Source organism: Aurantimonas sp. (assembly GCF_964217435.1).
Classification (GTDB): Bacteria; Pseudomonadota; Alphaproteobacteria; order Rhizobiales; family Rhizobiaceae; genus Aurantimonas; species Aurantimonas coralicida.
On the sequence record NZ_CAXPJM010000040.1, the window covers coordinates 55,770 to 102,203 of the forward strand.

Annotated in this window: 45 protein-coding genes (1 of these 45 cut by a window edge); 23 read left to right on the forward strand and 22 right to left on the reverse strand. The window is 65.4% G+C overall.

Translation table 11 applies throughout. The annotated features are described in order from the left end of the window. Positions 1-1,784 carry the 5' portion of a S9 family peptidase gene (locus ACEQX1_RS15915; RefSeq protein ID WP_370194039.1) on the reverse strand. Its footprint begins 340 nt before the window's first position, so the window shows 1,784 of its 2,124 coding nt (coding positions 1-1,784); its start codon is at positions 1,782-1,784; the stop codon falls past the left edge of the window. A 376-nt stretch (positions 1,785-2,160) separates the two neighbouring features. On the opposite strand from ACEQX1_RS15915, the gene ACEQX1_RS15920 reads away from it, so the two are divergent. The 9 genes from ACEQX1_RS15920 (at position 2,161) to ACEQX1_RS15960 (ending at position 9,499) form a co-directional block, all read left to right on the forward strand. Further along, on the forward strand, positions 2,161-4,518 hold the full coding sequence (locus ACEQX1_RS15920) for a putative monovalent cation/H+ antiporter subunit A (protein WP_370194038.1): 2,358 nt from the start codon (positions 2,161-2,163) through the stop codon (positions 4,516-4,518). Further along, positions 4,515-4,934 carry a Na(+)/H(+) antiporter subunit B gene (locus tag ACEQX1_RS15925; protein ID WP_005363582.1) on the forward strand — a complete coding sequence of 140 codons (420 nt, stop codon included), beginning with the start codon at positions 4,515-4,517 and terminating at the stop codon, positions 4,932-4,934. The genes ACEQX1_RS15920 and ACEQX1_RS15925 overlap by 4 nt, the downstream gene beginning before the upstream one ends. Beyond that, the gene (locus tag ACEQX1_RS15930) at positions 4,934-5,311 is read left to right on the forward strand and encodes a Na+/H+ antiporter subunit C (RefSeq protein ID WP_370194037.1); all 378 of its coding nucleotides are present in this window, start codon (positions 4,934-4,936) and stop codon (positions 5,309-5,311) included. The genes ACEQX1_RS15925 and ACEQX1_RS15930 overlap by 1 nt, the downstream gene beginning before the upstream one ends. Before the next feature lies 1 nt (position 5,312). Continuing rightward, positions 5,313-7,013, forward strand: a complete 1,701-nt coding sequence (locus ACEQX1_RS15935) for a proton-conducting transporter membrane subunit (protein WP_370194035.1) — start codon at positions 5,313-5,315, stop codon at positions 7,011-7,013. After that, positions 7,010-7,483 (forward strand): Na+/H+ antiporter subunit E, encoded by a 474-nt coding sequence (locus tag ACEQX1_RS15940; RefSeq protein ID WP_370194034.1) that lies wholly within the window; start codon positions 7,010-7,012, stop codon positions 7,481-7,483. The genes ACEQX1_RS15935 and ACEQX1_RS15940 overlap by 4 nt, the downstream gene beginning before the upstream one ends. Beyond that, positions 7,480-7,851 (forward strand): cation:proton antiporter, encoded by a 372-nt coding sequence (locus ACEQX1_RS15945; protein ID WP_370194032.1) that lies wholly within the window; start codon positions 7,480-7,482, stop codon positions 7,849-7,851. Before ACEQX1_RS15940 ends, ACEQX1_RS15945 begins: the two co-directional genes overlap by 4 nt. Beyond that, a complete protein-coding gene (mnhG, locus tag ACEQX1_RS15950) occupies positions 7,848-8,249 on the forward strand; it encodes a monovalent cation/H(+) antiporter subunit G (RefSeq protein ID WP_277023091.1) in 402 nt (133 codons plus the stop codon). Before ACEQX1_RS15945 ends, mnhG begins: the two co-directional genes overlap by 4 nt. A 26-nt stretch (positions 8,250-8,275) precedes the next feature. Then, positions 8,276-8,644, forward strand: a complete 369-nt coding sequence (locus ACEQX1_RS15955; RefSeq protein WP_370194029.1) for a DUF423 domain-containing protein — start codon at positions 8,276-8,278, stop codon at positions 8,642-8,644. A gap of 66 nt (positions 8,645-8,710) precedes the next feature. After that, complete coding sequence (locus tag ACEQX1_RS15960) at positions 8,711-9,499, forward strand: SDR family NAD(P)-dependent oxidoreductase (RefSeq protein ID WP_370194028.1); 789 nt, start codon at positions 8,711-8,713, stop codon at positions 9,497-9,499. A 47-nt stretch (positions 9,500-9,546) separates the two neighbouring features. Here ACEQX1_RS15960 and ACEQX1_RS15965 read toward each other — a convergent pair whose 3' ends face one another. Then, positions 9,547-11,202, reverse strand: a complete 1,656-nt coding sequence (locus ACEQX1_RS15965; RefSeq protein WP_372521649.1) for a peptide chain release factor 3 — start codon at positions 11,200-11,202, stop codon at positions 9,547-9,549. Between the two features lie 563 nt (positions 11,203-11,765). Between ACEQX1_RS15965 and rsfS the strand changes: the two genes are divergently transcribed. The 6 genes from rsfS (at position 11,766) to ACEQX1_RS15995 (ending at position 18,031) form a co-directional block, all read left to right on the forward strand. Beyond that, a complete protein-coding gene (rsfS, locus tag ACEQX1_RS15970; RefSeq protein WP_009208606.1) occupies positions 11,766-12,191 on the forward strand; it encodes a ribosome silencing factor in 426 nt (141 codons plus the stop codon). A gap of 113 nt (positions 12,192-12,304) precedes the next feature. Beyond that, positions 12,305-12,787, forward strand: coding sequence for a 23S rRNA (pseudouridine(1915)-N(3))-methyltransferase RlmH (rlmH, locus tag ACEQX1_RS15975; RefSeq protein WP_370193431.1), 483 nt, complete (start codon positions 12,305-12,307; stop codon positions 12,785-12,787). Positions 12,788-12,992: 205 nt separating this feature from the next. Then, positions 12,993-14,753, forward strand: coding sequence for a murein hydrolase activator EnvC (locus tag ACEQX1_RS15980; protein WP_370197045.1), 1,761 nt, complete (start codon positions 12,993-12,995; stop codon positions 14,751-14,753). Further along, positions 14,743-16,083 (forward strand): S41 family peptidase, encoded by a 1,341-nt coding sequence (locus ACEQX1_RS15985; protein WP_024348976.1) that lies wholly within the window; start codon positions 14,743-14,745, stop codon positions 16,081-16,083. Before ACEQX1_RS15980 ends, ACEQX1_RS15985 begins: the two co-directional genes overlap by 11 nt. Positions 16,084-16,229: 146 nt before the next feature. Then, positions 16,230-17,375, forward strand: coding sequence for a divergent polysaccharide deacetylase family protein (locus tag ACEQX1_RS15990; protein ID WP_370192745.1), 1,146 nt, complete (start codon positions 16,230-16,232; stop codon positions 17,373-17,375). A gap of 143 nt (positions 17,376-17,518) precedes the next feature. Further along, positions 17,519-18,031 carry an RNA pyrophosphohydrolase gene (locus tag ACEQX1_RS15995; RefSeq protein WP_370192744.1) on the forward strand — a complete coding sequence of 171 codons (513 nt, stop codon included), beginning with the start codon at positions 17,519-17,521 and terminating at the stop codon, positions 18,029-18,031. A gap of 100 nt (positions 18,032-18,131) precedes the next feature. Here ACEQX1_RS15995 and ACEQX1_RS16000 read toward each other — a convergent pair whose 3' ends face one another. The 9 genes from ACEQX1_RS16000 to ACEQX1_RS16040 form a co-directional block, all read right to left on the reverse strand. Then, positions 18,132-18,536 carry a F0F1 ATP synthase subunit epsilon gene (locus ACEQX1_RS16000; protein WP_277023118.1) on the reverse strand — a complete coding sequence of 135 codons (405 nt, stop codon included), beginning with the start codon at positions 18,534-18,536 and terminating at the stop codon, positions 18,132-18,134. Between the two features lie 104 nt (positions 18,537-18,640). Next, positions 18,641-20,095: a F0F1 ATP synthase subunit beta gene (atpD, locus tag ACEQX1_RS16005; RefSeq protein WP_370197047.1), complete on the reverse strand. Its 1,455-nt coding sequence runs from the start codon at positions 20,093-20,095 to the stop codon at positions 18,641-18,643. A gap of 21 nt (positions 20,096-20,116) precedes the next feature. After that, positions 20,117-20,986 carry a F0F1 ATP synthase subunit gamma gene (locus ACEQX1_RS16010; RefSeq protein ID WP_370192742.1) on the reverse strand — a complete coding sequence of 290 codons (870 nt, stop codon included), beginning with the start codon at positions 20,984-20,986 and terminating at the stop codon, positions 20,117-20,119. 67 nt (positions 20,987-21,053) lie between these two features. Then, positions 21,054-22,583, reverse strand: coding sequence for a F0F1 ATP synthase subunit alpha (atpA, locus tag ACEQX1_RS16015; protein WP_370197049.1), 1,530 nt, complete (start codon positions 22,581-22,583; stop codon positions 21,054-21,056). Continuing rightward, on the reverse strand, positions 22,583-23,143 hold the full coding sequence (locus tag ACEQX1_RS16020) for a F0F1 ATP synthase subunit delta (RefSeq protein WP_187390284.1): 561 nt from the start codon (positions 23,141-23,143) through the stop codon (positions 22,583-22,585). Before ACEQX1_RS16020 ends, atpA begins: the two co-directional genes overlap by 1 nt. A 213-nt stretch (positions 23,144-23,356) precedes the next feature. Beyond that, positions 23,357-23,752 (reverse strand): DUF4345 family protein, encoded by a 396-nt coding sequence (locus ACEQX1_RS16025; protein WP_370192741.1) that lies wholly within the window; start codon positions 23,750-23,752, stop codon positions 23,357-23,359. 114 nt (positions 23,753-23,866) lie between these two features. Continuing rightward, positions 23,867-24,847 carry a DUF808 domain-containing protein gene (locus ACEQX1_RS16030; RefSeq protein WP_370192740.1) on the reverse strand — a complete coding sequence of 327 codons (981 nt, stop codon included), beginning with the start codon at positions 24,845-24,847 and terminating at the stop codon, positions 23,867-23,869. A 124-nt stretch (positions 24,848-24,971) separates the two neighbouring features. Continuing rightward, complete coding sequence (locus ACEQX1_RS16035) at positions 24,972-25,523, reverse strand: hypothetical protein (RefSeq protein ID WP_372521655.1); 552 nt, start codon at positions 25,521-25,523, stop codon at positions 24,972-24,974. A gap of 71 nt (positions 25,524-25,594) precedes the next feature. After that, positions 25,595-27,787: a primosomal protein N' gene (locus ACEQX1_RS16040; RefSeq protein ID WP_370192738.1), complete on the reverse strand. Its 2,193-nt coding sequence runs from the start codon at positions 27,785-27,787 to the stop codon at positions 25,595-25,597. Positions 27,788-28,078: 291 nt separating this feature from the next. Between ACEQX1_RS16040 and fsa the strand changes: the two genes are divergently transcribed. Then, a complete protein-coding gene (fsa, locus tag ACEQX1_RS16045) occupies positions 28,079-28,732 on the forward strand; it encodes a fructose-6-phosphate aldolase (RefSeq protein ID WP_370197051.1) in 654 nt (217 codons plus the stop codon). An 86-nt stretch (positions 28,733-28,818) separates the two neighbouring features. Here fsa and dps read toward each other — a convergent pair whose 3' ends face one another. Further along, positions 28,819-29,319, reverse strand: a complete 501-nt coding sequence (gene dps, locus ACEQX1_RS16050) for a DNA starvation/stationary phase protection protein Dps (RefSeq protein ID WP_187390279.1) — start codon at positions 29,317-29,319, stop codon at positions 28,819-28,821. A gap of 249 nt (positions 29,320-29,568) precedes the next feature. On the opposite strand from dps, the gene ACEQX1_RS16055 reads away from it, so the two are divergent. Next, positions 29,569-30,243: an SDR family oxidoreductase gene (locus ACEQX1_RS16055; RefSeq protein ID WP_230785592.1), complete on the forward strand. Its 675-nt coding sequence runs from the start codon at positions 29,569-29,571 to the stop codon at positions 30,241-30,243. 22 nt (positions 30,244-30,265) lie between these two features. Here ACEQX1_RS16055 and ACEQX1_RS16060 read toward each other — a convergent pair whose 3' ends face one another. The 5 genes from ACEQX1_RS16060 to ACEQX1_RS16080 form a co-directional block, all read right to left on the reverse strand. Then, the gene (locus ACEQX1_RS16060; protein ID WP_370192735.1) at positions 30,266-30,730 is read right to left on the reverse strand and encodes a DUF302 domain-containing protein; all 465 of its coding nucleotides are present in this window, start codon (positions 30,728-30,730) and stop codon (positions 30,266-30,268) included. A gap of 49 nt (positions 30,731-30,779) precedes the next feature. Further along, complete coding sequence (gene msrA, locus ACEQX1_RS16065; protein WP_370197053.1) at positions 30,780-31,406, reverse strand: peptide-methionine (S)-S-oxide reductase MsrA; 627 nt, start codon at positions 31,404-31,406, stop codon at positions 30,780-30,782. Positions 31,407-31,597: 191 nt separating this feature from the next. Then, the gene (locus ACEQX1_RS16070; protein ID WP_370197055.1) at positions 31,598-32,023 is read right to left on the reverse strand and encodes a heme-binding protein; all 426 of its coding nucleotides are present in this window, start codon (positions 32,021-32,023) and stop codon (positions 31,598-31,600) included. Positions 32,024-32,077: 54 nt separating this feature from the next. Further along, a complete protein-coding gene (locus ACEQX1_RS16075) occupies positions 32,078-32,410 on the reverse strand; it encodes a hypothetical protein (protein ID WP_188074807.1) in 333 nt (110 codons plus the stop codon). A gap of 136 nt (positions 32,411-32,546) precedes the next feature. Continuing rightward, positions 32,547-33,833 carry an Hsp70 family protein gene (locus tag ACEQX1_RS16080; RefSeq protein ID WP_370197057.1) on the reverse strand — a complete coding sequence of 429 codons (1,287 nt, stop codon included), beginning with the start codon at positions 33,831-33,833 and terminating at the stop codon, positions 32,547-32,549. A 1,057-nt stretch (positions 33,834-34,890) separates the two neighbouring features. Here ACEQX1_RS16080 and ACEQX1_RS16085 point away from each other — a divergent pair. Beyond that, the gene (locus ACEQX1_RS16085) at positions 34,891-36,540 is read left to right on the forward strand and encodes a hypothetical protein (RefSeq protein ID WP_370197059.1); all 1,650 of its coding nucleotides are present in this window, start codon (positions 34,891-34,893) and stop codon (positions 36,538-36,540) included. Positions 36,541-36,721: 181 nt separating this feature from the next. Here the strand turns inward: ACEQX1_RS16085 and ACEQX1_RS16090 are convergent, their stop codons facing one another. The 4 genes from ACEQX1_RS16090 to ACEQX1_RS16105 form a co-directional block, all read right to left on the reverse strand. Further along, positions 36,722-36,961, reverse strand: a complete 240-nt coding sequence (locus tag ACEQX1_RS16090; RefSeq protein WP_370197061.1) for a hypothetical protein — start codon at positions 36,959-36,961, stop codon at positions 36,722-36,724. 96 nt (positions 36,962-37,057) lie between these two features. Then, positions 37,058-37,387 carry a GIY-YIG nuclease family protein gene (locus ACEQX1_RS16095; RefSeq protein ID WP_370197063.1) on the reverse strand — a complete coding sequence of 110 codons (330 nt, stop codon included), beginning with the start codon at positions 37,385-37,387 and terminating at the stop codon, positions 37,058-37,060. Positions 37,388-37,987: 600 nt separating this feature from the next. Then, complete coding sequence (lepA, locus tag ACEQX1_RS16100; protein ID WP_024348953.1) at positions 37,988-39,799, reverse strand: translation elongation factor 4; 1,812 nt, start codon at positions 39,797-39,799, stop codon at positions 37,988-37,990. Positions 39,800-39,951: 152 nt separating this feature from the next. Beyond that, complete coding sequence (locus ACEQX1_RS16105) at positions 39,952-40,461, reverse strand: hypothetical protein (RefSeq protein ID WP_024348952.1); 510 nt, start codon at positions 40,459-40,461, stop codon at positions 39,952-39,954. Between the two features lie 179 nt (positions 40,462-40,640). On the opposite strand from ACEQX1_RS16105, the gene ACEQX1_RS16110 reads away from it, so the two are divergent. Both ACEQX1_RS16110 and ACEQX1_RS16115 read left to right on the forward strand, forming a co-directional pair. Continuing rightward, complete coding sequence (locus ACEQX1_RS16110) at positions 40,641-41,117, forward strand: CYTH domain-containing protein (protein ID WP_370194333.1); 477 nt, start codon at positions 40,641-40,643, stop codon at positions 41,115-41,117. A 100-nt stretch (positions 41,118-41,217) separates the two neighbouring features. After that, a complete protein-coding gene (locus ACEQX1_RS16115; protein WP_370194332.1) occupies positions 41,218-42,189 on the forward strand; it encodes a CHAD domain-containing protein in 972 nt (323 codons plus the stop codon). Between the two features lie 187 nt (positions 42,190-42,376). On the opposite strand, the gene ACEQX1_RS16120 is transcribed toward ACEQX1_RS16115, so the two are convergent. Further along, on the reverse strand, positions 42,377-43,396 hold the full coding sequence (locus ACEQX1_RS16120) for a PRC-barrel domain-containing protein (RefSeq protein ID WP_370197065.1): 1,020 nt from the start codon (positions 43,394-43,396) through the stop codon (positions 42,377-42,379). Positions 43,397-43,757: 361 nt separating this feature from the next. On the opposite strand from ACEQX1_RS16120, the gene ACEQX1_RS16125 reads away from it, so the two are divergent. The 3 genes from ACEQX1_RS16125 to ACEQX1_RS16135 form a co-directional block, all read left to right on the forward strand. Continuing rightward, a complete protein-coding gene (locus ACEQX1_RS16125) occupies positions 43,758-44,837 on the forward strand; it encodes an endonuclease/exonuclease/phosphatase family protein (RefSeq protein ID WP_370194330.1) in 1,080 nt (359 codons plus the stop codon). A gap of 79 nt (positions 44,838-44,916) precedes the next feature. Next, positions 44,917-45,948 carry a sodium:calcium antiporter gene (locus ACEQX1_RS16130; protein ID WP_024348947.1) on the forward strand — a complete coding sequence of 344 codons (1,032 nt, stop codon included), beginning with the start codon at positions 44,917-44,919 and terminating at the stop codon, positions 45,946-45,948. 128 nt (positions 45,949-46,076) lie between these two features. Next, positions 46,077-46,434, forward strand: a 358-nt coding sequence (locus ACEQX1_RS16135) for a beta-ketoacyl synthase N-terminal-like domain-containing protein (protein WP_370197067.1), incomplete at its 3' end; no start/stop codon positions are given.

Genomic DNA, 46,434 nt, shown 5'->3' on the forward strand with positions numbered 1-46,434 from the left:
GTCAGGGGCAGGGTGTCGTCGAGCATGGTGTTGAGCACATCGACGAAGGGCACTACGGCGATGATGCCGCCGAACTTTTCCGGTGCCATGTTGGCGACGGCGCCCATCAGCATGCCGCCGGCCGAACCGCCATGGGCGACGATGCGCTCGTAGCGTGTGTAATTCTGCGCGACGAGATGGTCGGCACAGGCGATGAAGTCAGTGAAGGTGTTCGCCTTGTTGCGCCGCCGACCGGCATCGTACCAGGCAAAGCCCTTGTCCTTGCCGCCGCGAATATGGGCGATGGCATAGACGAAACCGCGATCGACCAGCGACAGCGCGTTGGCGTTGAACGAGGCGGGGATCGCGATGCCGTAGGAGCCGTAGCCGTAGAGAAGGCACGGCGCCGAGCCGTCGAGCGGCGTATCCTTACGGTAGAGCAGCGAGATCGGCACCAGTTCGCCGTCCTTCGCGGGCGCCATGATGCGCCGGGTCACGTAGTCCGCCGGCTCGTGGCCGGAGGGGACTTCTTGGGTCTTCAGAAGCGTGCGCTCGCGTGTGGCGAGATTGTAGTCGAAGGTCTGGCTCGGCGTCGTCGGCGAGGAATAGCTGAAGCGGATCGTGTCCGTATCGAATTCGTAGGAGCCCGCAAGGCCCAGCGAATAGGCTTCCTCCTCAAAGGCGATAGCGTGTTCCTCGCCATCCGAAAGACGCTTGACGACGATCCGGGGCAGACCGTCCCGGCGCTCCAGCCAGACGAGATGGCGCTTCAGGATCATGTGGTTGAGAATCAGCCGGCCGCTCTCATGCGGGACATAGTCCGTCCAGTCGGAGCGCTTGGCCGCGTCGGTCGGCGCGGTGACGATCTTGAAGTCCGGCGCGCCATCGGCATTGGTGCGGATGTAAAGGCAGCCGCCACCCTCGTCGACGTCGTATTCGACGCCGGTCTCGCGTTCGGCCACGAGCCGCGGCTCGGCGGCGGGGTTGTTCGCCGGCAGAAGCCAGCATTCGGACGTCTCGTGGTCGTGAATGTCGATGAGCATGAAGTCGCCGGACTGGGTCTTGTCGACATCCATGAAGAAGCCGGTGTCGGTCTCCTCGTAGATCAGGCGATCATCGTGCGGATCGCTGCCGAGGCGATGGTAGAAGACCCGGCTCGGTCGGTGGTTGCTGTCGAGACGCGTGTAAAAGAAGCCGTCGGAACGCGCCGACCAGGCGGCACCGCCGCTGGTGTCCTCGATCGTGTAGTCGAGGTCCTTGCCGCTCTCGAGGTCGCGGATCGAAAGGGTGTAGAACTCCGACCCCTTGTCGTCATGCGTCCAGACAAGCCAGCGATGGTCGGTGGAATGGGCAATGCCGCCGAGCGAGAAATAGGCCCGGTCGGCAGCCTCGACCTGTCCGTCCAGAAGCACTGTCTCCTCGTCGTCACCGCCGTCCCGCGGCCGGCGAACGAAGCGGGGATATTCCGCGCCGGTCACATAGGAAATGCCGTAGGCCCACGGTCCGTCAGGTGCCGGAACGGAGGAATCATCCTCCTTGATCCGACCGCGCATCTCCTTGACCAGCGCCTCGCGCAGTTCCGTGGTGCCGGCCATGACGGCTTCCTGATAGGCGTTCTCCGCAACAAGATGATCGCGGATCTGCGGGTCGAGCACCGCCGTGTCCTTGAACACGTCCTGCCAGTTTGGCGCGCGCAGCCATGCGTATTCGTCCGAACGTTCACGCCCGTGGCGGATGTCGGTCACCGGACGGCGTTCGGCCTGGGGCGGTGCGGGGATGTGCGGCGGTGTCTTGGTGTCGGTCATCGAGCCTGTCTTGCTGACGTCTCTGGGAAGGGCGGACAATATCGCGGATGCTGCACCGATAGGGGTGCGGAACGTCGTGGGGAGGACAATTGGAAAGAGCCCCATTCACTGGCAGGTACACCTCGTCCTGCGCCGGGCTATCCCCAGCATTTCGTCCGCGTTCGCGGCGTCTCATGCCGAAGGCCGCGGTTACGCATTCAACTATGCACCGGGGTTGGACGCCGCAACCCGCCGCTCGCAATGATCGATGGACGCCCATTCCATCAAAACTTGGTCAGACACGTTGCCTTGCCGCAGCGAACTTGGCTTCGTATGAGGGGGCAATGATGCGACGCGTGTGCTTCGCTATCGATGGAAACGGGGAGCGAAGCAGCGCATGACGGGGATCGAGGCCAACAGCGGATTTCTCGCGCTCGCTCTGCCATTTCTCGCTGCGGCCCTGGCGCCCATCCTCACCCGCTTCCTGAAGCAGCATTCGTGCTGGGTCCTGGCATTGGCGCCGGCCTTCGCGTTCCTGATCTTTCTCGGCGCTCTGCCGGAAGTGGCAGGCGGGAACGTGTTTCTCTTCGGCCTCGACTGGATCCCGTCCTTCGACGTCCGGTTCTCGTTCCGGCTGGATGGCCTGTCCTCGACCTTCGCTCTGCTGATCACCGGCATCGGCACGCTGATCATCCTGTATTCCGGTGGCTACCTTGCCGGGCACCGGGATCAGGGACGTTTCCTGTCCTTCATGCTCATGTTCATGGGCGCCATGCTCGGGCTCGTCATGTCCGACGACCTGATGACGCTGATCGTCTATTGGGAACTTACCTCGATCACCTCCTTCCTGCTCATCGGTTTCGATCATGAGCGGGGCGCTGCGCGGCGCGGCGCGATCCAGGCACTGGTGATCACCGGTGGCGGCGGTCTTGCGCTGATGGCGGGGCTGATCGCGATCCGGGAGCTGACGGGGCTGACCTCGCTCAGCGACGTTCTCGCGGCAGGCGACGCGCTGCGCGAAAGCAGCTTCTACGTTCCGATCCTGATTCTCGTTCTGGCCGGCGCCTTCACCAAATCTGCGCAGATGCCGTTCCATGTCTGGCTGCCGAACGCGATGGAAGCGCCGACGCCGGTCTCGGCCTATCTGCATTCGGCCACGATGGTGAAGGCCGGCGTCTACCTTCTGCTGCGCCTTCATCCGGCGCTCGGCGACACCGCGCTCTGGACGACGATCCTGCCGCTTTTCGGCGCGGTGACGCTGGTAGTAGGTGCGCTTCTCGCCGTGCGGGCGACCGACATCAAGATCACGCTGGCCTATACGACGGTCGCATCGCTCGGCCTTCTGGTGATGCTGATCGGCGTAGGAACCGAGACGGCGATCATCGGCGCGGTGCTCTATCTGATCGCTCATTCGCTGTTCAAGGGCGGCCTGTTCATGGTCGCCGGTTCTGTGGACCACGGCGCTCACACACGCGAGATCGATCATCTGGGCGGCCTCGGCAGGGCGATGCCGATCACCTTCGCGGCTGCGCTGCTCTGCGCGCTGTCCATGGGCGGCATCACGCCCTTCGTCGGCTTCCTCGCCAAGGAGGAAATCTATCATGCGCTTGAGCATGGCGATCCGTATCATCTCGCCCTGATCTGCGCGGCGATCGCAGGCAATGCACTGATGTTCGCAGCGGCCTTCATCGTGGCTCTGAAGCCCTTTATCGGCCGCATGCCGGAGACCATCCACCATCCGCATGAGGGTGCGCCGACCATCTGGCTCGGGCCTCTCGTCCTCGGTGTGTGCGGCCTCGTCGGCGGGCTGTTCTACGGCGCCTATCACGCGTTCTTCTCGTCGCCGATGGCGTCGGCGGCCGTCGGCGAGCCGGTGGCGATCGAGATCGGCTGGATGCCGCATCTGAACCTCGCCTTTGCCCTGTCGCTGGCGACCATCGCGCTGGGCGTGGTGATCTATCTTCTGTCGGAACGGCTGCGCGCCGGGCTGACCGCGTTGCTCGCTGCAATCGGTTGGGGGCCCGATCATGGCTTTGATCAGGCGATGCGCGGGCTGATCCGCGGTGCCTTTGCGATCACGAACTTCCTGCAGTCCGGCCGGCTCGACTATTACATGACCGCGACCGTCGCGGTGATGACCGCAGCGCTGTTCGGGGCTATGGCCTATACCGGCGGTTGGCCGGCGATGCCGGAATTCCCGCAGGTCACCTATTACGAGTGGATCGTCCTGGCTCTGCTCCTGTGCGGTCTCTTCGCCGTGGTCGTCGCCAAGAACCGGCTGACGGCGATCGTCTCGCTGGGTATCCAGGGCTTTGCCGTCGCCCTCATCTTCATGCTGATGGGCGCGCCGGACCTCTCCTTCACTCAGTTCATGGTCGAGACTCTGTCGGTGGTGATCCTCGCCCTCGCGATCACCCGGTTGAAGCTGTCGCCGACCGATCATCGCCCGACCCGCGAGAAGCTGCCGGATGCGGCGCTGGCAGCGGCGGCCGGCGCGGGCTTCGGACTGTTCCTGCTCGCCGTCGTGCAACGGCCGTTCGACTCCGTCCTCTCGGACTTCTTCGAACGCTACAGCTACGCCATCGCCCATGGCCGCAACATCGTGAACGTCATCCTCGTCGATTTCCGGGGCATCGATACGATGGGCGAGATCGCCGTGGTGATGACCACCGGTCTGGGCGTTCTCGCGCTGATCCGCGTCAGGGTGAAGCGCCGTAATCCGCGACCTGCCGATCCGATGGAGGTGACGCCATGAGAACGGTCATCTTCCGTTTCACCGCGCCGTATCTGACCAGCCTGATGGTGCTGTTCTCGATCTTCGTCTTGCTGCGCGGCCATAACGAGCCCGGCGGCGGCTTCATCGGCGGCCTGATTGCCGCATCGGCCTTTGCAATCTACGGCATCGCCTGCGGCGTCGCACCGGTGCGGCGGGCTCTCTATTTCCATCCCATGGCGATCGCCGGCAGCGGGCTGATGCTCGCTGTCCTGTCCGGTGTCGTGTCCATGGTCGTAAGCGTCGAGTTTCTGACGGGCGTCTGGAGTTTTCCCGCATTTCTCGGCGGCGACGTCGGAATCTCGACACCGCTGTTCTTCGACATCGGCGTCTATCTCGTCGTGGTCGGTGCGATCAGTACGATCGGGCTCGCCCTCGAGGAAAGGGAGACAGACTGATGGAGACTGCACTCGCCTTTGTCGTCGGCTGTCTCTTTGCCGTCGCCTTCTACCTGCTCCTGTCCAAGCACATCATCCGCATGCTGCTGGGCGTCGTGCTGCTCGGCAATGCGGTCAATCTCCTGATCTTCACCGCCGGCCGCCTCGGGCCGATCGCGCCGCCGATCATTCCCACCGATCTGGTTACGCCGGATGGGCCGATCGCCAATCCGTTGCCGCAAGCACTGATCCTGACCGCGATCGTGATCTCGTTCTCCTTCTTCGCCTTCCTGCTGGTGCTGACCTATCGCGCCTATCAGGACCTTGGCACCGACGACACCGACCAGATGCGCATCGCAGAACCCGAGGACCAGGGGCTTCCGCCCCTGGGATACTGACATGGCGACGACAGGCACCGCGGATACGGGCGGATACGGCGAACTGGCGGCACTGAAGGCCGAGGCGATGACGACCGGCCCCGTTGCCGCGTCGGACTATCTCATCGTGCTGCCGGTGGTGATCTGCTTCATTTTCGGGGCAGGGCTCCTGATGATGCGCAAGCGCACGGGGCGCCAGCCCTGGGTTGCTATCCCCGGCCTCGCATTGCTGTTCGCCGTGGATCTCGCGCTTCTCGCCAAGGTCGCGACCGAGGGAACGCAGACCATGATGATGGGCGGCTGGAAGCCGCCCTTCGGCATCGCCTTCACGGTCGATCTGATGGGGGCGTTGTTCGTCGCCGTGACCGGTTTCGTGGCGCTGGCCTGCGGCATCTATGCCGTTGCCTCCATCTCTCCGACCGAGCGGCGCTACGGTTTCTACCCGTTCCTGTTCCTGATGATCGGCGGCGTCTCCGGCGCCTTCCTGACCGGCGACATCTTCAACCTCTATGTCTGGCTCGAGGTGCTGCTGATCGGATCCTTCGGGCTCCTGATCCTGGGCTCAGAGCACGAGCAGCTCGACGGCGCGACCAAGTACTGCTTCCTGAACCTCGTCGGCACGACGCTGTTCCTGATCACCACCGCCTATCTCTACGGCGTGTTCGGCACGCTCAACATGGCCGACATCGCGGCGAAGGCCGCGACAATGGAGGGTGACAGCGCCGTCACCATCATCGCCGTCATGTATCTTGTCGCCTTCGCGCTGAAGGCGGCTGCCTTCCCGCTGAACGCCTGGCTGCCGGCCTCCTATCATACGCCGCGCTTCGTCGTGTCGGCGCTGTTCGCGGGCCTGCTGACCAAGGTCGGCGTCTACGGCATCATGCGCGTCCTTATGATGCTGTTTCCGCCCGAGCATCAGGTGCTGGTGCCGCTGATCGCCTGGATCGCCGGTCTGACGATGCTTCTAGGTGCGCTCGGCGCGCTGGCACAGACCGATCTCCGCCGGCTCCTGAACTACATGGTGATCGCGGGCATCGGCACTATCCTTGCCGGTCTCGCCGTGCCCCAGGTCGCGTCCGTGATGGTCGCGCAGGCCGACGGTGGCGCTGCCATGGCCGCAACCGCCGCTGCAGCGCCCGCGGCCCAGACGGGGCTTGCCGGGGCGATCTACTACGCGCTGCATTCCATCGTGGTGATGACGGCGCTGTATCTGGCGGCAGGCGTCGCGGCGCGTCTGAACGGCTCCTCGTCACTGGCCGAGATGGGTGGGCTATGGCGCCGCTATCCGCTGCTGGCGGCTCTCATGCTAGTATTCCTGTTTGGCGTGTCGGGCCTGCCGCCCTTCTCGGGTTTCTGGCCCAAGGTTGCGCTGGTTCGCGCGACAATCCTCGCCGATCTGCCTTGGCTGGCGGCAACCATTCTGGTGTCGGGCTTCCTCCTGACCATCGCCAGTGCTCGTGTCTTCGCCCTCGCGTTCTGGCGTCCGCTCCCGGCGATGAGCGCAGCAGGCAGCGATGCCGAGGCCGGGCAGATCGAGAGGGAGCAATTCCAGGCGCTGGGACCCGACAAGCCGTTGTCGCTCATTCCGCTGCTGGCGCTGGCCGCGTTCGTGGTTGCCGCCGGTGTATGGCCCGAATGGCTGGCGCACCTGACCAGCGCGGCGGCGGCAGGCGTCCTTGATCCGGCAGCCTATCTGCAATCGGTGTTCGGAGGCGCGTCGTGAGGCTTTCGCTCTTCAACCTTGTTCTGGCGCTGATCTGGGTCATCGTCTCCGGGTCGTTCACGCTGATCAACCTTCTGTTCGGCTTCGCGCTCGGTGCGGCCGCGCTCTACCTCATCCGCGAACAGGTCGGCACGGTCGGCTATATCGGCCGCGCCCGCCGGATCTTCGCGCTGTTCCTGCTGTTCCTGGTCGAACTCATCAAGTCGGCCTGGCGTGTGGCGGTCCTGGTGCTGCAGCCGCGCATGGATCTGAAACCCGGGATCTTCGCCTATCCGCTGAAGGTGGAGAGCGATTTCGAGATCACCCTGCTGGCCAACCTCATCACCCTGACGCCGGGCACGCTGTCGGTCGACGTGTCCGAGGATCGTTCGACCCTGTATGTCCACGCCATCGACTGTTCTGATCCCGAAGCGGCGCGCGCGGATATCGCCACCGGGTTCGAGGCCAAGATCCTGGAGGCGTTCCGATGAGCCTTCATGATTTCGCTGTGGGCCTCTTCGCGATCTCCGTAGATGTCGCGCTGGTGCTTTTGGGCCTCGCTTTCCTCTTCACCGTCATCCGCATCATGGTCGGGCCGACGCTGCCGGACCGGGTGCTCGGCCTCGACATGCTGACCAGTGTCGCCATCGGCTTCATCGCCGTCATCGGCATCGACACGGGCTTCACGCTCTATGTGGATATCGCGATCGCGCTCGGCCTCGTCGGCTTCCTGGCAACGGTAGCCTTCGCCCGGTTCATCCAGGCACGCGGAAAGACCGAGGAAGAACGCTTCGAGGCATTGCCGCTCCGCGATCCGCAAGCCCGTCACGTCGAGCCGCTCGAGGAAGGGAAGAAATGATCGCCGATCTCGTCCTTATCGTCTCCGCGCTCTTGATGCTGGCCGGTGCCGCCTTTGCCGCCATCGCGGCGCTGGGCATCCTGCGGCTGCCGGACCTCTACACCCGCATGCATTCGGCCTCGAAGGCCGGATCGGTCGGATCGGGCATGCTGCTGATTGCGCTGGCCCTGACGGCGGATTCGACGCCGGTCGCGCTTCGGGCGCTCGCTGCGGTCGCGTTCTTTCTGTTGACTGCGCCGCTGTCGGCGCATCTCCTCGCCAAGGCGTCCTATGCGGTCGGCTATCAGCTCTGGCCCCAGTCGGTCCTCGACGAAATGCCGCCGATTCAACCGACGACGGAGGCGTCCCAGACGCCTCATCCGACCGTTCCTGCTGACCGGAACGACGGGCAGGCCTGATAGGTCGGTTTACAGAGGCGTCCGCCATGATCGCACTCTTCGTCGGCTTCGCCGGCCTCTTCGGAGCAGCAGGCGTCGCCGGGGCTGCGGTGGCAGCGCATGGCGGTGGCAACGCACAGCTGGCAGCGACCGCCGCGGCGATCGCCCTGGTCCACGCGCCATCGCTTCTCGGCCTTGCCGCGTTCGTTTCCAGAATGCCGCGGCTCGCTCCCCTGTCCGGCCTCCTGATCATTTTCGGAACGCTTCTGTTTTCCGGTGATCTGGCGGCCCGAATTGCCTGGGGCGAGCGACTGTTCGCCAATGCTGCGCCCCTCGGCGGAACCCTGCTGATCGCCGGTTGGCTCTCGGTCGGCGCCGCCGGAATCGGGCTCGCGATACGCCGCCCCACATCGTAGCCGACGAACCGGGCGCAGGTTGCAGCGCCGTTTCATCTGCCGCAGGCCATTTCATGGGAGAGGATCATGACAAACGGGTTCGATAGAGCGCTTTTTGCCGACCAAACGGTCGTCGTCACCGGTGCCGGGCGCGGGATCGGCTCGGCAGTCGCACGGGCTTTTCTTGCGGCTGGCGCGGCAGTGGTCGCCCATGTCGGCCGCACCGTGGAGCATGCGGAGAATGACCTTCTCGCGGGCCTGCCCGACGCGCATCGCGCGCTGCTGACAGTGCTCACGGGGGACTTGGCGCAGCCGGACGGTGGCGACACGCTCGCGCGCGCCATCGTCGCGGAGACCGGTGAGCGCATCGACGTTCTCGTCAACAACGCGGGCACGATGGGCGGCCGGGTCGCTGCCGGTGAGGTCACGCAGGCCCAGTACGATCAGGTCGTCGATCTGAACGTCCGCTCGGTCGTCACGCTCACGACCGCACTGCTGCCCGCGCTGAAGGCGGCCAAAGGGGCGTCCATCGTCAACACGTCATCGATCTCGGCGACGATCGGCGGCAGTGCAGGTTCCTCGCTCTATTCGGCGTCGAAGGCGTTCATCTCGACCTGGACGCGTGCGCTCGCCCGCGAACTCGCGCCCGACCACATTCGCGTCAACGCGGTGTCGCCGGGCACCATCATGACCGACTTCCACCGCCGTTATTCGACCCGGGAGAAGCTCGACGCGACGGCGGCATCGATCCCGCTGAAACGGCTCGGCACTGCCGAGGACTGCGCGCCGGCCTATCTGTTTCTCGCCAGTCCCGTCCTGTCCGGATATGTGACCGGACAGGTGATCGAGGTGAATGGCGGCCAGTTCATGGGCTGAGGCATGCCGAGGCGCACCTCTCGCGGCAATTGCGAGCCTGTGGTCAGCTACTGTCCGACGATCTCGCGGGTGGAATCGAAGACGATGTCCTTGTTGCGGTCCTGGATGTAACGCAGGTCCCATTCGTCCCGGCACAGATAGACCGGCCGCTCGTCGCGATCGCGCGCCACATGAATGACGTTGTCCTTGACGAAGGCCTGCAGTGTCGCCTCGTTCTCGCAGCGGATCCAGCGCGCCACGTTGAACGGCACCGGCTCGAAGCTGACATCCGCCTTGTATTCCCCCGCGATGCGGGAGGCGAGCACGTCGAGCTGCAGGGGGCCGACGACGCCGACGATCCAGTCGGAGCCGATCGACGAGCGGAAGACCTGCACGAGACCTTCCTCGGCCAGATCCTCGAGGCCCCGGCGAAGCTGTTTCAGCTTCATCGAATCTTCGAGCCGGACGCGGCGGAGCACTTCCGGCGCGAAGGCGGGAAGCCCCGTGAACCGGAAGTTCTCGCCTTCGGTCAGCGTGTCGCCCACCCGCAGCGTTCCGTGGTTCGGAATGCCGATGACGTCGCCGGCGAAGGCCTCCTCCGTCAGCGCGCGTTCCTGGGCGAAGAAGTAGATCGGGTTGGACACGGCCAGCTGCTTGGCCGAGCGGACATGGTCGAGCTTCATGCCGCGCTTGAAATGGCCCGAGCAGAACCGCACGAAGGCGACGCGGTCGCGGTGCTTGGGGTCCATGTTCGCCTGCACCTTGAAGACGAAGCCTGAGACCTTGTCGCCCTCCGGGGCGATGGGTCCCTTGTCGGAAGGTTGCGGGCGCGGTGCCGGGGCATGCGCGGCGATCAGGTCCATCAGGCGGTCGACGGCAAAGTTCTGCAGCGCGCTGCCGAAGACGACCGGTGTGAGATGCCCCTGGCGATAGGCGACAGGGTCGAAATCGGCATAGCCCTCGGCCGCGAGCTCCGCCGCATCGCGGAAGCCGGCATAGGTGTCCGGGTGCATCACCTTGGCGAGACCGGGATCGTCCAGGCCGCCCTCGAAATGCACCGTCTTGTCGCTGCCGGCGACGAGGAAGTCGTTGGCGGCGAGATCGTAGCAGCCCTTGAACAATCCGCCCTGGCCGACCGGCCAGACCACCGGCGCGACGGTGAGGGCGAGCTGCTCCTCGATCTCATCGAGCAGTTCGAACGGATCGAGGCCTTCGCGGTCGATCTTGTTGATGAAGGTGACGATCGGGATGTCGCGCAGGCGGCAGATCTCGAACAGCTTGCGCGTCTGCGCCTCGATGCCTTTGGCCGCGTCGATCACCATGATCGCGCTGTCGACAGCCGTCAGTGTCCGGTAGGTGTCCTCGGAAAAGTCACTGTGGCCGGGGGTGTCGAGCAGGTTGAAGGTGATGCCATGCTTCTCGAAGGTCATCACCGACGAGGTGACCGAGATGCCGCGGTTCTTCTCAATGTCCATCCAGTCGGACTTGGCGCGCCGGCCGTTGCCTTTGGAGCGGACGGCACCGGCCATCTCGATGGCGCCGCCGGCCAGAAGCAGCTTCTCGGTCAGCGTCGTCTTGCCGGCGTCCGGATGCGAGATGATGGCGAAGGTGCGCCGGGTCGTATGATCGGATCGCGTGGCCGAAGCATTGGCACGGGTCGGCAGGGTATCGGCGGTCGCGCTCACGAGAAACTTCTCCAGATCGAAATGGTGTTGCCGCGCCATGCGGCGGCGGGGCCGGACGCCGGTTGGCGGTCAGTCGCGTCGGGACGCCGGATCGCCGTTCGGTTCTGCCCGCGGAACGTCGCTGTTAACGCGCTCCTGCAACTGCATGCCGCCAGATAGTCGCTTTCGGTGCAAATTGCACGCCCGCCGCACTGGCGTGTAGGTGTCTTGGGCGGAAATCCAATCGGCTTCGTGCCGGATGCCATTGTCTCAGGGCAGGACGGGTCGTCATGGAAAGATTGCGAGGTCGGCGATGGTCCGGGCACTGCCAACCGGGGCGCAGGCGTATCCCAGCTCCGCTGTCGCTCGTTCTGAGGTGTGCCGGCTATGGTGTAAGTGGTGCGTTAGGGTGCGCCTAGTCGCTCCGCACAACACAACGGAATGACCGGGCGCGTTGCTACCCGGGACAGAGAACGACCTGACACCCCTGTCGCGTTGTGCTGTTGCCGCAACGGGAGTTGTGCTGATTGCGCCAGATGTCTTGAAACGGACACGGATGGCTGCCTACATGAGACCTGATCAGGGCCAATCGGGACTCTGGTCCGCGCCCGTGGAAAGGGAAATTGACACTGAGACCTGCGGCTGAAACGAAGGACGTCTTCGAGACCTCTCCTTCTGACGCGCCCGCCACCGATGCTACGGTTGGCCGGTCCGCAATCGAACTCGTCACCTCGAGTCTGGAAGATTCGAAGGGCGAAGACATCGTCTCCATCGACATGCAGGGCAAGTCCGCACTGGCCGATCACATGGTGATCGTTTCCGGTCGGTCGAACCGTCATGTCAGCGCCGTCGCCGGCAACCTCCTTCGGGATCTCAAGCAGCAAGGCTTCGGGTCCGAAATGAAGGTGGAAGGCCTGCAGAATGGCGACTGGGTACTGATCGATACGGGCGACATCATCGTCCATATCTTCCGTCCCGAAGTCCGCAGCTTCTACAACATCGAGAAGATGTGGACGGTCGGCGACGCCGGAGATTCGACGGTACACTAGAGCCCTGCGCGTCCCCCGAAAGGGGACGCCGCAGTTTCTGGACCGCGGCGGCGAGGCTGGCTGTGGCCGGAACATAACGATGAGCAGGCTTCGGCCGAGAAGGAGCTCGGGCGATGCGGCTGACCATTGCGGCCATCGGGCGGATGAAGGCCGGTCCCGAGCGTGAGCTCGCGGATCGCTATCTCGATCGGCTCAAGAAAACGGGCGGAGCGCTGGGGCTGGATTATGCCGGCCTTTCCGAATTTCCCGAATCGCGTCTGTCCACAACATCCGAACGCAAGCGCGACGAGGCGGCGCGGCTGACCGCGCCCCTGGCGGAGACGAGTGTGCGGATCGTCCTCGACGAAAGGGGGCGAACGCTCTCGTCGGAAGAGTTCGCAGCAGCATTGGCCGATTTTCGCGATGCCGGACGGCGCGATGCTGCGGTCCTCATCGGCGGTCCCGACGGCCATGACGAAACACTCCGATCATCGGCCGATCTGACGCTGTCGCTCGGCCGCCTGACCTATCCCCATCAGATCGCGCGGATTCTCATAGCCGAGCAGCTTTACCGCGCGGCGACCATCCTGGCGGGCCATCCCTACCACCGGAACTGATCTTCGGGGCAGGAGAGGCACTAGAGATGCGGTCCGGGGGGCTTCAACCGGAGCTGCCGGGAGGTGCGAGCCAAGATTGTGGATATGCCCGCACGGTGGCGTTCGCAGCCTGTCGTCCGACGATGGTTGATTGCTTGTTAACGGCCTGATTCTATCCTCCAAATCAGCTATGACATCCCTGCGATTTGCACGGGAAAGGGCGGTCTTGATCAACGGGCGGACAGGCGGCGACGGACGCAGACACCGGCGGTGGCGCATCACTGCTGCCCTGCTGTGCGCCATGACTGCGCTGCATCCGCTGCCATCCTTGGCTCTGTCGGAAGATGGTGCAGCCTCGCCGGATCACTCGGGCCTCGATCCGATGGCGGTCGGCTCGGTCGAGCCGGCGAGTTCCGACGTTCTGGAACGCCAACGACGCCGGACCGCCGCGGATCTCGTCGCCCTGTCGCAAAGCATCGAACTGTCGGAAGAGACCATCAGGTCGCTGGATGCGGAGATCGCCGCGTTGTCGGAGGATCAGGGGCGTGTTCGCGCCGCCATGATCTCGGCCGCGGAGGCCCAGAAAGGTATCAGCCGGGAGATCGCGGCGACGGAAGAGCGCGTCGACAGGCTGGCGACCGAGGAGGGGACGATCAAGGCGTCGCTGCGCGAGCGCCGCGGTCTTCTGGCACAGGTTCTGGCGGCGCTTGAGAGAATGGGACGCAAGCCGCCCCCCGCGCTGCTGGTGAAACCGAACGACGCACTCGGCTCGGTCCGCAGTGCCATTCTGCTGGGCGCGGTGGTCCCGGCCATCCACGAGCAGACCACCGCCCTGGTCGCTGATCTGGAGCGGCTGGCATCCGTCCGGGCCGAGATATCGGCCGAGAAGCAGCGCTTCGCCGAACAGCTCACGCGCCATCGGAAGGAAGAGCAGCGGCTGGAACGGCTGATTGCTGAGAAGCAGCGGCTGGAGGCGGCCAATCGCGATCGTCGCGCAGCCGAAGCAGCGCGTGCCGCCGATCTGGCGGCGAAAGCAACCGATCTCAAGGATCTCATCGCCTCGCTGCAGGCCGATGTCGAACAGGCGAGGGCGACCGAAGCGGCGGAAGCGGAACGTCGCGCTGCGGAGGAAAAAGCGCGCGAGCTGGCACGTGTCGCAGCCGAGGCCGAGGCCCGCAGCCAGGCGACCCGGCTGGAGGCCGAACGCCTGCAACGTGAGCAGGACGCCATCGAGACGCGGCGGACTGCACGCATAGGGACTGACGGGGATACCGAGGCTTCGGCCACTGCGCGGGCGGATGTGCCGCTTCCTGGCGACGAAGCGCCGCAGGACGGTCCTGCCCTCGCATCCGCTGAGGCATCCTCCGATGCTGATGCGGAGACAGCGGCCGCAGACGCTTCGAACCCGGATGCTGAAGAGGCGGTCGAGGTCGCAGCGCTCGATACGTCTGCGGACAAGGTCGCCCGGCCATCGTCCGCTGGACGCTACGATATCGCTTCACTTCGCCGTCAGGCACCGCGACTTGCGCCATCCGCCGCATTTTCGACAATGAAAAAACGATTGTCGAGGCCGGTAGCTGGCAAGCAGCTCATCGGATTCGGGGAGAAGGACGACATCGGCCGCGAAACCACCGGAGCATCATTTGCTGCCCGCGCGCAGGACGTCGTCACCGCCCCCGCAGACGCGAATGTGCTCTACGCCGGACCCTTCCGTTCCTACGGGCAACTATTGATCCTTGATGCGGGCGACGGCTATCATGTGGTCTTGGCCGGAATGGCCCGGATCGATGTAGAACCGGGCTCGTTCGTATCGGCCGGGGAACCTGTCGCGACGATGGGGGCCAAGCGCCTGGCGAGTATTGCAGTTGCCGAATTCGGCGTCTCGGAGCCCGCGCTCTACGTCGAGTTCCGAAAGGACGGAAAGCCGGTGGATCCGTCACCTTGGTGGATCGACCAACCCTCTGGAAGGACGAGGAATGATTCGTAAGCTCTCGATACTCTTTGCCGGGGCGCTGATGGGGGCAACGGCAATGACCGTGGTCGGTCAGAACGCCGGTGCCGCGAATGCTGCAGGTTCCGACACCTATCGGCAGCTCGCGATCTTCGGCGACGTGTTCGAACGGGTTCGCGCCCAGTATGTCGACGAACCGGACGACCAGAAGCTAGTTGAGACGGCGATCAACGGCATGCTGACGTCGCTCGATCCGCATTCGAGCTACATGAACGCCGAGCAGGCCGCCGACATGCGGACCGAGACCCGCGGCCAGTTCGGTGGCCTGGGTATCGAGGTCACCATGGAAGACGAACTGGTCAAGGTCGTTTCTCCCTTCGATGGTACGCCTGCCGACAAGGCCGGCATCCTGGCCGGCGACCTTATCGCCGAGATCGACGGCGAGCAGGTTCGCGGACTGACGCTCGGCGAAGCGGTCGACCGGATGAAGGGCGACATCGGCACTAGCGTCGACCTGGTCATTATCCGGGAAGGCGCCAACAAGCCGGTGCGTCTGACCGTCACGCGCGACGAGATCAAGGTGCCGTCGGTGCGCCACTCGGTGAAGGGCGACATCGGCTACATCAAGCTGATGAAGTTCAACGAGCAGACGACGGTCGGTCTGGAAGAATCCATCGCCGACATCGAGGAGAAGATCGGCGCCGACAAGGTAAAGGGTTACATCCTCGACATGCGTCGCAATCCGGGTGGCCTTCTGGACGAAGCCGTCTCGGTGTCCGACGCGTTCCTCGGCAAGGGCGAGATCGTGTCGACCCGCGGTCGCAACGCCGATGAGACCCGGCGCTACAACGCGCGCTCGGGTGACGAGATCGACGGCAAGCCGCTCGTCGTCCTGGTCAATGGCGGTTCGGCGTCGGCCTCGGAGATCGTCGCAGGTGCCCTGCAGGACCAGCGCCGCGCAACGATCGTCGGCTCGCGTTCCTTCGGCAAGGGCTCCGTGCAGACCATCATCCCGCTTGGCGCCAATGGTGCGCTGCGGCTGACGACGGCGCTCTACTACACGCCGTCCGGCCGCTCGATCCAGGGGCGCGGCATCGATCCGGACATCACCGTCGAGCAGCCGCTGCCGCCGGAAATCCGTGAGCAGATGGGTCTCGATGCCGAGGACGACCTGACGCGGGGCGAATCTTCCCTGCGTGGTCACATCACCGGCAACGAGGAGACCGACGAGGGCTCCGGCTCGCTCGACTACGTGCCGCCGGAGGAAGAGGACGATCTGCAGCTGCAGTACGCCCTCGATCTTCTGAACGGTGTGAAGTCGAACGCGATGTTCCCGCCCAAGCAGGAAGCCAACGCGGCCAACTGATCCGGTCGCTGCCTCCAGCGATCCGACGAAATGCAGGCCCGGTCGTCCCTGGACGGCCGGGCTTTCTGCTATCTATCGCCTGATGGTGTGCAGTCCCTGCTACGTCCCGCGAGCCCCGTTCCAGCTTGGCTCGCTAAACGAGATCCATGCGCGGTCCCCTCTATCAGCCTCTCGGTCTCGACCTCGACGACGGCGTGATCCGGCAGCGCCGGCTGTCGGCCGCGACCATTGGGTTCGCCTGCGCGGCGACGACGATCATTGCCGGCTCCGCCGCCATCGCCCTGTTCGGCCAACCCGAACCGCGGATGGTGGACCGGTTTGCCGTCGCTGCGTCCTCTGAACCCGCCCCGACCGTCGTTGCCGCGAGCCCGGCGCCTGTCGTGCGCGAACAGCTCCCTGTAGTGATTTCCGGATCCGATACCGCACCGCCACCGCGTGGCGGGGTCGGCTTTCGCGTCGAGGATCCGCAGTCGCTTCGCCAGAACCCCAGTACCGCCCACATGCCCGACGATGCGCTCATCGAAGACAGTGCCTACGGGCTGCTGCCCGCACGCGCGCCGGACGGGCGGCGCCCCTACGATGTCTACGCCGGCGCGTGGAGCGGGAAGCCCGGCACGCGCATTGCCATCGTCGTGGGTGGCCTTGGCATCAGCCAGACGGGGACGATGAACGCCATCGGGTCGCTGCCGCCCGGAGTGACATTCGGCTTCTCGCCATCCGGCAACAGTCTCGACCGGTGGATGCAGGAGGCGCGTCGCAGCGGCCATGAGCTGGTTCTGCAGGTGCCACTGGAGCCTGTCGGCTATCCGCAGGTCGATCCGGGTGAGGACACGCTCACCGTGGACGATGCCGCTGCCGGCGACCTGAGCGCGCTCCACGCCTCTCTCGCGACCATCACCAACTATGTCGGCATCATGAACTACATGGGGGGGCGCTTTGTCGCCGAGCCCGCCGCCATGGAGCCGTTGATCGCCGAACTCGGCCGGCGTGGCCTGATGTTCTTCGATGACGCCTCATCCCTGCGTTCGGTGGCCGCCGATACCGCGCAACTGCAGAGCGTGCCCGCGGCGGTGTCGGACCTGTCGATTGACCGATCGCAGGATCCGGCGGATATCCGCAGTCAGCTTGACACGCTGGAGCGGATCGCCCGCGCCGAAGGGACCGCGATCGGCGTGGCGTCGGCCTTCGACGTCAGTGTCGCCACCATCGCGAAGTGGATCGGAGAGGCGCGCGGACGCGGCATCGAGATCGTGCCCCTGTCGGCCCTTGCCAACGATCCCGAGCGTCGCTGACGCGCCAATCGACGGCGTGCGGTAAGCGGCACTCACGGGGTCGTCGCGCGGATCGGCGGCACTCCCCTTGTTCGCATGGCACCCTGCCCGATAATCGCAGGGGATGGGAGCGATGGCTCCCGCCAAACGAACACTGGTGAACGATGAAGCCTATCGAATTCGAGAACCTGCCCTACCGACCCTGCGTCGGGATCATGGTGCTGAACAAGGAAGGGCTCGTCTGGGTTGGCCGGCGGTTGATCGAGGACCAGGGCGAGATGTCCGGCGCGTCGCAACTGTGGCAGATGCCCCAGGGGGGCATCGACAAGGACGAGGAGCCCCTGCCAGCGGCGAAACGCGAACTCTTCGAGGAAACCGGCATACGATCGGTCTCGCTGCTCCATGAGGCCCCGGACTGGATCGACTACGATCTGCCGCCCGAGCTCGTCGGCGTCGCGTTCAAGGGGCGCTATCGCGGCCAGACCCAACGCTGGTTCGCATTCCGCTTCGAGGGCGACGAAAGCGAGATCTCCATCAATCCTCCGCCAGATGGGCATGCCGCCGAGTTCGACGACTGGGCTTGGAAGCCGGCAAGCGAGGTCCTCGACCTGATCGTCCCCTTCAAGCGCGACGTTTACGGCCGGGTCTTCGATGCGTTCCGCGATTTCACCGCCTGAATCGCATATGGGACCGGCGCCTATGGAATGAGCGGCGCCGACACGCCATAAAAAAAGGCCGGCTGAGAGCCGGCCTTTTTCGATCGATCTGTTCTCGCCGTCAGACGCCGGCGGCGGTCCGGGCTTCGCGAAGCTGCGCGAGGGAATGCTGCGCCTTGGCCTTCGCCTCCGGGGTGGCGGCGTCGGCGACATCCTCTTCCGCGTCGCGGATCTGGCTGTCGAGCTCTGCGCTGTCGAGCTGGTCGACGGGGGTCGCTCGCTCGGCCAGCAGGGTGAAGCCATTCTCGTTGACGTCAGCGAAGCCGCCGAGAACGAAGATCCGCTGTTCCGCGCCGCCTTCGAGGGTCGCTACGACGACACCCGGCTTCAACGTCGTCATGACGGGCGCATGATGCGCCATGACCGTGAAATAGCCTTCGGCGCCGGGCACGTTGACTGCCGTCACTGCTTCCGACAGGAGCAGCTGCTCGGGAGAGACGAGTTCGAACTGGAAGCTGTCAGCCATCTGTCGCTTGCCTGTCTGGCTCCGCACCGACAATGGCGACAGAGCACTTCATGGATTGGGGAAAGCGGACGCTGCCCGCTTTCCTTCAGGTCGGTCGTTCAGGCTTACGCGGCTTCCGCAGCCAGGCGCTGAGCCTTCTCGACGGCCATCTCGATGGAGCCGACCATGTAGAAGGCGGCTTCCGGCAGATGATCGTATTCGCCGGCCACGAGGCCCTTGAACGACTTGATCGTGTCTTCCAGCGGAACCAGCTGGCCCGGCGCGCCGGTGAAGACTTCCGCGACGAAGAAGGGCTGCGACAGGAAACGCTCGATCTTGCGCGCGCGGGCCACCGTCAGCTTGTCCTCTTCGGACAGCTCGTCCATGCCCAGAATGGCGATGATGTCCTGCAGCGACTTGTACTTCTGCAGGATTTCCTGGACGCGGCGGGCCACGTCGTAATGCTCCTCACCGATGATCATCGGCGACAGCATGCGCGAGTTGGAGTCCAGCGGATCCACGGCCGGGTAGATGCCCTTTTCCGAGATGGCGCGGTTGAGAACCGTCGTCGCATCCAGGTGGGCGAAGGACGTTGCCGGAGCCGGATCGGTCAGATCGTCGGCCGGCACGTAAATGGCCTGCACCGAGGTGATCGAACCCTTGTTGGTGGTCGTGATGCGTTCCTGCATCTGGCCCATGTCGGTCGCCAGGGTCGGCTGATAGCCCACGGCCGACGGAATACGACCGAGCAGCGCCGACACCTCGGAACCAGCCTGGGTGAAGCGGAAGATGTTGTCGACGAAGAACAGAACGTCCTGACCCTGGTCGCGGAAATGCTCGGCGATGGTGAGCCCGGTCAGCGCGACGCGGGCGCGGGCACCGGGAGGCTCGTTCATCTGACCGTAGACCAGCGCAGCCTTCGAGCCTTCAGCCGAACCGTTGTTCTCGTGCGGGTCCTTGTTCACGCCGGATTCGATCATCTCGTGGTAGAGATCGTTACCTTCGCGGGTGCGCTCGCCGACGCCGGCGAAGACGGAAGAACCACCGTGCGCCTTGGCGACGTTGTTGATCAGTTCCTGGATCAGAACGGTCTTGCCGACGCCGGCGCCGCCGAACAGGCCGATCTTGCCGCCGCGGGCATAGGGAGCCAGAAGGTCGATGACCTTGATGCCGGTGACCAGGATCTGGCTCTCCGGCGACTGTTCGATATAGGCCGGGGCTTCCTGGTGAATGCCGCGCTTAGATTCGTACTTGATCGGGCCGACTTCGTCGATCGGCTCGCCGATGACGTTCATGATGCGGCCGAGCGTACCGTCACCGACGGGCACCTCGATCGGGCCACCAGTATCCGTGACCGGCTGACCACGAACCAGACCCTCGGTCAGATCCATGGCGATCGTGCGAACGGTGTTCTCGCCGAGATGCTGCGCGACCTCGAGCACCAGGCGGTTGCCATGGTTGTCGCACTCGAGAGCATTCAAAATCGCCGGCAGGCCTTCGTCGAACTCCACGTCGACGACGGCGCCGATGACCTGGGCGACGCGGCCCGTCGAGCCGGTTGTGTTTGTGTTGTCAGCCATCGGTGGCCTCCTCTCAGATACCTAGAGCGCCTCGGCGCCCGAAATGATTTCGACCAGTTCCGTCGTGATCTGCGCCTGACGCTGCCGGTTGTAGGAGACCGACAGACGGTCGATCATGTCCCCGGCGTTGCGCGTGGCGTTGTCCATTGCCGACATCCGCGCACCCTGTTCGGATGCCGCGTTCTCCAGCAATGCATGCAGGACCTGAATCTTGATGTTGCGCGGGATGAGGTCCTCGAGGATCTCGCCCGGCTCAGGCTCGTACTCGTAGATCGTGGAGGCGTTCTCTTCGGCGCCGGTATCGACCGATGCGGGAATCAGGCGCTGACGCGTCGGGATCTGCGTCACGACGTTCTGGAACGCGGAGTAGAACACCGAGCAGACGTCGAACTCGCCGTTTTCGTAGAGATCGATGATTGTCTGGCCGATCTCCTCGGCATGCTCGAAGCCGACACGCTTGGCTTCGCGAAGGTCGGTGCGCTCGATGACCTTGGAGGCCAGATCGCGGCGCATCTGGTCCCAGCCCTTCTTGCCGACGACCATGAACTTCACGGTCTTGCCCGCCGCCTCCAGCTCGCGCTGATGCGAGCGGGCCAGCTTGACGATGGACGAGTTGAAACCGCCGCACAGGCCACGATCGGCCGTGCAGACGACGAGCAGATGGACGTCGTCCTTGCCGTTCCCGACCATCAACGGAGGACCATCGCCCTCCATGGCGCCGGAAATGTTGGCGAGGACCGCTGCCATGCGGTCGGCATAGGGCCGCGCGGCCTGCGCTGCCTCTTCCGCCCGGCGCAGCTTGGCCGCCGCGACCATCTGCATGGCCTTGGTGATCTTCTGCGTGGACTTCACCGACGCGATGCGGTTCCGCAGATCCTTCAGGGATGCCATGGCTTGGCGCTATCTCCCGCTGGCTTGGCTTCGCCCCAATGGGCGAAGCTCAGGCAGGTTTTCTGGCTCAGGCGAAGTTCTTGGCGAAGCTGTCGATCGCCGACTTCAGCTTGGCGCGGAGGTCGTCCGAGAGCGCCTTTTCGGTGGCGATCTGGTCGAGAACGGCCTTGTGCTCGCTGCGCAGCGAATTGAGCAGACCCTCTTCGAACTCGCCGACCTGGTCGACCCGGAGCTTGTCGAGGTAGCCCTGGGTGCCGGCGAAGATCACCGCGACCTGCTCTTCGGTCTTCAGCGGCGAGAACTGCGGCTGCTTGAGCAGTTCCGTCAGTCGCGCACCACGGTTCAGAAGACGCTGGATTGCGGCATCGAGATCGGAGCCGAACTGCGCAAAGGCTGCCATCTCGCGGTACTGTGCGAGCTCGCCCTTGATCGAACCGGCAACCTGCTTCATCGCCTTGATCTGCGCCGACGAACCAACGCGCGACACCGAAAGGCCGACGTTCACCGCTGGGCGAACGCCCTGGAAGAACAGCGTGGTCTCTAGGAAGATCTGGCCGTCCGTGATCGAGATCACGTTAGTCGGAATGTAGGCCGACACGTCGCCAGCCTGGGTCTCGATGACCGGCAGCGCGGTGAGGGAACCGGCGCCCAGCTCGTCATTGAGCTTGGCTGCACGCTCCAGCAGGCGCGAATGCAGGTAGAAGACGTCGCCCGGATAGGCTTCGCGGCCCGGCGGGCGGCGCAGCAGCAGGGACATCTGGCGATAGGAAACGGCCTGCTTGGACAGATCGTCATAGGCGATCACGGCGTGCATCGCATTGTCGCGGAAGAACTCGCCGATGGCGCAGCCGGTGAACGGCGCGATGTACTGCATCGGTGCCGGGTCGGATGCGGTGGCGGCGATGACCACCGAATACTCCATCGCACCGCGCTCTTCGAGCGTGCGGACGAACTGCGCGACGGTCGAGCGCTTCTGGCCGACGGCGACGTAGATGCAGTAGAGCTTGTCGGCTTCGCGGTCTTCGTCATGCGCCGGCTTCTGGTTCAGGAAGGTGTCCAGAATGATGGCGGTCTTGCCGGTCTGACGGTCACCGATGACGAGCTCGCGCTGGCCGCGACCGATCGGGATCAGAGCGTCGATGGACTTGAGGCCCGTCGACATCGGCTCGTGCACGGATTTGCGCGGGATGATGCCCGGCGCCTTGACGTCGACGCGGCGGCGCTCGGTGGACTCGATCGGGCCCTTGCCGTCGATCGGGTTGCCGAGACCATCGACCACGCGGCCCAGAAGGCCCTTGCCGACCGGCACTTCCACGATGTTGCCGGTGCGCTTGACGGTGTCGCCTTCCTTGATGGCCCGGTCCGAGCCGAAGATGACGACGCCGACATTGTCGGCTTCAAGGTTCAGGGCCATGCCCTGAATGCCACCCGGGAACTCGACCATCTCGCCAGCCTGGCAGTTGTCGAGCCCATAGACGCGGGCGATACCATCACCGACCGACAGAACCTGTCCGACTTCCGAGACTTCCGCCTCGGAACCGAAGTTCTTGATCTGGTCCTTGAGGATTGCGGAAATTTCCGCGGCGCGGATGTCCATCAGCCGACCTCTTTCAGTGCAAGCTTAAGCGAATTGAGTTTGGTGCGAAGCGAGGTGTCGACCTGGCGCGACCCGATCCGGACGATGAGTCCGCCGAGGATTGCCGGGTCGACGCTTTCGCGCATGGTCACGGTCTTGCCGGCGTAGGAGCCGACAGCCTCGGCGAGCTGACTGCGCTGCTCGTCGGTGAGGGGGTGGGCACTGGTCACCTCCGCGGCGATCTCGCCGCGGTGCTCGGCCGCCATCTTGCGGAAGCCGCGGACCATGCCCGGAAAAGCGAACAGGCGACGGTTGGCCGCCACGACGCGCAGGAAATTGCCGGTGAGCTCGCTCGGCTGGACCGATGCCATGACGGCATCGATCGCCCTGAGCTGCTCGCCCGACGTGAAGGCCGGGCTCTCAACCAGCCGCCGGAAGTCGGCGCTTTCGTCGATCAGTCCCTGAAAAGCGACGAGCTCGGACTCGACGGTTTCGACCGCGCCGTTGTCACGTGCGAGTTCGAAGAGGGACTGGGCGTAGCGGTCTGCGACCCCCGAAACGGGAGAGGATGATTGTGCCACGGACGACCGTTTCTCTTTCGCGTTCCGTTCAAGCTGTTCGTTGCGCCCCGAAGCGAGATCGCCCCAAAATCTTGAAACCGTTAATTGAATACCGGAAGACGCGCGAGCAAGTCACGCCGTCCTTCCGAAGACAGGGGACCCTCTAGCATAGGGTTTTCCCGGCGACAACTTGGCTTCGGTGCGGTTTGGGCCGCAAATTCGCGCATTCCGGCGTCAGTTGGGGATGAAGCCGAAAACCGGCGCCAGCGCTGCCCCGGCCAGTGCCAGCGCGACGAGCAGGAACACCCAGTTGAACAGGGTGGCGCCGCGGTCGGACAGGATCGATACAAAGCGGCCGAAGCCGGTGAACAGCCAGCCGGCGCCCAGCGCCATCTGAACAAAGGGCTGATTGTAGAAGGCCACCGTGACGATCCCGACGCCCAGCCAGAAGCCGGCGATCGTGGCGCGTGATTCTGCCAGTGCTTCCGGATGGGGCTGACGTGTCTCTAGCCGCAGAAATCGCAGCGTGATTCGTGGCGCAAAGAGTGCGACCAGGCCCATGAGGATGGTGATGCAGGCGGCCCCGAAGGGCAGCATGTCGGCGTTGGTCTGCGGCAGGGCGAAGTCCATCGGGGCTCCATTGGCGGGATCGGCTGGTCCGCGGGCTTATAGAGACGCACCCGCCAAGGTGAAAGGGCAGCAAGGAGCCGGTGCCGAGACCCCCGGATGAGGCCAGTTGCGGTCTCAGGCGAAGAGGCCGTTCAGCCGTTTCCACGTCGGTGCGACGACATAGCCGATCACGGGAATCAAGGCCCCGCCGGTCACCAGTCCGACGATGCCTGCACCGGTGGCGGAGACGATCCAGTGGACGGCACCGGTAAGGACCGGAACCGCGTGGGCGGCGACTTCCGCCAGATGTTCGATCGTGTGGCCGATCCACGGTGCGCCATAGCCTTCGAGCCCATGCACGATGATGCCACCGCCGACCCAGATCATTGCGGCGGTTCCGACGACCGTCAGGGCCTTGAGGAAGAACGGCATGCCGACCACGAGGCCACGGCCGATGCCGCGCAGCAGGCTGCCGAAGATCGATTCCGACTGGTTGCCTGCCAGCGCGACGCCGACGTCGTCGGCCTTCACGATGATCGCGACGCTGCCATAGACGACGGCGGTGATCCCGATGCCGACGAGTGCCAGAACGGCAACTTGAGTCCAGAAGCCGCCGACCTCGAGGCCGGACAGGGTGATCGCCATGATTTCGGCGGAGAGAATGAAGTCGGTCTTGATGGCACTGGCGACCTTGCGGTCCTCCAGCGTCTTCGCGTTCACGGCCTTGCCGATCTCTTCCTCGTGAGCGTGGGCCTTGTGCGGGAACAGGGCCTCATAGACCTTCTCCGCCCCCTCATAGGACAGATAGAGGCCGCCAAGCATGAGCAGCGGGGTGATCGCCCAAGGGGCGAAGTAGCTGAGTGCCAGGGCGATCGGCAGCAGGAAGATCAGCTTGTTCTTCAGCGAACCGACGGCGATCTTGCCGACGATCGGCAGTTCGCGCTCTGCAGCGAAACCGGTGACGTAGCGCGGCGTAACCGCCGCGTCGTCGATGACGACGCCGGCGGCCTTGGTGCCGGCCTTAGCCGCCTGACCCGCCACGTCATCCAGCGAGGCTGCAGCCACCTTGGCCAGACCCGCAAGGTCATCGAGCAGCGCAATCAGTCCAATACTCACGTCATCCGCCTCATAGCCGAATCAATATCCAAGCGCGTGAAGCCGATCGGCCGTGGCGCGAAGCCGCAAAGCTGGCGCGCTCCATGGAAAGTTCCAGTGGTGGCGTTCAGGTCGGCGGCGCCCGTTAGCTCCGGCACTCGCCGACGATCTCAACCTGTTCCTTCTTGTCACCCCAGTACACGGTCATGCTTCCCTCGAATTCGGGGGTCTCGTTGGCCCGGTCGCGGACGACGCTGATGACGAGGTTGACGTTGATCCGCGGTTCGCCGGCCGAGCGCCAGACGGTGACCACCGCTCCGTCCTTGGTCGCTGCGGTCCGGCCCTTTTCGAGTTCACGCACGAGACCGTTGGCCATGACATAGCCGCGTTCGAGACCGGCCTGGCTGCCATCCACCATGGTGAGGAACACGAAAGGCGCCGGCGCACCCTCCAGCGTGTCTTCCCCATGACGGTTCGGGTCGGTGAAGGTGCAGCGGCTAGTCAGCGGAAACCAGTGCATCAGTCCGAGGGCCAAGACGCGCGGCGTCTCGATGGCATTCAGCGACGGCGTCTGTCCGGGCTTCGGCGGAGCAAAGGGCGATGTCTCGAGGCGAACGGCGTTTTCGGAAGATGCGTCCTGCGCCAGTGCGGGCACGTAAGCCGACAGACCGATCGCGCATGCCATCGCTGCCGCCATGATCCTCTTCGTGCCACCATCCCGCATGCGCATCGCTCTCTCCCTCATGCCCGCTCGTCCTTCCACTTGTCCTATAGAAAGCTTTGCGGGTCCACGTCGACCTGCATCTGTACCGATCCCCGCGGCCGGGGAGCGGCAGCGATCAGCGCCCGCAGGAACCCCTGGATATGCGCCTTGCGCGGCGCGTGGACGAGGAGCCGGAACCGGTGACGGCCGCGCAACACGGCCAAGGGCGCTTCCGCCGGTCCCAGAACCTCGATCGCGGCATCCTGAGGCGCGGCGCGGCGCAGTTCCCGGCCGTATTCTTCCGCTTCCCTGCGACTGTTCGCCGACACGATGATGCTGGCGAGCCGTCCGAAGGGGGGAAGGCTTGTGCGTTCACGCTCGTTGACCTCACGCTCGTAGAACCGCTTCGCGTCGCCCGAAGCGATTGCCTGCATCACCGGGTGTTCGGGCTGCCAGGTCTGGATCATGCCGCGGCTGGCGCGCCCGCCGCTGCGCCCGGCCCGGCCCGTTACCTGGTGGAGAAGCTGGAAGGTGCGCTCGGCGGCGCGCGGGTCGCCATTGGCGAGGCCCAGATCGGCGTCGATCGCGCCCACGAGCGTCATCATCGGGAAATGGTGACCCTTGGCGACGAGCTGCGTGCCGATGACGATGTCGGCCTCGCCATCGGCGATGGCGTCGAGTTCGCGGCGAAGGCGCCGGGCACCGCCGGGCAGGTCCGAGGACAGGAGGATCGTCCGGGCGTCCGGGAAATCGGTGAGCATCTCCTCGGCGATGCGCTCCACCCCCGGTCCGCAGGCAACCAGATGGTCGAGAGTGCCGCATTCCGGACAGGCCTCGGGCCGGGGCACTGCGAAACCGCAATGGTGGCACTGCAATTGACCGCGCAGGCGATGGTCGACGAGCCAGGTCGAACAGTCGGGGCACTGGAACCGATGGCCGCAGACCCGGCACAGCGTCAGCGGCGCATAACCGCGGCGATTCAGGAACAGCAGCGCCTGCTCGCCCTTGGCGACGGTTTCCGCGATCGCGGTGGCGAGCACCGGGGAGACGAAGCGGCCCCTGGCCGGTGGTGCGCTGCGCATGTCGATCAGCGAAAGGTCCGGCATCGCGGCCTCGGCGAAGCGCCCGGTGAGGCGAACATGACCGTAGCGGCCGGACGCCGCGTTGACGCGCGTCTCCACCGACGGTGTCGCGGAGGCGAGAATGATCGGAAAGGCGCCGATCGAGGCGCGAACCACCGCCATGTCGCGGGCGTGGTAGAAGGTCCGGTCTTCCTGCTTGTAGGCCGGGTCGTGCTCCTCATCGACGATGATGAGGCCGAGATCGTTGAATGGCAGGAACAATGCCGAGCGTGCGCCGGCGACGATGCGGACCCGGCCCTCGGCGATCTGGCGCCAGACCTTCTCACGCTGGCGCGGCGGGACGTCGGAATGCCACTCCGCCGGCGGAGCCCCGAAGCGGGCATGGAACCGGTCGATGAAGCTCTGGGTCAGGGCGATCTCCGGAAGCAGGATCAGCACCTGGCGGCCCTTTTCCAAGGCCGCGGCGACAGCCTCGAAATAGACCTCGGTCTTGCCCGAACCGGTAACGCCCTCCAGCAGCGTCGCGGTGAAGCCATCGACGGCGACCGTGGCCGCCAGCGCATCGGCGGCCGCTCTCTGGTCCTCGTTCAGGTTCGCACGGCCATAGGTCGTGTCGGGTTCTGCGACGGCGGGCGGCGGCGGCAGGCGGACGCGTTCGAACACGCCCTGCTTGATCAGTCCGTCCACCACCGACGCGGTGACCCCCGCGGCATGAGCCAGGCCAAGCCGTGCCCAGGTCGGGGCTTCGGCGGCCGTCGCCAGCACCCGCTCGCGCGCCTCGGTCAGGCGGCTTGGTGGCGTGTCGGTCAGAGCGATGCCGTCGATCCATGGCTCGGGATCGAAGGCCGCAGGTGCGCGCAGGGCCATGCGGGCTACTAGGCCGGGCGGCGACAGGGTATAATCCGCGACCCAGTCGATGAACCGGCGCATTGTGTTGTCGAGGGGAGGGCAGTCGAACACCTTGGTGATCGACCGCAGCTTGCGCGGATCGACATCGTCGGTCACCCCGTCCCAGACGACGCCCGCGACCTGCCTCGGGCCGAGAGGGACCTGGACGATCGACCCGGGCTGGACGGACATGCCGTCCGGCACCGCATAGGAGTACGGACGATTGCCGGGCAGCGGGACAAGAACCGGCACGGTGGTCGTCGCAAAGAGCTGGCCGGTCTGATTCAAATGACTGCGTCCGGTCGTAGGAACTTGGGTGGGCGGGGCTGCGAGGTTTCGAATCGCTGCGGCCACGGGCCAGTCTATGCAGGTGGGAGGCCCCTCGAAAGGAAAGCCGCGCTCGCAGGGCGGCGCCATGTCTCAACTGGCGGCGGATACGGTGATCCGCAAGTCCGCCCGGCATGTTCTCGGCCGACCGCCGGCCCCTATATGAAGAGAAGAAACCGGTCGCATGTAGCGCGAACCGGGGCCGGGCTGTTATGCATCCCGCGAATGATCACCGAGCCGAATGAGGGCGCCATGAAATTCTTTGTCGATACTGCCGATCTTTCCGAGATCAAGGACCTGTCCGAGACGGGTCTGATCGACGGAGTGACCACCAATCCGTCGCTGATCATGAAGGCCGACCGGCCGATGAAGGATATCATCGCCGAGATCTGCGAGATCGTCGAGGGTCCGGTATCCGCCGAGGTCACCGCGGTCGAGACCGACGAAATGATCCGCGAGGGCAAGCTCCTTGCCGGCATCGCGGAGAATGTCTGCATCAAGCTGCCGCTGACGCTTGCCGGCCTCAAGGCGTGCAAGGAGCTGACGGACGAGGGTTTCCAGACCAATGTCACGCTGTGCTTCTCGGCGGTGCAAGCGCTGCTCGCCGCCAAGGCCGGTGCCACCTACATCTCGCCCTTCATCGGTCGGCTCGACGACATCAATATCGACGGCATGGGGCTGATCGCCGACATCCGGCGGATCTACGACAATTACGGCTTCGAGACGGAGATCCTCGCAGCCTCGATCCGGACGTCGAACCATGTTCGTGAAGCCGCACTGCTGGGCGCCGACGTGGCGACCGTCCCGCCGGCGACCCTGAAGGGCCTCGTGAAGCATCCGCTGACCGATAAGGGTCTCGACGCCTTCCTGGCCGACTGGAAGAAGACCGGCCAGACGATCGCCTGATCCGAACACACAGACCTTCGATATGAGAAAGGGGCGGTGTCGCAAGACACCGCCCCTTCTTGTTTCACGCTCACTTCCAACGGCGCTTACGCCTGGAAATGGCTCTCCATGAAGTAGATGCCCTTGTCGAGGCCGCGGCCGATCGCGGTGAGCAGGTCCTCGGTCAGCGGATCGCCGGCTTCCGAGGCTTCCTCGATGCCCTCCGCGACGGCCGCGCTCCACTTGGAGTAGCTCTCGGTCAGCCGCTTGAGGTGATCCTCGGACTTCACGAGATCGAGCGGATAGGGGTCGAGAAGCGAGTTCTCGGAGGCCGCCTGCACGGTGCCGTGGGCCTGGCCGCCGATCGCGGTCAGTCGCTCGGCGATGGTGTCGACATATTCCTCGGTCTCTTCGTGCAGATCGTCGAACAGCTCGTGGACGGCGATGAAGTTCATGCCCTTCACGTTCCAGTGGGCCTGCTTGGTCTGGTAGGTGATGTCGACGGCGGTCGCGAGGTGCGTCTGCAGGAGTTCGACCATCGATCCGCGGATGTTCTCCGAGATCGGGTTCATGGTCTTGTGCATCTTCGTCTTGGTGGTCTTGGCCATGGTGGCTCCTTGCGCTCAGGTCCCGCTGCCGCTCGCTGCGATGGGGGACGAAATGTGTTGTTCGCTTCGATAATCGCTCCTGCCGATAACGGTTCCATCTGCGACCAACCGCCAGGGCGATTTCGTCCGTTCATCCAAGCGTTCGGCGGGCGCTCGCCCTTCCCAAAATCCGTTCGATGCCCAACTGCCGCGACGATGCGGGGCTTGCCCTGACGGCAACGACCCGAACGGATTCAACGGAGTATCGAAATGAAGACCATGCTCATCACTGGCGCCTCGACCGGGATCGGTGCCGCGACGGCGCGACGTGCTGTCGCGGCCGGCTATCGGGTCGCCCTTGCGGCCCGCTCCAAGGACAAGCTCGACGGTCTCGTCACCGAACTCGGCGAGGACAAGGCGATGGCAGTTGCCTGCGACGTCAGCGATTACGCCGCGCAGCAGGCGATGACTGCGGCGGTGCTCGAGCGCTTCGGCAGCATCGACGTGGTGTTCGCGAATGCCGGGGTCGGGTCGAATTCGTCCGGCACGGCCAAGGGGGATGTCGAGGACTGGCACCGGATGGTGACCACCAATGTGCTCGGCGTCATGTATACGGTGAAGGCGACCCATGATGCCGTCGTCGCGGCGAAGGGGCATTACGTCCTGACCGGATCGATCGCCGGCCGCAAGGTGCTGGCCGGGTCGATCTACGGCGCGACCAAATGGGCGATTACCGGTTACGGCCAGAACCTGCGCGAGGAACTGCGCGACGACGGGGTGAAGGTGACGCTGATCGAGCCGGGCATGGTCGACACGCCCTTCTTCGACCAGCGCAAACCCGACGCCATGCAGGCCGACGACGTCGCCGGTGCGGTCCTCTACGCGATCTCGCAGCCGGAGAACGTGCTGACGGGCGAGATCTGGATCGAGCCGATGAAGCGCTGAGCAGCGCCGGCGCGGCGGACCGCTACTGGTCCGCCGATGCCGCGGTCGTCAGCTTGTCCAGCGCGCCCTGCATCGCCTTAATCGACGGATGGTCGGGTGCGAAGCCGTAGCGTTCGGCGAGTTCGGCCGGATCGACATAGCCGAGCATGGTGACGCCGTCCTCGTCCCAGACCAGCACCTTCTGGGGCAGGTCGATGGCGACGCGGCGGTTCTCGGCGATCAGCGGCGTGCCGAGCTTCGGATTGCCGAAGATGACCAGTGTCGTTGCCGGGATCCCGGTGTCGATGGTCGCGGCATTGGCCTGGTGATCGACGGTCGCCATCACCTTTGCACCGGCCTTGTCCACCGCCGCGGTCAGGGCGGAGACGGTGTCCGCCACCGACCTGGCACTCTGCTTCGTCACCCAGTCATCCGCCGCCCTGGCCGGCATGCTCATGACAAGCAGCGCCGCGGTGACGGTGGCGATTGCGCCGATGTGAGATCGCATATGGCTTGTCCTCTAGACAGGTAACGGGGGCTCGGTGCTGGGCTGAGGATCAGCCCATGGCGTCCTTGATGCCCTGATAGGCCTTGTCGCCCCAGACGTCCCGGACCCGGGCGTCGCGACCGCAGCTGAAGCGGTAGTATTTATATTTCAGCGCATTCTTCTTGTAGTAATCCTGGTGGTACCCCTCGGCCGGCCAGAAGGTCGGGGCCGAGTTGATGGGGGTCACCACTTTCGGCAGATCCTTGGCGATGGCGGCCTTGGAGGCCTTGGCCTTCTGCACCTGGCTCTGATCGGTCGCGAAGATCGCCGTCGTATAGGCGTGGCCGCGGTCGCAGAACTGGCCGCCGGCGTCGGTCGGATCGACGGAATGCCAGAACACGTTGAGCAGCTGGTCATAGCTGACGCGCTTCGGATCGTAGGTGATCTTCACCGCTTCCACGTGGCCGGGGTGGTTCTGGTAGGTGGGGTTCTGGTTCTGCCCGCCGATATAGCCGGAGGTGGTGTCGAGGACGCCGGCGACGTGGTCAAAGTCGCTCTCGACGCACCAGAAGCAGCCGCCGGCGAAGATCGCGGTCTCGGTGCTCTGGGCGGCGACGCCGCTCGGCATCAGGCTGGCGCCTGCCGCGAGGGCTGCGGCGGCGAGGCCCGCCAATGCGAATCCGGTTCGTCCTGCCATGGTCTCGTTCCCTTGCTGGTCTGGGGCCGCCGCCCGTGTCGGCACCATTGGTGCGCGATCGGAGGCTGCGGGCTCAACACAAGCTTCGGTGAGGCGGGGCGAATTGTTTCAGGTGGAACGACAAAAAACCTGCGGGCGGCGTCGATGCGGCGGAGATCTCCCCGCCGCATCGGGGTCGCTGGACGGAAGGGTCAGCCGCCGTCGGCGGTGAAGCCGGCGGCCTCGATGCCGGCGGTGGCGGCGGCCTCGTCATTGTCGGAGGTGTCGCCGGTGATGCCGCCGGCGCCGAGGATGACATTGCCTTCGCCGCGGATCAGGACGCCGCCCGGCACGGGCACCAGCACGCCCTTGGCCAAGGCGTTCATCGACTGGATGAAATAGGGCTGCTGCTCGGCCCGCTGCCAGATCGCCCGCGAGCCCATGCCCATGGCGATGGCGCCGTTGGCCTTGCCGGTGGCGATGTCGGGGCGCATGCGGGCCGAGCCGTCGGCGCGCTCCAGCGCGATCAGCGCGCCGCCGGCGTCGAGAACGGCGACGGTCAGCGGCTTGAAGCCCTTGGCGGCGCCCATCTTCATGGCCTCGGCGATGATGATGCGGGCCTTGTCGAGTGTCAGCATGGTGTTTCCCTCCAAATGGATTGCGCCCGGCAGATAGCACAGGCGGGGAGGGAGTCACCTATTGGCGGAGGACACGCCGCACGGGGCCGGGTGGTGGGTGAAGCGCACGCCGGCCTGGCCGGGACGGCTCCAGATCAGCTCGACCTCGTGGGTGGTCCCCTCGGCGAGATCCTGCAGGAGGAAGATGCGCGGCAGATCGACATCGACGATGAATTGCAGCTTGGCGCCGCTGTCGGAGCGGTCGACCATGGCGCAATCGGCGATGATGGCGTTGCGCATGGAAAGGACGCGCTGGGGCCGCAGCCGCGTGCGCACCCGGCGCGCGCTGCGCTTGTCGCGACCCTGAAAGCCGGTCGCCTTGCCCCATCTGGCCAGCAAACTGCCCATTGCTCTCACCGCGTCTGTTCCTTGCAAGAGTATCGCCGAGATTCGTTAACCGGGCACAACCCGGCCGGTAGAATCCGGCGGAAAACCGCGTCCTGTGGTCGCAGCCGGCCGGCCGCTCGCCGGTGCCTGTTCCGGTTCAGGCGAAGCGGCGGGCGGCGTCGATGGCAAGGCCGAGGCCGACCGAGCCGAAGGCGTCGGACTGGGCGATGCGGGCGGCAGGAAAGCGGGCGGTGGCGGCGGCGCGGACGGCCGGCACCTGGGCACCGCCGCCGGTCAGGATCACCGTCTCGATCGCCTGCGGCCCGACACCGGCCGTCGTCAGCGCGTCGTCGATGGCCCCGCCGATGCGGCCGACGAGCTCGGCGGACGCGGCCTCGAACTCGGCGCGGGTGGCGGGCGCCTCCAGAAGCAAGCCGAGCTCCTGCAGCCGGATGGTGGTCGCGTCGGTCTCGCTGAGGGCGATCTTGGCGGTCTCGACGGCGCCGGCGAGGCGATGGCCCGAGCGGTGAACCAGAAGGTGCTCGAAGCGGGCGAGCTTCTCCGGCTCGGCGGCCTCGCGGGCGAGACCGCGAATGTCGCGCAGGATCCTGGCGGTGTAGAGCGTGTTGACCCGGTGCCAGGTGGCCATGTCGTTGAAGTACCAGACCGGCATGCGCCGCTTGCCGTCGGCGGTGTGGCTGCCCATGCCGAGACCCGGCATGACCCGGGCGAGCGACAGCACCCGGTCGAAATCGGTGCCGCCGACATGAACGCCGGTCGAGGCGAGGATGTCGTCCAGCCGGTCGCCGGCGGCGGATTTCGCGCGCTCGGGCGACAGGCGCACCACGGAAAAGTCCGAGGTGCCGCCGCCGATGTCGACCACCAGGGCGAGCTGCTCGGCCTCGATCTGGCTTTCGTAATAGAGCGCGGCGGCGACGGGCTCGAACTGGAACTCGATGTGGCGGAACCCCTCGGCGCGGGCGGCGGCGGCGAGCTGGTCCTCGGCGGTCTGGTCGGCGCTCGCATCGTCGTCGATGAAATGCACCGGCCGGCCGAGCACGACGCGGTCGGTGGCGACGGCGTCCGGCCCGCCCTCGCCGCGGGCGGCCTCGGCCTCCAGCTTTCCGCGCAGATGTTTCAGGAAGCGGCCGATCAGTGCCTCGAAGCTCATGCGCTGGCGGCCGATCGGGGTGGTCTCGGCCATCAGCGAGGTGCCGAGGATCGACTTCAGCGCCCGCATGAAGCGGCCCTCGGCGCCGTCGACATATTCGAAGATGGCGGCGCGGCCAAAGTATGTGCCGCCATCCTCGAGGCTGAAGAACAGCGCTGAGGGGATGGTCGGGCTGTCCGCCTCGACCGGCACCAGCGCCGGCGCGCCGCCGGGCGCCGCGAGGGCCAGGGTGGAATTGGTGGTGCCGAAATCGAGGCCGGGAAAGCGGGGCATTCGTGAAACTCGCGGAAGGAATCGGCCGCGCGCCCGGAAGGGGACGGGGCGCAGGCAAACAGTCGGGGCAGGGCGGGACGGCGAATCGGAAGCCGCGGTGTCTAGCCGATGCAGCGGCCGAGATGAAGGCGCACGGACGCATTTCCGCGCCCGATCCGGGCCGGAGCCTGACAGGCCCGTCTCCCGCCGCGGCGGCCGGGGGCCGTTTCGGCGGGATCGTCTGGCCGCCCGGGTCTCCGCCATGGGGCGGGCGGGCGACGGCGCGCCGGAGGCGAACCCTCCGATGTCTTGGTCTTACGGTCCGCCTCCGGCGTGCCGCGCGGTGGGTGCCGGAAACGCGGGCGGGGTCTCGTCACCCGTCCGCCGCCGAACCATTCCCCCGCCGCCGCCGGCTTATGCCGGGGCGAAGGGTTCCGGGAAGCTGCCGGCAGGAGCACGACCTCCCGCCCGGCAACGTGCCGCCTTCCCCGCAGAACGGAAGGCCGGCTCGGCCGTCACCGGCCCGGTTCCGCCGCTCCGGAAGCGACATGAACCGGCACCGCCCGCCAGGATTGCTCCCTTGGCCCCCGAACGATCCCGGTGATCATTCGCGCCCGTTTCGCGGGCCGGCGGTGAAAGGATGATGCGGGAGGTGGGGGAGGGCGGGGAGAAGTTTTTTGGGGGGGCCTCGTGGTTCGACAGGCTCACCATGAGGGGGGGCAGAGGTAGCGCTGGGACCGGAGGTGCTTGGAACATGGAACAAGACGTTAGGTCGGAACACAACCGCTTCGCGTCTCGCTCAGTGCATTGGGGATGACCGAAGATTCGCGGTTTCGAGGCGCAACATTCATCAGCCGACGGCAGCGCACAACTCCATTTCAGCCATTGGCGACCGGCTCGGTCCATGTCAGCATTAGGGATCGAATGCGGATTGCGGAAGCTTGCAACTCTGACTTTATCTGAAGTTAAAGGTGTGCGTCCAGCAGATTAGGCTCGGTAGAGACTGCCACATTGCTCCCGAAATTACCCGAAAAACCGAAGTACATATTGTAGTTATCTGCCAGAGGTTTGAGAGCTAGTGGACCAAAACGAAAAAGACGAAGAACTGCAGTGGCGCATTGAGGTGCTGCGAACGAAACTCGCGGAGGGCAAGATCGTCGTTGCCGATGAGATGGCCGAAGATCTTAAACAAAGTCTACTGGCGGTGCGGACAGGCGCCGACGGGAAGATCGATCTGGCTACTGTCGACGGCAGGCTGCGTTCGATGGCACTCATCACGGCGGCGATGGAGAATCGCGAGCGTTCTAAAGATGCGTTGTCTTTGGAGCATATTACGAAATCATATTTCGAATTCATCGAAATAAATCTCGGATTCTTAGTGAAGGCGGCAAAGGATATGGGCGCCGATGCTCACGAATTCGGCAATATGATCTCCCGTCACCCACTAAACGTCGACGAATACAGCCCGCAGATACCGAAGTTCCTGGAGGCGCTAGAGGAGTTCTGGGGAGCGGCCGCAGAGCCATCCCACTACCACATACAGGATCTGCAATCGACAAAGGCAATCTACGGCGGAGACCTATTCCCTTCGTACGCGCGGAACATTGCGAGCAGCACCGGCCTCTACATCGACACCATCGTCCTGTCGGATCCATTCTGGCACTCGAGGTACGTCTTCAAGCAGTCACCCCCCGATGTTCAGCTCTACTATCTCGCGAAGCATGCGATTAATGTTATGGGCTACCGTGATCTAGCGACAGCAGATCTCGACGCGCCGATCGTGGTCGTGACGCCGTTTCGATCATCCGTCGACGAAGCCGAAGTGAAATTTCTCCGCGACGTCTCCGAGCGTGATGGTATCTCTCATGCCCAGAAGCTGTTCGGTCGCAAATTCTCCAGTATTGATGAGCTCTCCGAATTCTGCAACACCTTGGATAGTCCCGAGAAAGCAGCGAAAAATATCGCTGATAAGAGCCGCGTGCTATTTGATACGGATTGGACGGGGAGCATAGAGGAGCAGATTTCCCGCTCTCTCACGATCGATGATTATCTTTTACCTGAGGGATCGGGCCCGGGCCATGTTTTGGCCGCCCAATGCCTTGGTCGCATGATGCAGGCGACGGACTTGCTGCTCAAAAGTCGATATCTGGGCGGAACGCCGTTGATCGATGCGCCGACGTCTTGGCAGTACTTCAATTGGAAGCTCGAATATAACTCGTCGATTGCGCCAGACAATAGTAATCTACATATGGTGAAGGGCCTGCAGCGCGTCGCTGAGACGGACATGGAATGGCTCGGGAATATTCCGCCCGCTGCCCTGATTGAGATGCGACAGCAGGGTGCATTCCACGAGATCCGCGATGTACTCTCAGCGGGTGTCAGCGAGATCGCGACGACGAAACCCGAAGCGTTCTTCAGGTCGAGCGACAAGATCGTCGAAAATATCCAAGATGCCTTTGAGCAGCATCAGGCGAAAATTAAGGAGTTGCGGAACAAGGGCCTCAAGTTCGCGGGCTATGATCTCGGAACTTGGATTTCCGTCGGTGCCGTTGAAATGGCGGCAATTGCCACTGGAACGCCGTTCTTCGGGGCCGCGGCGTTCGCTGCGAACCAAATTCTGGATGTCCCGAAGTTGAAGGAGATCCCAGAACGCTTCGTGGATATCAAGAACGCACATCGGGAACTCAAGAAGTCGCCGATGGGCCTCTTGTTTGCACATAAAGGGTGATGTGGTTGGCTTGGGAATATTAAATATGTTCGTTTGTAGCCGGTGTTGGCCATGGCCGCCTTTTAGATCATGCCGCGGGCAGCAACTCGATTGCCAAGCCATCTTCCTCTTACCCAACACGGCCGCTACTTCGCGCTCGAGACCCGATTCATTCGGTGGTTCTGCTACTAAATCCCGTAACTCATCCCCCAACGAAGACGATCAGCACGACGAGCGCGGTGATCCAGACGAACAGTCCGAACCAGCCCGCCATGTTGGACTCGACCAGTATGCTGCCATCGGTTTCGCGTCGGAAGCCGAACCAGTTGAAGCCACCCTCGCTGCTGCGGAGCGTCTGGACCCTGAGCTTGCCGAAACTCAGGGCGGGCAGGAGGTATCGAGCGGTGGTGTAGCCGACGACGTCGCCGATCATGTCGAACACGGTTGGGTATCCTCATCGCTGGCCGGCAGGCTGGTGCGTTGTCGCCATGGTTCGACAGGCTCACCATGAGGGTGCAGGGGGCGGCGGATCGTTGCGTCAGTCAAGCGTGGCGGGTGGCTGTCGGCGGAGGTCCGGGCCGGTGCGGGTGGCGGCGAGGGTGGGGAGGCAGTGGTAGCGCCGGGCGATCAGCGCTTCCTTCTTGGCGCGGGTCCAGCCCTTGATCTGCTGCTCGCGGGCGATGGCGTCGAGCATGCGATCGTAGGTTTCGGTGAAGACCAGGACGACGGGGCGGCGTTTGCGCGTGTAGCCGTCGTAGAGGCCCTCATTGTGCTCCCACAGCCGGGCTTCGACCGGCTGCTTCGTGAGGCCGGTGTAGTAGGAGCCGTCGGCGCAGCGCAGGATGTAGACCGTGGCTTCGAGCGGCATGGGCTGGTCCGGGTCTGGTGGCGGGCTGCGCTTGGGGAGAGCTTCGACGGGCTCATCCTTCGGCAGGCTTATCCTTCGACAGGCTCATCCTTCGACAGGCTCAGGATGAGGGATATGGCGGGGCGAGGCAATCGGGGTTGGACGTTGGTGCGTCACCCTCGTGGTTCGACAGGCTCACCATGAGGGTGAAGGGGATGGCGTGCCGACTCCAGTGGCCTGCGCAGTTCGCGTCTGGACGATAGACGTCGAGAGGCGGGGAAGGCCGAGGGCGCTGCCAGCGTGCCTGGGGCTTGGGGGCCTGGGGCCCGGGAGCCCGGGAGCCCGGGAGCCCGGGAGCCGGACGTAACCGAACGCCGCCACTTCGTTGCAATGGGCGGCGTGAGCCTGCTGAGGTCTACTTGCGCTGCCAAGTGTGCTGCTGCGGACCGCACTGCGGCCGACCGCATTGCTAGAAGGTCGCCGGCGTCGACTTGCGTGCAATTGCGCCAAGCAGTTGCGGTCGTGGGATCGTTCCGGGTGCGGCAGCACCTGGAATCCAGGCGCGGCGGTTCAGAAACCCCTCATGGTGAGCCTGTCGAACCACGAGGGGTGCCCGGCGCCTCAGCTATCCATCTTCAGCGCGGCGATGAAGGCTTCCTGGGGGATGTCGACCTTGCCGAACTGGCGCATGCGCTTCTTGCCCTCTTTCTGCTTGTCGAGGAGCTTGCGCTTTCTGGAGGCATCGCCGCCGTAGCATTTGGCGGTGACGTCCTTGCGCAGGGCCGAGATGGTCTCGCGGGCGATCACCTTGCCGCCGATCGCCGCCTGGATCGGGATCTTGAAGAGGTGGTTGGGGATCAGCTCCTTCAGCTTCTCGCACATGCCGCGGCCGCGGCGCTCGGCCTGGCTGCGGTGGACGAGCATGGAGAGCGCGTCGACCGGCTCGCCATTGACCATGATCGACATCTTGACGAGGTCGCCCTCGCGGTAGTCGGCCATGTGGTAGTCGAAGGAGGCGTAGCCCTTGGAGATGGATTTCAGCCGGTCGTAGAAGTCGAAGACCACCTCGTTGAGCGGCAGCTCGTAGGAGACCATGGCGCGCTTGCCGACATAGGAAAGGTCGGTCTGGTTGCCGCGCCGCTCCTGGCACAGCTGCAGGATGTTGCCGAGATAGTCGTCGGGCGTGAGGATCGTGGCCTTGATCCAGGGCTCGTGGATCTCGGCAACCTTCATCACGTCCGGCATGTCGGCCGGATTGTGCAGCTGGATGGTCGAGCCGTCGGTGAGCTTGATGTCGTAGACGACCGAGGGCGCGGTGGCGATGAGGTCGAGGTCGAACTCGCGCGACAGGCGCTCCTGGACGATCTCCAGATGCAGCAGGCCGAGGAAGCCGCAGCGGAAGCCGAAGCCCAGCGCGGCCGAGGATTCCATCTCGTAGGAGAAGCTGGCGTCGTTGAGCCGCAGCTTGCCCATGGCGGCGCGCAGCTCGTCGAAATCGGAGGCGTCGACCGGGAACAGGCCGCAGAAGACGACGGGCTGGGCCGGCTTGAAGCCCGGCAGCATGGAGGTCGTCTGGCGCTTGTCGTCGGTGATGGTGTCGCCGACGCGGGTGTCGGCGACTTCCTTGATGGAGGCGGTGATGAAGCCGAGCTCGCCGGGGCCGAGCGCCTCGACCTGGACCATGGCCGGGGTGAAGACGCCGACCCGGTCGACCGGGTAGCGGGCGTCGGTGCCCATCATGCGGATAGTCTGGCCCTTCTTCAGCTCGCCGTCGATGATGCGCACGAGGACGATGACGCCGAGATAGGCGTCGTACCAGCTGTCGACCAGCATCGCCTTGAGCGGCGCCTTGCGGTCGCCCTCGGTGGGGGCGGGCAGGCGGTGGACGATGGCTTCCAGCACGTCCTCGATGCCGAGGCCGGACTTCGCCGAGATCATCACCGCGTCGGAGGCGTCGAGGCCGATGACCTCCTCGATCTGCTCCTTGACCTTGTCGGGCTCGGCGGCCGGCAGGTCGATCTTGTTGAGGACCGGGACGATCTCGAGATTGGCGTCGAGGGCGAGATAGACATTGGCCAGCGTCTGGGCCTCGACGCCCTGCGCCGCGTCGACCACCAAGAGCGCGCCCTCGCAGGCGGCCAGCGAGCGCGACACCTCGTAGGCGAAGTCGACATGGCCGGGCGTGTCGATGAGGTTGAGGACGTAGGTCTCGCCGTTCTTCGCCGTGTAGTGCAGGCGGACGGTCTGGGCCTTGATGGTGATGCCGCGCTCGCGCTCGATATCCATCGAGTCGAGGACCTGGGCCTTCATGTCGCGCAGTTCCAGCCCGCCGGTGGACTGGATCAGCCGGTCGGCAAGGGTCGATTTCCCGTGGTCGATATGGGCGACGATCGAGAAATTGCGGATGTGGTCGAGGGGCGTATTCGCGGGCATGGTGCTCATGTCGCGCGATATAGAGATTTGTAACGGTTCTTGGAAGCGCCGTTTCGCATGGACGGCCAGCGCGCGGGCAGATGTGGCCGCGAAGGCGCGGCGGCGGACACCGAAAGTGCCGCCGCCGCCAAGCTCAGAATGGGGCGTTCAGCCTAGTCGCAGATGGTGACCGGGCCGACATCCACGCAGCCCCTGCGGCGATCCCGCCGCCGCCGCCGCCGCCTGCGCCGCTCGCGCCGCCGCCGCCTGCGCAGGTCCCGCCGGCGTTCGCGCCGGTTCCGCCGCCGCCGACGCCGCCGCCGACGCCTGCGCCGCCGATCGTCGCGGCGCTGGGCGACCTCGTAACTGCCATCGTCCTCCCCGTCGGGCAGGTCCGAATCCGGATCGGGCTCCGCCGCGTCGGCCGGGGCCGTCAGAATGACCGTCGGGGCGACGAGCGCCAGACCGCCGGCCACGCCGAGACCGATCAGGAACCGGCGGCGTGACGGCTCGACGGTGTCCTCATCGGGTGGCCCGGCATCACGCCGTCCGGCTCCGTATTTCCAAAACATCCATTGCATGCTGTCCTCCAAGTCGACGCCGCATGGCGCCGCGCTGCCGGCTTCGAGCATGACCGGTGCGGCAATCCGGTCGGCCAGGCAGCCCTGCCAGAAGGAAAACATAGATGTATGAGAGATATGGTCCAGTCAAAAATGTCATATTCTGACGGATATGCTCGCGGCGGTGGCATTTTATTCCGCAGAGGAATGTTGGTGATTGCTGCAATGTTGTGTGGCGGAGCGACGATTCTGGGCCGTCGCACCGGCAATTTCGGCGTTCCGCACCGTGCGGGCGGCGGCTGATGGCGCAGGAGATCGAGCGCAAGTTCCTGGTGGCGCATGACGGCTGGCGGGGGCTCGCCACGGGCTCGGCGCAGCTCGAGCAATTCTACCTGTTCAGCCGGGAGGGCGCGTCGGTGCGGGTGCGGATCAGCGACGGCCGGGCGGCGCGGCTGACGATCAAGACCGGCGGCGCCGGCCTTTCCCGCGGCGAGTTCGAATACGACATTCCGCTCGCCGATGCGCAGGATCTCAGGGCCAGCCGGGTCGGCAAGCTGGTGGAGAAGACCCGCCATATCGTGCCGCTGGCGGGTGGCTGGCAGGTGGAGGTGGACGTCTTCACCGGGGCGCTGGACGGGCTGGTGACGGCGGAGATCGAGCTGAAGACGATGGACGATGCGCCGCCGCTGCCGGATTTTCTCGGCCGCGAGGTGACGGGCAATCCGCGCTATCTCAATGCGCAGCTGGCGCTGAACGGACTTCCGCCGGCCGAGGCATGAGACGGCGCCGGCTTGGCAGGCGGCGACCCGGCGCCATCTTGGCAAAGGCGCTGCCGGCGAGGTCGGTGCGCCGCAAATCCCAGTCGAAGGTGCAGATGCCATGGCCTACAAGCTCGACCCCGCCGCGCCGCTCGATGCCGAGTTCCGGCGCATCGCCGGCGAGCAGCTGCGCCGGGCGGAGCGGGTGCTGGTAGCGGCGGACGGCGAGCCGAGTGCCGCCGTGCACGAGGCCCGCAAGCGGCTGAAGAAGCTGCGCGGGCTGACGCGGCTGGTCCGCGATGCGCGGCCGGCCTTCCATGCGAAGGAGAATGCCCGCTACCGCGACCTGGCGCGAAGCCTGTCGGGGGCACGCGACAGCGGCGCGCTGGTGGAGGCGCTCGACCGGCTCGCGGAGCATTACGGGGCGGAGGTGGCGCCGGCCGTCTTCGAGCATGTGCGCAGCGAGCTGATGGCGCGGCGCGAGGCGGCGACGACGCGCGATCTCGGCTCGGCGATTGACGTGGCGGCGCGCAGCCTCGGGGCGGCCCGCCACAAGCTCGACGGCTTCGTCATCGCCCCCAAGGACAGGGCGGGCAACGCGGCGACGATCATCGCCGAGGGTTTTGCCCGCACCCATGACCGTGCGCGGTCGGCGCTGGCGACGGCGCGCAAGGAGGGCGATGACGAGGCCCTTCACGAGCTTCGCAAGCGGGTCAAATATCACTGGATGCATCTGCGGCTGATCGCACCGCTGTGGCCGGACGCGATCGCGCCGCAGACCAAAGCCGCCAAGGCGATCGCCGACGGGCTCGGGCTCGACCATGATTATTCCGTGATGCGCCAGGAGATCGCGGCGACGCCGGAGGCCTTCGGCACGCCGCGCGAACTGGCCGTCCTCGCGGCGCTGATCGAACGCCGGCAGGCGGAATTGCGCGCCGCTGCGCTCGATACGGCGCGGCGGCTCCTCGCCGATGATCCGGACGGCGTGAAGACGCGGGTGAAGCGGCTGTACCGGGCCGGGCCAGTTCGAGAGGCGAGCGATCCCGGCGCGCCGGTCGCCTCGCCGCTGGAGGTCCTGCGTCAGGCGGAGTGATCGCAGCAAGGGGCAGGAGGCCGACGGACGTCATTGCGCGGTAGGGGCCGGGCGCCATGCGGCGCCCGGTGTCGGCGGTTTGGCGGCGCGGCTCGATGGACAATGCCCGATCAGGCGATCCGTGCCCGACGCAAAAAGGGCCGCCGGATCAACCGGCGGCCCTTCGTTCATGCGGGAGCGTCGAGGCTTACTGCTGGCCGACGGTGATCCGCGTCTCGTCTTCGAGCTCGGGATACTGATCGTCGTCGAACTCGCTCAGCGCGTCGATCTGGCTCTCGGTGACGTTCGGCGCGATCATGCCGCGGTCGGTGGCCATCAGCGAGGACAGCGGGATCGCCACTTCCTTCTCGCCGAGGCCGAGGAAGCCGCCCGAGCCGATGACGGCGAAGAGACGATTGTCGACCTTCACGATCTCCTGGATGTCGCCGAGGACTTCGCCATTGGCGCCGATGATGTCGTAATCGGTGACTTCCTCGACGGTCATCTCACGCTCGCTCGAAGAGCCCGGATTGATCGCCATGGTCTCGTTGTCGGTCGCCGAGCGCTCGCCTGCCGTCTCCTCGGAGGTCACGCGCTCCTGGCGGTCCTGGCTGGCGGCGTTGCCCTGCTGCTGGCGATCCGCGGCGGTGTCTTCCGAGCCGTCCATCGGCGAACCATCGGCGTTCTGATAGATGATCTTCGGCTCGCCCTTCTCCTGGTTGACGGAGACCTTGGCGTCCTCGCTCTGATAGCGGATCTGCGGGCGCTGGTCGGACTGGCGGACCTGAACATTGGCGTTGGCCTGGTCGACCGTGACATTGGCCTGCTCGTCGCCATCGTCCGAGGTCTCGACCGCGGCATTGCCGGAATCATCGACGGAGACCCGCGGCTCGCCCTGGCTGACCGAGACTTCCGGCTGCGCCATCTCGACATCGACATTCGGGTCGGGCATGCGGACGGTGATGGTCGGCTGCGGAATGTCGACGCTGATCGTCGGCGCCGGCTGGTTCACCGTGATGGTCGGCTGCGGCTGCGAAACCGAGACGTTGGGATCGGCCTGGTTGACCTGGACGTCGGGCTCCGGAACGTCGACCTTCACCGCGGGGGCATCCGGCTGGACAACAACGTCAGCGGTGGAATTTGCGTTCTCGCTGTTGTTGTCCTGAGCGAAAGCGGTGCCGGTCAGTGCCGAGCCTGCAAGAAGAGTGATGACGAAAATATTACGCATGTAATATTACCTTTCTATTCGATTGGTAACATAACGAAATCTCCGATTGAGATCCCGCTTGCTGGATGATGGCAAAACGGGGGCAGGGCCAGTCTGTTCCGTTATTCGTTTTTCGGTTTTTGTAGCCGCGACGTGAAAATGGCGTCGCTGACCCGTGGCGACCTGTCCGGGGAGGGCGCGGCCGGAGCGGCCGTCCCGTGCTGCGGGCAGCGCCGCGACCGACCGTCCGACCGGGGCCACGAACCGGCGCCGGACAGGAGGCGGAGCGCGCCGGGCATGATTCCGAGGGGCAGGGTCGCCGATCCTCGGTCGTGTCCTAGCTGGAATGGCCGCGAAACCGAGGCGAAGGGAAAGGCGCGCCATGAGACAGACCGGTCTGACCATTGCAGGTGCCCTGACCTTGGCGCTCGGCGTGATGACGCTGCTGCCGCTTCTGGAAACCAATGCGTGGTGGGTGCGCTACCTCGATTTCGTTCGCCTGTATGTCGGGGGAGCGCTGCTCGTGCTGATCGCCCTCCTCGGCGCCACCAGGGCCTGGCGGTGGCGAACGGGGGCGGCGATCATGGCTATCTGCGGGGTGCTGGCGGCGCTGCATCTCGCCAAGCTGCATGTCTATATGTCGGTCGTGGCGCCCATGGCCGCCGCTTCCCCCACCTGTCCGTCGGGCTCGGGGCTTTCGGTGATGGTAGCGAACGTCAAGAAGGGCAACCGCGACTTCGCGGCCTTCCGCGACGTGGTCACCGACGCCGACCCGGACATCCTGCTGGTCCTGGAAACGGACCAATGGTGGGATACCCAGCTGGCCGCCCTGCAGGATCGCTACCGGACCAGTATCGAGAGCGTGCCGCAGGCCGTCGAATATTATGGCCTGCATCTGTTTTCCAAATATCCGCTGGTCGACCCGGCCGTGGAATTCTGGTTCGAGACCGGCACGCCGAGCGTGACCGCCGATATCACGCTGCCGGCCGGCACGGTCCGCTTCATCGGCATTCATCCGCGGCCGCCGCAATCCTTCGAGCATTCCACCGCCCTGCGCGACGGCACGATGGCGCAGGCGGCCCTTGCGGCGGCCGATTCGACCATGCCGACGATCCTGGCCGGCGATTTCAACGCCGTGCCCTGGGAGCGCACCTTCCGCCGCATGCTGCGGGTGGGCAGGCTGCTCGATCCGCGGGTCGGGCGCGGCTATGTCGCGACTTATGATGCGGAAAGCCCGATCCTCGCCTGGCCGCTCGACCATATCCTGTTCCAGGACGCGATCGGCCTGCTCGGCTTCTCATCGCTGCCCCACGTCGATTCCGACCATTACCCGGTGATGGCCGAATTGTGCCTGGCGCCGGACATGGCCGCCCGGCAGGGCGCCCCCGCCGAAGAGGACGGCGATCGGGAGGAACTGCGCCGGGCGATCGAGGCCGCGCACGACCGCGCGGCGCAGATGTAGGCCGCCAGGCGGGACCGCCATCGCGGAGGGGCGCCGGCGCACGGGACCCGGCAGGTGAGGCACGACGAAAGGAGGCCCCATGCTGGGCTTGCAGGATGCATCGATCTGGCTCGTGGGTGGCGCCTTTCTCGCGGCAGCCGTGGCCATCGGCTTTGCCGGGTTCCGGCTGTCCTATGTGGCCGACACCCTGGCCGACCGGACGGGCATGGGCGAGGTGGTGGCCGGCGCGCTGTTCGTTGGCGCGGCGACGTCGCTACCGGGGGCGATCACCTCGATCTCCACCGCCATGCAGGACGCACCGGGCCTGGCCGTCGGCAACGCGCTGGGCGGGCTGACCGCCCAGACGGCCTTCATCGCCATCGCCGACCTGTTCTATCGCCGGGCCAATCTCGAACATGCCGCCGCCAGCGTGACCGGGCTGGCGCAGGGCGTGCTTCTGGTGGTGCTGCTGACCATTCCGCTGATCGCCTCGGCGGAGCCGCCGGTGACGATCTGGGGCGTGCATCCGGCCTCGGTGGTGATCCTGATCAGCTATGCCTTCGGCCTGAAGCTGCTCTCCGACATCAAGGACGACCCGATGTGGAAGCCGGTCCAGACATCGGAAACGCGGGAATCGCTGTCGGATCCGGAGGAGGGCGAGGATCGCGAATCTGGTCGCTCCCTGTGGGGCCGCTTCGCGCTCTATGCCGGGATCACCGCGGTGGCCGGCTACGTCATCGGCGAGGCGAGCCTTGCCCTCGTCGACATCACCGGCCTGTCGCAATCGGCGGTCGGCACGATTTTCTCGGCGGTCGCCAATTCGCTGCCGGAACTGGTCACGGCGATCGCCGCGGTCCGGATCGGTGCGGTGAGCCTTGCGGTGGGCGACGTGATCGGCGGCAATGCCTTCGAGGTGATGTTCCTGAGCGCCGCCGACTTCTTCTATGACGGCTCGATCTATGCGGCGATGGAGCCGCAGGACCGGACCACGGCGATCATCGCCATGCTGATGACCGGCGTCCTGCTGCTCGGCATGCTGCGGCGCGAGCGCACCGGCCCGGCGGGGATCGGCTTCGAGAGCGTGCTGGTGCTGCTGCTCTATGCCGGCTCGGTGGTGCTGATCTTCCTGTGATCGGCGGCCTGCGCCGCGCGTTCGGACCGGCCGCCGGAGGGCGGCGTCCGGCGGGGTGCCGGAGAGGGCATTTCCTCGGCGGCGCTTAGCCGGCATAAAGCGGCCCAACGACACTGGGAGCCCATGACATGATCGACGCCTTCATCTGCGACTATATCCGTACCCCCTTCGGCCGCTTCGGCGGCGCCCTGTCGGGGGTTCGCGCCGACGATCTGGGGGCGGTGCCGATGAAGGCGCTGATGGAGCGCAATGGCGGCGTCGACTGGGAGGCGGTGGGCGACGTGTTCTATGGCTGCGCCAACCAGGCCGGCGAGGACAACCGCAACGTGGCGCGCATGTCGCTGCTTCTGGCCGGACTGCCGACCAGCCTGCCGGGCGTGACGCTGAACCGGCTCTGCGGCTCGGGCATGGACGCGGTGATCACCGCGGCGCGGGCGATCCGCTCCGGCGAAATGGAGATCGCCATCGCCGGCGGCGTCGAATCCA

Bases quoted from the DNA above. Each gene is read 5' to 3' on its own strand.
- ACEQX1_RS15920 (WP_370194038.1), top strand. From the start codon at position 2,161: ATGACGGGGATCGAGGCCAACAGCGGATTTCTCGCGCTCGCTCTGCCA.
- ACEQX1_RS15925 (WP_005363582.1), top strand. From the start codon at position 4,515: ATGAGAACGGTCATCTTCCGTTTCACCGCGCCGTATCTGACCAGCCTG.
- ACEQX1_RS15930 (WP_370194037.1), top strand. From the start codon at position 4,934: ATGGAGACTGCACTCGCCTTTGTCGTCGGCTGTCTCTTTGCCGTCGCC.
- ACEQX1_RS15935 (WP_370194035.1), top strand. From the start codon at position 5,313: ATGGCGACGACAGGCACCGCGGATACGGGCGGATACGGCGAACTGGCG.
- ACEQX1_RS15945 (WP_370194032.1), top strand. From the start codon at position 7,480: ATGAGCCTTCATGATTTCGCTGTGGGCCTCTTCGCGATCTCCGTAGAT.
- mnhG (WP_277023091.1), top strand. From the start codon at position 7,848: ATGATCGCCGATCTCGTCCTTATCGTCTCCGCGCTCTTGATGCTGGCC.
- ACEQX1_RS15955 (WP_370194029.1), top strand. From the start codon at position 8,276: ATGATCGCACTCTTCGTCGGCTTCGCCGGCCTCTTCGGAGCAGCAGGC.
- ACEQX1_RS15960 (WP_370194028.1), top strand. From the start codon at position 8,711: ATGACAAACGGGTTCGATAGAGCGCTTTTTGCCGACCAAACGGTCGTC.
- ACEQX1_RS15965 (WP_372521649.1), bottom strand. From the start codon at position 11,202: ATGGCGCGGCAACACCATTTCGATCTGGAGAAGTTTCTCGTGAGCGCG.
- rlmH (WP_370193431.1), top strand. From the start codon at position 12,305: ATGCGGCTGACCATTGCGGCCATCGGGCGGATGAAGGCCGGTCCCGAG.
- ACEQX1_RS15985 (WP_024348976.1), top strand. From the start codon at position 14,743: ATGATTCGTAAGCTCTCGATACTCTTTGCCGGGGCGCTGATGGGGGCA.
- ACEQX1_RS15990 (WP_370192745.1), top strand. From the start codon at position 16,230: ATGCGCGGTCCCCTCTATCAGCCTCTCGGTCTCGACCTCGACGACGGC.
- ACEQX1_RS15995 (WP_370192744.1), top strand. From the start codon at position 17,519: ATGAAGCCTATCGAATTCGAGAACCTGCCCTACCGACCCTGCGTCGGG.
- ACEQX1_RS16000 (WP_277023118.1), bottom strand. From the start codon at position 18,536: ATGGCTGACAGCTTCCAGTTCGAACTCGTCTCTCCCGAGCAGCTGCTC.
- atpD (WP_370197047.1), bottom strand. From the start codon at position 20,095: ATGGCTGACAACACAAACACAACCGGCTCGACGGGCCGCGTCGCCCAG.
- ACEQX1_RS16010 (WP_370192742.1), bottom strand. From the start codon at position 20,986: ATGGCATCCCTGAAGGATCTGCGGAACCGCATCGCGTCGGTGAAGTCC.
- atpA (WP_370197049.1), bottom strand. From the start codon at position 22,583: ATGGACATCCGCGCCGCGGAAATTTCCGCAATCCTCAAGGACCAGATC.
- ACEQX1_RS16025 (WP_370192741.1), bottom strand. From the start codon at position 23,752: ATGGACTTCGCCCTGCCGCAGACCAACGCCGACATGCTGCCCTTCGGG.
- ACEQX1_RS16035 (WP_372521655.1), bottom strand. From the start codon at position 25,523: ATGGCGGCAGCGATGGCATGCGCGATCGGTCTGTCGGCTTACGTGCCC.
- fsa (WP_370197051.1), top strand. From the start codon at position 28,079: ATGAAATTCTTTGTCGATACTGCCGATCTTTCCGAGATCAAGGACCTG.
- dps (WP_187390279.1), bottom strand. From the start codon at position 29,319: ATGGCCAAGACCACCAAGACGAAGATGCACAAGACCATGAACCCGATC.
- ACEQX1_RS16055 (WP_230785592.1), top strand. From the start codon at position 29,569: ATGAAGACCATGCTCATCACTGGCGCCTCGACCGGGATCGGTGCCGCG.
- ACEQX1_RS16060 (WP_370192735.1), bottom strand. From the start codon at position 30,730: ATGCGATCTCACATCGGCGCAATCGCCACCGTCACCGCGGCGCTGCTT.
- msrA (WP_370197053.1), bottom strand. From the start codon at position 31,406: ATGGCAGGACGAACCGGATTCGCATTGGCGGGCCTCGCCGCCGCAGCC.
- ACEQX1_RS16070 (WP_370197055.1), bottom strand. From the start codon at position 32,023: ATGCTGACACTCGACAAGGCCCGCATCATCATCGCCGAGGCCATGAAG.
- ACEQX1_RS16075 (WP_188074807.1), bottom strand. From the start codon at position 32,410: ATGGGCAGTTTGCTGGCCAGATGGGGCAAGGCGACCGGCTTTCAGGGT.
- ACEQX1_RS16080 (WP_370197057.1), bottom strand. From the start codon at position 33,833: ATGCCCCGCTTTCCCGGCCTCGATTTCGGCACCACCAATTCCACCCTG.
- ACEQX1_RS16095 (WP_370197063.1), bottom strand. From the start codon at position 37,387: ATGCCGCTCGAAGCCACGGTCTACATCCTGCGCTGCGCCGACGGCTCC.
- lepA (WP_024348953.1), bottom strand. From the start codon at position 39,799: ATGCCCGCGAATACGCCCCTCGACCACATCCGCAATTTCTCGATCGTC.
- ACEQX1_RS16105 (WP_024348952.1), bottom strand. From the start codon at position 40,461: ATGTTTTCCTTCTGGCAGGGCTGCCTGGCCGACCGGATTGCCGCACCG.
- ACEQX1_RS16110 (WP_370194333.1), top strand. From the start codon at position 40,641: ATGGCGCAGGAGATCGAGCGCAAGTTCCTGGTGGCGCATGACGGCTGG.
- ACEQX1_RS16115 (WP_370194332.1), top strand. From the start codon at position 41,218: ATGGCCTACAAGCTCGACCCCGCCGCGCCGCTCGATGCCGAGTTCCGG.
- ACEQX1_RS16120 (WP_370197065.1), bottom strand. From the start codon at position 43,396: ATGCGTAATATTTTCGTCATCACTCTTCTTGCAGGCTCGGCACTGACC.
- ACEQX1_RS16125 (WP_370194330.1), top strand. From the start codon at position 43,758: ATGAGACAGACCGGTCTGACCATTGCAGGTGCCCTGACCTTGGCGCTC.
- ACEQX1_RS16130 (WP_024348947.1), top strand. From the start codon at position 44,917: ATGCTGGGCTTGCAGGATGCATCGATCTGGCTCGTGGGTGGCGCCTTT.